This window comes from Acinetobacter guerrae, assembly GCF_009372255.1.
In the GTDB taxonomy this organism is placed as follows: domain Bacteria; phylum Pseudomonadota; class Gammaproteobacteria; order Pseudomonadales; family Moraxellaceae; genus Acinetobacter; species Acinetobacter guerrae.
This window is the reverse complement of record NZ_LXGN01000021.1, coordinates 1-44,979: the sequence shown is the minus strand read 5'-3', so window position 1 is coordinate 44,979 and position 44,979 is coordinate 1. Positions and strand designations below refer to the sequence as shown.

Genomic DNA, 44,979 nt, shown 5'->3' with positions numbered 1-44,979 from the left:
GTTTTAATGGGGGCTAATACACCTAATGACAAGAAGAAATAAACGATCAATCAGTACGAAAAAATCAATTTGTATCTGTAGTTAAGATACATTTAAATAAATTTAGAAAAATAGTAGTGAATGAATATCAGGTGTTAAATCATATGAATCCAGATGATCGTATCTCAAAACTATATTTAAATAAATTAGGTTTTTCAGAAAATTTAAGACCTAATCTAGATCATTTAAAGCTAATTTTTTCTAGGCATATAGAACACTTGCCTTTTGGTAATCTGAACTCATTTTTAGGTGACAAAGTTTCAATAGATGTTAATGATATTGCGCAAAAACTCCTTGTGGAAGGCAGAGAGGGATACTGTTTAGAGCAAAATTTGTTGACTTCGTTAGTTTTGAATGAATTGGGTTATAACGCATGCAATCTACTTGCTCGTGTTTATTATCAGCAAAATCCATTGGAAGCACCAATTCGTACCCATCTGGTGACTGTTGTTAAATTTCAAAATGATCAATTATTTTTGTTTGATCCTGGTTTTGGTGGCATGACCCCAGCTCAGGTTTTATCACTTCATTTAGTAGGTGAAACACAACTGACTCCGCTTGAACCTTATCGCATTATCCCCGTAAAAGAATCTGGCATAGTAGCGGAGGCCTTAATTGGCATGCAATATATGGTGCAAGCTTTTGTTCGTAATGAATGGATTAATATATATGCCTTAAATCCTGAGCAATCTGTTGCTCAATCAGACATTATGATTGCAAATTGGTTTATTTCTACATCGCCAGATTCTTTATTTACGCAGGATTTAATTTTTAGCATTGTTGATGAAGACAAAAGATTAAATTTTAGAAATGGCAAATTGATGGTCTATGGTAAAAATGGAAATTCAAAGCAACAATTCACCACAGTCGAAGAAATTAGAGACTGTTTAAAAACAAAATTTAAGCTGAATGTGGATGGTATGAACTTTGACAAGCTTATGGTTAAGTTAGAAAAGCTGGATTTACAAAAGGTTTGAGAGTGAGGAATATATTCCGCAAGAAGTTTCACTTTTTTTAATGCTTTTAATCAAAGCATAGCTTTTCGTCTTGCGCATGAGGAATATATTCCGTAAGAAGCGTTGCCTTGCTTATTGCTATCACTCACAGCATAGCTGTTCGTCTTGCGCCGCTAAAAAGCTTCGCTTTTCTTAACGCTTTCACTCGAAGCATAGCTTCTCGTCTTGCGCATGAGGAATATATTCCGTAAGAAGCGTTGCCTTGCTTATTGCTATCACTCACAGCATAGCTGTTCGTCTTGCGCCGCTAAAAAGCTTCGCTTTTCTTAACGCGGCTCAGGTGGGGTCATTCCAAATTGCGCATAAGCTTGATTGGTCGCAATTCGGCCTCGTGCAGTCCGCATCACGTAGCCTTGTTGGATCAAATACGGCTCAATGACATCTTCCAAAGTCCCACTATCTTCAGCCATTGCGGCAGCAAGGGCTTCAACTCCTGCGGGGCCACCTTCAAAACGTTCTAGTATCATACTCAGGTAACGTCGATCGAGTGTATCTAGGCCAGATTTATCGACGTTGAGCATGTCCAGTGCGCGCTGCGCCATATCCTGAGTGACTTCGCCTGTGCCTTTTACCTGAGCATAGTCACGAACGCGGCGCAACAAACGATTGGCGATACGTGGTGTACCACGTGAACGTCGGGCAATTTCTTCTGATCCTGAGCGAGTAATCGGTACATCCATTAGGTTGGCAGAACGAGTCACAATATGCGTTAAGTCTTCAACAGAATAAAATTCCAAACGCTGCACAATCCCGAAACGATCACGTAAAGGAGAGGTGAGCAAGCCTGCGCGTGTTGTTGCAGCAACCAGTGTAAATGGCGGTAAGTCTAGTTTGATTGAACGTGCCGCTGGCCCTTCACCAATCATGATATCCAGTTGATAATCTTCCATCGCTGGATATAAAATTTCTTCGATGACAGGAGAAAGACGATGAATTTCATCGATAAATAACACATCACCTTCTTCAAGATTGGTCAGCATGGCAGCTAAATCACCAGCCCGTTCCAGCACTGGCCCAGAAGTGGATTTTAAATTCCCTCCCATTTCTCGGGCAATAATATTGGCAAGTGTGGTTTTACCGAGTCCTGGCGGGCCAAAAATCAGGGTGTGATCTAGTGCTTCACCTCGTCCACGTGCAGCACCAATGAAAATTTCCATTTGCTCACGTACCACGGGCTGACCAATGTAGTCTGCCAAAGAAGTCGGGCGAATCGCACGATCAAATTGATCTTCAGGTTTTTCTTTGCCACTAATTAAACGGTCATGCATGATTGATTACTTCATCATTGATTTGAGAGCAGCGCGGATGAGATCTGCCGCTTCGGTGTGATCGGCCTTGACCGCAGCAACTGCTTTTTGTGCTTCAATTGGTTTATAGCCTAATGACTGTAATGCAGCTTCGGCTTCGGCAATAGGCGAGTTTGATACAAACTGAATTTGGCTCATACTGCTGTTGGTGGACGATGCACCTTGATTGGCCAATGCTTTAAATCGATCACGTAGTTCAATCATTAGACGTTCTGCTGTTTTTTTACCCACACCAGGCACCTTTACCAATGTATTGATGTCGTCATGTTCAATAGTTTGAATTAATAGCTCAACGCTTAAAGTCGATAAAATACCGAGTGCCATTTTGGGGCCAACGCCATTGACTTTGAGTAAAGTACGGAAAATGGTTTTTTCCTGAGCTTCCAAAAAACCATACAATTGTTGAGCATCTTCACGAACAACCAAATGTGTCCATAAGGTCGCTTTTTGCCCTTTTTGTAATTGGCAAAATGTTGAAAGTGGCGTATCAATTTCATAGCCAACACCATTGACATTGAGCAGTACCGTAGGGGCTTCAAGTGCAAATACTTCACCAATTAAACAACCGATCATTGAATGTTTTTTTCCTAAAATATAAAAATTAAATCTCTTAAACTATTGAGATATTACATAAAACTTGCACGGCGGCCTTGTAGTACTTGTGCAAGATCATAGGCCTGATGATCTGAAAATTTACTGATAATATCCAGTATTTGCATGATGTTCTGGTAGTGATTATCCTGAAAATTGGCACCAAACTGCTGCAAAATGGACATGAGCCGTTTTTCTTTAAAACTCAAAGCTTTTTGCGGTACGGACAATGGAATAAATGCATCCAGAATAGATTGCAAACTACTATGTGCAATAATTTCCAAATCAGATTTTTGCCGATGCTCAAAGATTTTATTGCGAGCCAAATCTTTGGCTTTTTCGATCCCCAAACCAATATCCGCAGGACAATATTGTAATAAGGTTCCTTCAAGCTGTCCCGATAATATTTCGATATGATGTCTTGCAAAGGCACTGGAAACTTCAGCAACCAGACGTTTCATGACTCGTCCACGTAAAGCTGCAATTTTTTGTTGCCACGTGGTATTGCTTTGTCCTAACTCGTCTGGAATTCCATAATCTGCAATGAGATTTAGAAAAATAGGCTCGACTTCTTCATAAGTCAGCATATTTAAAATAATACCATCTTCCAGATCAATCAGCGCATAACACATGTCATCCGCAGCTTCAAGTAGATAGGTTAATGGATGACGGCAATAATGATATTCACCAAGTTGGATCAAACCAAGTTGTTCAGCAATTTCGACTAAAATTTCTTTTTCAGTTTGATAACAGCCAAATTTTGCTCGTTGGTGGGAAGGTCGATCGCCTTGTGAATCGATGGTTTTAGAAAGCCAAGGATATTTTAGGTAAGCGCCTAAGGTCGCGTGAGTCAGACGCATTCCACCATCATTGGGGTGATAATCAATGCGCGTTAATAAACGTAAACCTTGCGCATTGCCTTCAAACTGGCGTACATCAGCTTCTTCTTCGGGGCTAAGTTCTTTTAAAAAATCATTGTGAGAGGCATCATCAAACCATTCGCGAATCGCATATTCGCCTGCATGTCCATAAGGTGGATTGCCAATATCATGGGCTAGACACGCAGCTTGAATAATCGCTCCGACATCAGAGGGTGAAATCCATGCGGGTAAATCGTCTTTTATTTTTTCGGCGGTCATCATGCCTAGTGAACGACCAATGCAAGATACTTCAAGAGAATGGGTCAGGCGAGTATGGATACCGTCTTGCAGTGCAAAGGGGTGAACTTGTGTTTTACGGTTGAGTTGACGAAAACTCTGAGAAAAGATGATGCGATCATAATCTTTATGAAATGGGCTTCGCCCCAGCTCTGTTGTACTTTTTTTACTACCTAAACGAACTGCTGAAAACAGTTCCATCCAACGCATTTGTTCCATTTATTACTGTTCTTGAGAGATCTACTTTGCATCATGCCAAAAAAAAATTGAAAGCACTAGGGCAGTGCGACATGATTTGTCTGCTAACTGTATTTTCGTCCATTTATCGAGTCGTTTCATCGGAGTTTAACGGGCTATCGACCTATGCTTGGTATGTGCAAAATGTTTCTAAGTTTCTATTGTTAAAATACGCATAAGCAATCCATTTTTTATTATTTTAGATTATAAAGCCGAGTGCCATACCATTTATTTTAATAATGACTTTTATTGAATGTTATGAGCAAAAAAAATTCTAAACCTTTGTGGATTACAGCAATCGTCCTTGTGGCGATTGTTGCTTTTATTGTTTATCAAAATCGTAAAGACCAAGCGTCTGATGCACAAACAGTGTCCCGTAAGTCTGTTGTTATTGCCTATCAAACAGGTGTTGATCCGAGTAAAGTTGCTCAGGCCAATGGAGATTATGAAAAAAATAGTGGTCAGCATATTCAATGGAAAAAATTTGATGCGGGTTCAGATGTAGTCAATGCGTTGGCTTCGGGCGATGTCGTCATTGGTAATATTGGATCAAGTCCATTGGCTGCAGCAGCAAGCCGAAATGTCCCTATTGAAGTGTTTTTAATTACTGCAAAATTAGGTGGCTCAGAAGCATTGGTAGTGAGTCAAAAGTCCAACATCCGTTCACCACAGGATTTGATTGGTAAAACCATTGCTGTGCCTTTTGTTTCGACTACGCATTACAGTTTATTGTCTGCGCTGAAACATTGGGGCATTTCTGAAAATCAGGTCAAAATTATTAATTTGCGCCCGCCTGAAATTGCTGCGGCTTGGGAGCGTGGCGATATTGATGCAACTTATGTTTGGGAACCTGCTTTAAGCAAAGCCAAAGCCACAGGAACGGTACTCACCGATTCTAAACAAGTCGGCGAATGGGGTGCACCGACTTATGATCTATGGGTCGTGCGTAAAGACTTTGCAGAAAAAAATCCAGATTTCCTCAAGTCTTTTGTAAAAACTACACTGACACAAATTGATGCCTATCAGCAAAATCCACAAGCTTTTGTACAGAATCAGTCAAACATTGACAAGATTGCCAAATTAACAGGTTCAGATCCGAAAGATATTCCCTTGTTATTGGCGGGAAATAATTATCTTAATCTTGAGCAGCAACAAAAAACATTATCAGGTGAGTTTGCTAAAAATATTTTTGATACGGCCACTTTCTTAAAAAGTCAGGGTAAGGTCGATCAAGTCAAAGCGAATTATGCTGAAAATGTCAGCACCGCCTTTTTTAAATAAATGGAGTGTGTCATGAGTATATTGAAAGCAGAACATTTGCAATTACAGTTTCCAAAACAGACATTGCCAGTTTTACAAGATATTAGCTTAACGATCGAGTCGGGTTCACTCAATGTAATTTTAGGCGAGTCTGGCTGCGGTAAAACCACATTATTGAATATTTTGGCTGGCTTTCAAAAAGTGGATGCAGGGCAAGTCAAAATTGATCATGAAGTTGTGAATGGGCCAGATGCGCGTCGGGCGGTAGTGTTTCAAGACCATGCGTTATTGCCTTGGCTCAATGTTGAACAAAACGTAGGCTTTGCTTTGGAACTGAAAGGTTTAAGGGAAAGTGAAGTAGAGCAACAAGTAAATTCAATTTTAAAAATTGTAGGTTTGTCTCATGTCGCGCGGGGCAATATCTGGGAGCTTTCAGGCGGTATGAAGCAGCGTGTAGGAATTGCCCGTGCTTTGGTGAGTCACGCACCCTTCATTTTATTGGATGAACCCTTCGCAGCGCTGGATGCCTTTACACGAGAAACCATGCAGCAACTCGTTCTGGATTTATGGATTCAGCAAAATAAGGGTTTTTTCTTGATCACCCATGATATTGAAGAAGCTTTATTGCTTAGTCAGCAGTTGGTGTTGATGACCGCTCATCCAGGTAAAATTGTGGAAACACTACATTTAAATTTTGCTGAACGCTATCGAGCGGGAGAGTCGATCCGCTCGATTAAATCTGATCCAGAATTTATTGCTTTGCGGGAGCAGTTATTTGATCGATTACGCGAACAAAAGCAACAAAGTCATGAGGTGTTGTGATGAATAGTCGGACTGAGTCGATTGCTTACAAGAACCAGATATCTAAACGCAAGACAGCACAAATTGCATCACCGCGTTCTTTTGAAAGTTTTCGAATATTCTTAAACAGACATCATCGTCTGGCATTAAGTGGACTGAGTGTTTTTAGTGTGTTACTGCTTTGGTTTTTGATCACAGCATTGCATGTTGTACCCGCATTATTTTTACCTAGTCCCCAAGCAGTCTGGCAAAAGTTTATAGAAGTCAGTCAGCAGGGTTTTATGAAAGCCACACTTTGGCAACATTTGGCTGCCAGTATTTCTAGAGTTTTATTTGCATTGCTTGCTGCCATTACAATCGGTGTTCCAGTTGGATTATGGATGGGGCTGAATAAATATGCGCGAGCTGTGCTTGACCCATTGGTTGAATTGTTACGCCCAATTCCACCTTTAGCATATTTACCGCTGTTGGTCATTTGGTTTGGTATTGGAGAAACCACAAAAATTTTGCTGATTTTTTTCTCGATATTAGCGCCAGTGATTATCAGTAGTACGCACGGTGTTATCAGTCATCAGCTTAATCGTGAACGTGCTGCTTTGTCACTCGGTGCGACAAAGGCGCAAGTATTTTGGAAAGTGATTTTGCCCACAGCATTACCACATATTTTAACAGGTATAAGAATTGGTCTAGGAGTGGGTTGGTCAACATTGGTTGCCGCTGAGTTAGTTGCGGCCGATCGTGGCATTGGCTTTATGGTGCAATCAGCTGCGCAATTTCTGATTACCGATACCGTGATTTTAGGAATTATTGTGATTGCCGTTGTCGCGGTGAGTTTTGAGTTATTTTTACGTTGGTTGCAACAGCAACTATCACCTTGGTACGGTCAACAGTTATAAGTGATGAGTAGTAAAATGAGTTTAAGCATTGAACAAATCAAACCGAGCATTGGTGCAATCATTACTGGCATTGATTTAAATCATTTAGGTGAACAACAAACAACCGAGATTCAACAGGCTTTATTACAGCATCATGTGATCTTTTTTCGTCAACAACAAATGCTACCACAAGCTCAGGCAGCATTGGCACGTAGCTTTGGTTCTTTGCATATTCATCCGATTTACCCTTCAATGGAAGGAACACCTGAAGTTTTGATTTTGGATAGTTGGCAACAGGATTTACGTGATAATGAGCTTTGGCATACCGATGTCACATTTAGCCAAACACCTCCCTTAGGCTGTGTGCTGCAAGCGATAAAAATTCCTGCGACAGGGGGCGACACACTCTGGTCAAGCGGTATCGCTGCTTTTGCTGCACTTGATACTGATTTACAGCACAAACTGGCAGGATTAACGGCAACCCATGATATTCGTAAATCATTTCCGATTGAGCGATTTGCAACAAATGAGGTAGAACGTGAAAAATTGCAGCAAACATTTAAGCGTAATCCACCAGTTGTTCATCCAGTGGTAAGAACACATCCTGTGACGGGACAACCGATTTTATTTGTGAGCGAAGGTTTTACCACTCGCATTAATGAGTTAAATGAGCATGAAAGTAATGAATTACTAGAGTTTTTGTTCTGGCATTCAACTCAGGAAAAGTTTCACTTACGTTGGAAATGGCAAGAGGGTGATGTTGCGATTTGGGACAATCGATGTACTCAGCATAAAGCATTGTTTGATTATGGGGATGCCCATCGGATTATGCATCGTGCAACGATTAATGGCGATTTGCCTTATCATCAACAAGCCAGCTAACCCTATTAACATTGCATATAGCCCTATCTGAATGATGGGGTTTTTTTATTCACATAATAATTTTAATGGATTATTAAATTTTTTGAATAAACATTAACTGGCGGTTTCTTCATATTTTATTGCAGATAAGATAGAAGGCTAAAATGAATGTCTTTTTATATAAATTTTATATAACTTTTTGAATATAAATTATTTTTATTTTAAAGCAGAAGTTCTTTTATTTTTTAAGAAAACTTTAAGTTTCAGAGAACATTTAAACAACGATCAGAGCATCGTTTTTATAATCAATAAAATGATCTAATAACTATCCCCATACTAAATAAAATTAATAAGGCTTAAAGTTATGGCTTCTTCCATCTATAAAAAAACAAGTAGTATACCCGTAAAAATATTTTCGGTGATTTTACTGTTATTTGCACTGACATTGTTTATTGGCGGGATATATTTAGCCTACTTGGGAGGCTCATGGTATTACGTGATTAGTGGTGTAATATTAATCACTTCAAGTGTTTATTTGCTTAAAAATGATCAGATTGGTGTAAAACTATTTTGGCTTTTCTTCTTCTACACGCTTATCTGGACAATATGGGAAGCGGGTACACGCTATTGGGGATGGGTTCCTCGACTTGCGATTGTGGCCGTTTTTGCTTTCTTTATGAGCCTATTGATGCCAACTATTGGTTCAGGAGCGAGTAAGAAAATTTCATATAGTTTAACTGGCTTTATTATTCTATGTTTTGTTGTTGCGGGTGGTCTGGCTTTTTATCCACATTCATCCTATGTGTCAGGGCAGGAAATTTCAGCGCAGTCTTTGGCGACAAATTCGTCAAACTCTTCGATGACCCAACCAGATACAGATTGGCAATATTATGGTCGTGATGAAAATGCGACCCGTTATTCACCGCTCAACCAAGTTACTCCAGAGAATGTCAATAATCTTGAAGTGGCATGGACGTACAGAACAGGTGATGTTCCTCAGGCAGGCCAAACCAATAAATGGGCTGCTGAAACCACGCCAATTAAAGTGGGTAATGCGGTATATTTATGTAGTGCGACCAATAATATTATTAAATTGGATGCAGCCTCAGGCAAAAAAATCTGGGAACATAAGTCTGGTGTGAAATATGAAAATATTCCATATACCGCTGCATGTAAGGCAGTTACTTTTTATCAATCTAAAACTATTCCCGAAGGACAGGCTTGTCACAACAAACTTATTGTTGGTACCTTAGACATGCGTTTGTTGGCGGTTGACGCTGAAACAGGTGAGTCGTGTCAAGGTTTTGGTCAGCACGGTCAAACCGATTTATCTGTAGGTATTGGTAAGTGGGTACCCGGTCAACTTGCGGTTACTGCGCCTGTACCAATCATTAATGGTGTAATCGTAGTCAATCATCAGGTTCTTGATGGGCAGCGTCGATGGGCACCTTCTGGTGTAATCCGTGGCTATGATGCAGATTCAGGTCAGTTTAAATGGGCATGGGATGTGAACCGTCCAAATGACAACACTGAACCCAAAACAGGTGAGCAATACAGTCGCGGTACACCAAACTCATGGGCTGCCATGATTGGCGATGAAAAATTAGGATTGGTTTATGTTCCAACGGGGAACTCGGCTGCGGATTATTACAGTGCGATGCGCAGTGCGAATGAAAACCGTGTGTCTTCAGCAGTCGTTGCACTCGATGTAAATACAGGACGTGAAAAATGGGTATTCCAAACCGCACATAAAGATGTGTGGGATTATGACATCGGTTCTCAGCCAACATTGCTGGATTATCCAGATGCTTCAGGAAAAAAAGTTCCAGCATTGATTATGCCGACCAAGCGTGGTCAGACGTTTATTCTTGATCGCGCCACAGGCAAAGCTTTAACTAAAGTTGAAGAACGACCAGCACCTGTACCAAGCGATGCAAAGGCTTATCATGCTGTTCCAAATGATCCACGTGCTAAAACTCAACCATGGTCTGTTGAGATTCCACGTTTAGGTTTGCCTGATCTTCAGGAAAAAACCATGTGGGGAATTTCTCCAATTGATCAAATGCTATGTCGTATTAAATTTAAACAGGCGAACTATCTTGGAGAATTTACACCACCAAGTATCGATAAACCTTGGATTGAATTCCCTGGCTACAATGGCGGAAGTGATTGGGGCAGTGTAGCGGTAAATCCTCATTCTGGTTTAATGATTGCTAACTGGAATGTGACTCCAATGTACGACAAATTGGTTACGCGTACAGAAGCCAATAAGCAGGGCTTAAAGTCAATTGATGACCCAAGTTATAAATCAGGTGGTGGCGGTGCTGAAGGAAATGGTGCGATGGCAGATACCCCTTATGGAATTAATGTATCACCATTTTATGCCCCAATTTCTCAGGTCCTTTGTAACGAACCGCCTTATGGCATGATTACAGCCATTGATTTACATAGCAAAAAAGTACTTTGGCAGCACCCATTTGGTAGTGCTGAACACAATGGCCCGTTTGGTTTGCCAACTTACTTGCCAATTAATATTGGTACACCAAATAACGGTGGTCCAATTATTACAGCAGGTGGTCTAACATTTGTTGCTGCTGCGACAGATAATAAATTACATGCATTGGACAACCGTACAGGTAAACTCGTCTGGACTGCAAATCTGCCTGCGGGTGGTCAAGCAACGCCGATGACTTATTCTATCAATGGAGAGCAATATATTGTGATTATGGCGGGTGGACATCATTTTATGAAAACACCAGTCGGTGATTATGTAATTGCTTACAAACTCAAAAAATAATCAGATTTAATGTAAAAACGGACTTTTAATCAGTCCGTTTTTTACTTTAGTCTGCATGATTTTAGTATAGACAAATAAAAAGCCCTCATCTTTCGATAAGGGCTTTTTAAAATTTTGGAGCGGGAAACGAGACTCGAACTCGCGACCCCAACCTTGGCAAGGTTGTGCTCTACCAACTGAGCTATTCCCGCAATGTGAGATGCATTATAGACAGTTTCATTTAACTGTCAACATACATGCATTTTAATTGTCGATTTAATCAGCACGTCGCCAAACGGTTCCTTGACGGGTGTCTTCAAGTGCAACACCTTTTTCAAGTAAAGACTGGCGAATACCATCTGCTTTGGCAAAATCTTTGGCTTTTTTGGCATCGCTGCGTTGTTGAATCAAATCCTCAATTTCATGATCAGAAAGGTTTAATACTTCTTGACCAATATCTGATTTTAAGAATTCATCGACATTGTGCTGAACCAAGCCCAGAATTGTCGTTAAATGGCGCAAAGTTGCATAGTAAACAGTAGCCAGTTCAGTTTGTTGTTCTTTCACAGCTCGATTGAGTTCACGATTGAGTTCAAAGAGTACTGCCATAGCTTCAGGCGTATTAAAGTCATCGCGCATCGCACTGTTAAAACGTTCTATAAACTCATGATCTAACTGTTCAGAATGAGTTTGACCATACACCTGCTCATAAGCTTTAAAGGCATGATAAAAACGGCTGAGTGCAGTTTTTGCTTCTTTTAAGGCAACATCTGAAAAGTTTACAGGACTACGATAGTGCGAAGACACAATAAAATAGCGAATGACTTCAGGATGAAACTTTTCCATTACATCACGAATTGTAAAGAAATTGCCCAAAGACTTTGACATCTTTTCGCCATCGACATTGATAAAACCAACATGCATCCAATAATTAACATATTGTTCGCCTGTTGCAGCCTCGCTTTGCGCAATTTCATTTTCATGATGTGGGAATAGAAGATCCGATCCACCACCATGAATATCAAAATGATTACCTAAGCAGCAAGTTGACATTGCTGAACATTCAATATGCCAACCTGGGCGGCCATTTCCCCACGGAGATTGCCAAGATGGTTCATCCGCTTTTGCATGTTTCCAGAGGACAAAGTCAAACGGATGTTTTTTTTCGACTTCGACATCGACACGCTCACTCGCGCCTGCTTGCATATCATCCAATTTACGCCCAGATAGGCGACCATACTTGGCAAATTTGGTCACTTCATAATAGACGTCACCATTTGCAGCTGGATAAGCGGTGCCATTATTGACCAAAGTTCCGATCATATTTTGCATTTGATCGATATATTCGGTTGCTTTTGGCGATTCATCAGGTTCAGCACAACCAAGACTGGCCGCATCTTCATTCATGGCGCCGATAAAACGCGCAGTAAGCTCCTGAATGGTTTCACCGTTTTCGTTGGCACGACTGATAATTTTGTCATCAATATCTGTGATATTGCGGATATAACGAACTTTCCAGCCCTGACTACGCAGAAAACGAATAATATAGTCAAAAGCAACCATGACTCGAGCATGTCCAATATGACAATAGTCATACACTGTCATGCCACAGACATACATATCTATCTGGCCATCAACACGTGGGACAAATTCAACTTTTTTACGTTGCTCTGAGTTATATAAAACGAATGGTTGCATAAGACTCTTAAAAACATTCACCAAAAAATAGTGTTATATCTTAACGTAAGCCACATATTTCACAAAGGTTTATCCATAATTTTTATAAGTAAGTGAAAACTTGTACATTTAAAAACGTGACAAGAAATGAGATGTGTTAGAATAACGCAAAATTTTCATTTAAAAATCTATAGTCAATTTTGATTATAGAGAATTGTTCGAGTTCGTTTTTCATGACCGATGCTACCGATTTTAAAAAAATTGCACTTGAAACCATTGCGATTGAACAACATGCTTTGGATGTGTTAACAAGTCAGATTGATGATCGTTTCAATCAGGCTTGTGAAATTATTTTACAGTGTCAGGGCCGTGTGGTTGTGACAGGTATGGGGAAATCTGGACATATCGGTCGCAAAATGGCAGCAACTTTTGCGTCTACAGGTACGCCATCATTTTTTATGCATCCAGGTGAAGCAGGGCATGGCGATTTGGGAATGTTGGTTCGTGGTGATGTTTTGATCGCGATTTCAAATTCAGGTAAAAGCGATGAAATCATGATGCTTATGCCTTTGATCAAGCATCTTGAAGTACCCCTGATTACGATGAGCCGTGATGATACGGGCCCTATGCCTAAAAATGCAGATGTAGCATTAACCTTAGGTGAATCAAACGAAGCTTGTCCACTTGGGTTAGCTCCAACATCAAGTACTACCGCTACACTTGTATTGGGTGATGCGCTCGCGGTTGCATTGCTGGAAGCTCGTGGATTTACCGCAGACGACTTTGCTCGCTCGCATCCAGCGGGTGCTTTGGGTAAACGTTTGCTGTTGCACGTTAAGCATTTAATGCATACAGGTGCAGATCTTCCGAAAGTATCCCCTGATACACCAATGAATCAGGTACTGTACGAAATTTCTAATAAGCGTTTGGGCTTGACCACGATTGTCGATGAACAGGATCACTTACTGGGTATATTTACTGATGGTGATTTGCGTCGTTTAATCGATAAGCAACAAGGTTTTGATGTGAAGCTGCCTGTATCTGCGGTCATGATTCAACACCCCGCGACTATTTCTCAGGAAGCACGTGCTGTCGAAGCATTAAAGCAATTAAATGCAAAAAAAATCAGTCAGTTTGTGGTCGTAGATGATGAAAATAAAGTGATTGGTGTGATTAGCATGCATGATCTAATTCAGGCAGGGGTAAATTAATTCATGGCATCATATGCATTACTTGAGCAAGCACGTCATATTCAGGCGCTGGTTTTAGATGTTGATGGTATCTTAAGTGATGGTTTTGTCACGCTGACCAATAGCGGCGATGAAATCAAATCTTTTGATATTCGCGATGGCTTAGGGATGAAACTGGTTCAACAAGCTGGCCTCAAAGTCATTATTATTACGGGACGTAAAAGTCAGATTGTTGAAAAACGAATGTCTGATTTAGGGGTTGATCTGGTTTTTCAAGGACGTGAAGATAAAGGCATTGCACTGCGGGAAGCATGTGCCCAGTTTAATTTAAAACCTCATGACTGTTTATATATGGGAGATGACTGGCCTGATTTGTCAGCATTTTCACTTGCAGGCATGTGCGTGACTGTACCAAACGGACATGTAGAATTACGTCGTCGTGCTCATTTAGTGACTCAGGCGATGGGTGGTCGTGGAGCGGTACGTGAAGTTTGTGATATGTTACTGAATGCAAAAGGAGTTTACGAAGAACTTCTTGCAAAATATCTAACAGTACCCCATTAATATTCTAAGCCAAAGAAAAAGGTGATATTACGCCGCCTATGGATACCAGAGTTTTATATATTGTGGCGATTGCAATCGCAGCTGTAAGTGGTGGCTATTATTACTACAGTGGGAAAGCAAACAGACTTGAAGCAGATAGTAGTCGAAATATGACGTATTCTGTTCAAGGCATTAACTTGACCCAAACTAATGATCAAGGGCATTTATATATTCGTGCGCAAGTCGATCGGCTGGAACAGAATATGCAGCAGCAGACCTCAAAACTTGAAAATCTGCATGCCTCTATGTATCAAAATGGACAAGTGAATGCGACTTTCTTTTCTAAAGTTGCCAATGGCTATGATGATAATGAAAAAGTAATTCTTTCTGGAGATGTTGTTGCCACAAAACTTGCTGAAAAAGGTGAAATTGTTTTTCGTACCGATGAGTTAACCACTTATCCTAAAACAAAAATGATAGAAACGACTCATCAGGTGGATGTGCAATCATCACAGGCTTCTTTTGTCAGTAATGGCTTAAAGGCCAATCTGGAAAATGGTCAATACGAATTTTTTAATATTCGAGGAAAGTATGCACCAAATTCTTAATTCGACTTCACGTTCGACTTTCCTGAAACAGGTCACTGGTTTTACAGCAGTGGCAATACTGTCTGTGTCTGCATTTGCGCTGCCATCAGATCGTAATCAGCCTATTTCTTTAGTGGCTGACAAAGCGACCTATAACGATAAAACAGGTATTACGACTTATACTGGAAATGTGGTCATCGAACAGGGCACCATGAAGTTACAGGCAGATTCTATCGTTGCACAGCTTAACTCAAAGCGAGAAATTCAAACGATTACAGCCAATGGACGACCATCTAAATTTCAGCAGCAAATTAGTGCTGAAAAAGGAGTAGCTCGTGGTGAAGCGCAAAAAATTATTTACAATGCGGATAGTGGGATTATTACCTTAACAGGTAATGCTTATTTATTTCAGGATGGTGCGAGTATTCGAGGTAACAGTCTCAAATACAGTATGAATAAAGGCGATATCGAAGCACAAGGTTCGAGTTCAAACCGAGTTCAGTTGATTATTCCACCTTCTAGTTCAAAAAGCTTCCCAGGAGCGCGTGATTAATGGATCAATCGTCTCAAAAATCACAAAAACTTTGTATTAAGCATCTGGCCAAAAACTACAATAAACGCTGGGTGGTTAAAGATGTATCATTTCAGATGCAAAGCGGTCAAATTGTTGGGCTACTTGGACCAAATGGTGCAGGTAAAACCACAAGCTTTTATATGGTTGTTGGTTTGGTACGAATGGATAAAGGGGAAATTCATTTAGATAATGAAGATCTTTCACATTTGGCGATGCATGAACGTGCCAGAAAGGGCATTGGTTATTTGCCACAGGAAGCCTCTATTTTTAGAAAGTTGACAATTGCTGAAAACATTATGGCAATTTTGGAAACTCGTAAGGATTTAAATAAGCAGCAGCGTCAACAACGTTTAAATGAATTATTGGCTGATTTTAAAATTGGTCATATTAAGGATTCATTAGGAATGAGTGTTTCTGGTGGAGAACGTCGCCGTGCTGAAATTGCACGTGCTTTGGCTGCAGATCCTAAATTCATGTTACTCGATGAGCCTTTTGCTGGTGTTGACCCAATTTCGGTAGGTGACATCAAAGAAATTATTCGAAATCTCAAAGAGCGCGGGATTGGTGTTTTAATTACTGATCATAATGTGCGGGAAACATTGGCGATTTGTGAACACGCTTATATTGTGAGTGAAGGATCAGTTATTGCTGAAGGTTCTCCACAAGAAATTTTGGAGAATGAGCAGGTTCGTAAAGTTTATTTGGGCGATGATTTTACAGTCTAAAATTTTATTAATAGTTATTAATTTATCTAATAAATCCCTTTTCTTGAAATTTGAAAAGGGTTTTTTTTACTCAATGATAAATTTTTATATAATTTATTAAACTAAATATATGAGTTGAATGAATTAATTAAAAAAATATTTAAATAATGATAACTCTATTTCTTTATAATGCATGTGAATAGTTACATAAATATTATTTAAAATTATCAAATATTCAATAAGCATTATTTAAATATATATTTAATAAAAATTAAATAAAACAAAAGAAAATATTATGGTTTATATCAATAAAATTTATATACACAATGGATGACTTTTGAGTCAACCTATTAGTGCATTGTGAGTTTTATTTATTTATTAAAATGTGAGATATTTCTCTTTTTAATGTAAATTTTATGTTGTAATATCTATACAAAATTTAACATTGCATTGGGGTTTTTATGATTCGTGGCGGCAGTCTTATCCTTCTAAGCCTTTTTCTGACAGCTTGTGTTACACCTTTTAATATGGATAACAAACCTTCAAATTTATTATTTCAGAAACAGGATAATACCAGAAATCAAGTTATTCATGTTTTTCGAGATAATAAGCTTTGTCTGAATGACGATAAAAATAGACAGAACTGTCCAGTTAGTTTTTATATCGATGATTTTAAGGCTGGCGATTTTTATATTAATAATAAGGCTAATTTTTATTTAAAGCCTGATGTGTATGTCATTAAAGTTAAAAGCTGTAAAACAGTATGTGAGACGTATGAGCTTAATTTAAATGTGAATAATGAGCTTGAAAATCGTGATTTTACAATTTCAATTGATAGTGATGATAAGCCTTTTATTGTTCAAGTTAATGCTGAAAAGGTAAGTTGATTCAGATAAATACCCCCACATTAGTGATGAAGCACACTTATCTTTAGATACTAAATTTAAGTGTAAAACTATTCTGACTAATCAAATATGACTTTAAAGAAAATGGATTCAATTTTTTAAATAAATAATTGTTTCTAAAGAGATAAATGACAACTAATTTTAGTGGCATTTGGCGGCACAAAAATGGTTAAGGGCGGGATTTGATCTTTCTTGACAGACTGATGCTCAGAGGAACGAGAGCTGAAAAAGAAAGCAGATTACCAATTATATAAAGGGTTTAAATAATGGGGTTGCCCATTATTGGGGTATATACACATGACAAAATTTGTAGTAACAGAAAAGAAATCTTTAGAAAAAAGCAGTATAGATAATTCGCAAATTATTTTAAAAGCGGCAGCTATCGTTCAGGTTAATTTACACCGAGAGGATGTTGCTGAGTTTATTCAGGATGGCAATAATCTAATTTTAAAACTACAAAATGGTGATGTCATTACGATTGAAAACTTCTTTGTACAATACGAAGATAAAGTCGTTTCAGATTTGGTTTTTGAAGATAACGAATGTGCTTTTTTGTGGTTTGACTGGAACAATGGGGCTCCCTTATTTAAAGAAATTACAGGCTTAGAGGTCTTGTTGCCTATTGCGAGCGGTAGCAGTTCAGGTGCTTTTCTTCCTTGGCTTGCAGGTGGAGTAGCTGTTGCAGGTGGAGTTGCTTTAGGAAGCAGCGGGGGGAGTAGTAATGATGAAAAAGGAACTATAGTTAATAAATCTCCACAGGTTTTAGAAAATAGTAAGCAGCAGGCTATTAGTACCATTGTAGATACACCTAAAACTGGCAAAATTTTAAATGTTACAGATCCAGATGGTGATTCTCTTGTTTATACGGTTACTGAAAAGCCAACACATGGCACAGTTACATTTGATTCAACAACAGGTACTTATACTTACACGCCGAATGCCAACTACCATGGTTCAGACAACTTTGTGGTTACAATAAGTGATGGCAAAGGTGGAACAACTACAGTAAGTGTTCCCGTTACCGTAATTGCGGTGAATGATGCACCGACAGCAACTGCAAATTCAATCAGCACAGATGAAGACAAGCCCGTCACAGGCAATGTGGTTGGACAAGATGTTGATGGAGATCAATTAAGCTATACAGTAAGCACCAATCCAAGTCACGGTACAGTAACGCTTGATTCAGCGACAGGTGGCTATACCTATACGCCGAATGCCAACTACAACGGTTCAGACAGCTTTGAAGTGACGGTAAGTGATGGCAAAGGTGGAACAACTACAGTAAGTGTTCCCGTTACCGTAATTGCGGTGAATGATGGCAACAGCGTCTTTAGTGGCAACACCAGCGCTAGCGGCACAGAAGATGGTACAGCGATCACAGGCACCCTGAGCGTGACTGATCCAGATGGCATCACTAACCCGAATTACAACATCAGCACTGGTGCATCACATGGTTCAGCGAGCATCGATGCTACGACCGGGACCTGGAGCTATACACCTGCCAAAGACTACAATGGCAGCGACAGCTTCGTAGTAAGCGTCACGGATAACCAAGGCTTCACCACGACCCAAACCATTAACGTGACTGTGGCGGGTGAACAAGATGCCTTTAACGACAGCGCGACGACAGATGAAGACACTGCGATCAACATCAACGTACTGAGCAACGACCACTTTGAAGCCAGCGATGCTAAGGTCACTGCGGTGGGCAATGGCAGTCATGGCACTGTGACGATCAACGCAGATGGCACGGTCAAATACACCCCGAATGCGAACTGGAGTGGTAACGACAGCTTTAGCTACACCGTGACCAGTGCCAGTGGTACAACAGAAACAGCGACAGTGAACGTCACCGTTAAACCCGTGAATGATGTACCAGCTCTTGATCTTGATGCCAATGACAGCTCAGGTGAAACTGGCAGTAATTACCGTACAAGTTATCTTGCAGGCGCTGCTGCCATTTCGATAGCAGACACAGACATTAAAATTACTGATGTTGATGCAGCGACAGTTCCTCAACAGATTTCAGGGGCAGTAATTACGATAACTAATTATCAATCTGGAGATTTATTACAAGCAGGTACATTACCAAGTGGTATCACTGCTACACTATCACCATCAGGTAATACACTTACTTTGAGTGGAACGAGTACGCTTGCTAATTATGAAAGTGCGATTAAGGCAATTACATTTAGTACAGGTTCTGGTACCACTACATCGGTGGTTACTCGCGAGATTTCAGTTAAAGTTACAGATATTGGTGGTGCTGATAGTAATACTGCAACAACCAAAATAGATGTAAGTAGTATTGTCGCTCCAGGGACTCCAGGATCTACTGCAAATAATGGTGATAATACAATTAATGGCGGTAATGGTGATGACGTTTTACTAGGCGATTCTGGCGGAGTAAAAACGACACTTGTACCTGGAACAAATTATAATATTGCTTTCATTTTAGATATTTCTGGAAGTATGGCTTATAATTTGGATCAAAATGCAGGATCGGCAAATGAACGTATTAACTTATTAAAAGCAGGATTAAAGCAGTATATCCAAAATATTGTTCTACCTTTCGCTGATGCTGAGGGCACGGATAAAGGTGGAGAAATTAATTTAGGCCTTATTTCATTTTCTTCTGCAAGTGGGCAAAGTGGGAATTCTACCGATATTAGAATCAATATTAGCGATGTAAAAAGTGGAAACTGGAGCGCAATAGATACAGCAATTTCAAATTTAGTTGCACAAGGTGGTACAAACTACGAAGCTGCTTTTGGTAAAACAGTGGATTGGTTTAAGAGTTTATCTGCAACAGCTGTAAATAAAACAACGGGTGCTGCTAATACAGTAAATAATTATCAAAACCTAACATTCTTTATAACAGATGGTGATCCAACATCTCGCATGAATGGAACTAGTGAAACAAATGATGGTGATGGTACAACTACTACTGTCACTAAGCTTAGCGAGTCAAAAACTACGTTTGATCATGGTTTAAATCAAACTTCTGGCAATGCTGGCTTAGGTAATATTAGTAAAGTCAACGCAATTGGGATTGGTAATGCTGTCGATAAATCATGGTTACAACTTTTTGATAATACTGATTCCGTTGGCAATATTACTGTTGATGTGGGCACTAGTAATGTACCGACAGCGACTACAATAGCCAATTTCAATAATGATACAGGTTTAAGTACACGTAGCAATTGGAAAGTGCAGTCAGGCAATACAGATGGTGTAGTTACAGCCTCTAGCTCAAGTAATGGTCGTCTTGTATTAAAAGACACTGTTGCTGCAAATGGAAAAGCAGCAGTTTATGAGGGCCCTGAAATTACGTTTAACGACGATACGAAAGTATCTAAAGGTTATATTTCATTTAATTATACCCAGCAAAACTGGACTGCAAATGATAGCTTTACTTGGACTCTACAGAAGCAAAATAATGATGGGACTTGGAGTAGTGTCGAAACAGGTTCGAATGCTTCTGCAAATGATCACGCTACTAATTCAACTGCACTAACTATGCAAACAGGTATTATTACCAGTGAAGGTACTTATCGTTTTGTATTTACTGTAGAGGATAAAAATGGTAGTGCAAATTATCAGGCACAAATTGATGATCTTCAGTGGAATGTAAGTGCAGGTACAGATACAGTGACTGGATCTGGTGGACAGCCAGATATTGTAATGACAGCTGATCAATTACAGTACGCGCTACAAGCTGGGGGTTTATATCCAACTTTAAATCCTGTTGGAAATGACACCATTAATGGAGGCGATGGTAACGACATTATTTTTGGTGATGTAATCAATACTGACGCACTTACTTTTGGTGGAACCCGTAACTTTAACTCGGCCTCTCAACCTGATGCTCTTGGTTCAGGGATGGCGGCATTAGATAAACAATTACAAATCACTTTGGGTCATACACCGACTGATCTTGAAAGATATCAATATATTAAAGATCATTATAGTGATTTTAATGTTGCTACTGATACCAGAGGTGGAAACGATACACTTAATGGTGGAAATGGTAATGACATTCTTTATGGTCAAGGTGGAAACGACACGCTAAATGGTGGAGCAGGTAATGATACTTTGATCGGTGGTACAGGCAAAGATACTGCAATCTACACGGTGTTAAATGCTGCGGATGCTACTGCTGGTAATGGTGTAGATACTTGGACAGATTTTCATGTCGGCAATACAGCAAGTGATGCCAATGCCGATGTGATTCAGTTCTCACAGTCTTTCTTTACAGGTTTAACCCAGACTATCTTAGCGACAGATAATGCAACCACTGTCGGTAAATATATTTCTGTGACTTATGATGCTGATAAAGACATTGCAACAATTAAAGTTGATCGTGATGGTGATGGTACAACATTTACAACGCATGAAACGTTATTGGTATTAACTAATCAGACCTCTGAAGTGACATTACAGACTTTGCTGAATAATGACCAAATCATCATTGGTTAGATCTAATTAAAATGTTTTAAAAAACTGCTTCAGTCATGAAGCAGTTTTTTTTAATAGTGAAATAAAATTTATTGGAATGATAAAGTTTTATTTCAAATCAAGTACAATTTTTGACTTGGATATAAGTTTCAAATTCTGGAACAAAAGAATGAATAAATGGCGACACTTTATAAGAATTCCTTTTTATTTATGGTGGAGTTTGTATGTACCGATCAGCTATGCGGATTCTTCCACAACGACAGCTAAGTCTTCAATTAAACAAGGTATAGAAAACTTGTTTAATGCAACACCAGATAATGACTTTAATAAAGTAAGCTTTAAAGACTTATCCAATTTTCAGGTAGATACCTCCAAACTGGATCGATTACCTGTGGTGGTGGCAAGTTCAAACACGACACGACAAGCTTATCCAAGTAATCCAATCTCGAATCGGCAACTTGACCTCATTGACGCGATTCAACTTGGCATTCAACGTAACCCTGAAATTAGTCAAAGTATTTCTACACTAGCCGCCCAAAACTCCAATATTGATGTTGCCAAAGCCCAGTACTATCCGCAACTAACAGGGGGAGTGAGTACCGGTGATTTGACGACAGGCGAACGTGGTCGCCAGTTACTGACCCTAAGCGCAACCCAACTGCTTTATGACTTTGGTAAAGTCAAATCCAGCGTCGATACCCAGAAAGCCAAATTGATTGTGGAGCAGGCCAACGTTTTGGTCAGCATTGATGATATTGCCTATCAGGTTGCTTCTGCCGTCATTAACATTGAACGCTATAAACGCATTAGTCAGATTGGAGAACAACAAGTCATAGGCATCCAAAAAATTCTGGATATTGCCAACATGCGCGCCAATGCAGGAATTAGCAGTCAGGCCGATCCTGTACAAGCCGAATCCTATCTACAATCGGCGCAATCCGGTCTGATTGCTGAACAATCTTTATTAAGACAATACCAACAACGTCTACGCACTTTACTAGGATTTGATGTCAGCAATAAAAACTGGACAATTCCTGATGATCTGGTGAAATCTTCTGATCTGTTTCAAGATCCAGAATTTAATACCATCCCCAAAATGATTGCGGCACAGGCCGAAGTTGAAGTTGCCAAATCGCAAAAAAAACAAACCCAATTAAGCCTATATCCCACCTTGTCAGTCAAAGGATCCTTAAGTCAGGCCTTGAATGGTGTTAATCCAAACAATGATAAAGATAATGGACTATATAGTGCGGTGATGCTGGAAGCGAGTAGCAACTTTTATCAGGGGGGAGCTGTTTCGGCGCAGGTCAGATCTGCCAGTTATGCAGAAGAAGCTGCACGTTCCAAAGTCAACTCAGTTTATATGGACGTACTTGACCAACTACGCACCACACGAGAAAACATCGAAAATAAACAAAGACAAATTCAGGTGCTTTCAGAAAGACAGGCGACTACGGTCAGAACCCGTGAGCTGTATCAGGAACAATACAAATTGGGTACACGCTCAGTACTAGATCTACTCAACGCAGAAATGGCGATTCACTCGGCCAATAACGAGCTGGAAAGTGCTCGCTACGATATTTACAACAGTCTGGTTCAATTTATCCAGACCACAGGACGTACTCGTCAGGCCTATCAACTTAACCATATTTCAATTCAGGGATTTGAGGTACAACCATGAGTCAAGCACTTAACTATCAGCCGTGGTTACAATCCGTCCTTGTGATTGCCAAACATTACCGAATTGAACCGTCAGAAGAACGCATCCGATTACAATTGGACTGGAACCAGAACCATAACATTGATGATGTGCTGTTGCTGATTTGCCGTCAAATGGGACTGAATTATCGCAAACTCACATTCTCAAAAGAATTCTTAAACCCATGGCGATTACCTGTCATTGCCGAATTTAATGATGGGCAGGTTGGCGTCATAGACAAGGCTGATGGAGAAGGACAGATCAGCATCCAGCTCAGTGGAGAACAAGGGCTAGCACAGACCTTTACGGTTGATCAACTCGATAAGCTGATTAAATATATATATATCGTCCGACCAGAAAGCTCGATTCCAGATGCACGTGTCGACGAATACATTAAGCCTTATGAAGCAAGCTGGTTTTGGTCAATTGTCCTCAAAGACTGGAAACGCTATGTCGATATTATGTTTGCCTCTTTGATTGCCAATATTTTGGCACTGGCAACAATTATCTTTTCTATGCAAGTTTATGATCGAGTGGTTCCATCCCAGTCTTATCCGACTTTATGGGTCTTGGCAGGCGGGGTATTACTGGCTGCTATTTTCGAATTTGTATTGCGCGTTTCCCGAATTTATCTGTCTGATATTATTGGTAAACGTGCTGATCTTAAAATTTCAGATCGTGTTTTTGGGCATGCGTTACGCATAAAAAATAAAGAACGTTCTAAATCAACGGGCACTTTCATTTCACAAATTCGTGAACTAGAAGGTGTTCGCGAACTGGTTACCTCTACTACCATCAGTGCGATTGCCGATTTACCTTTTTTCTTCTTATTCCTTGTAATTTTCTGGTTAATTGGCGGTAGCTTATTTTGGGTCATGGTATTGGTTGTGCCCTTAATGATTGTGCCAGGTTTACTGGTACAAAAAAAACTGGCCAAATTGGCACAGGAGGGCATGCGTGAATCTTCTATCCGGAATGCCATCTTAGTGGAAGCGGTACAGGGTATTGAAGATATTAAACTACTACGCGCTGAATCCCGCTTTCAAAATCAGTGGAATCACATGAATGAAGTGTCCGCTGATATTAGTATGCGTCAGCGTAAGATTGTGGGGGTATTAACGGCATGGACTCAAAAAATACAAGGCTTAACCTATGCGATTGTGGTTTTAGTGGGGTGTTTTGCAGTCATCAAAGGTGATATGACCACAGGTGCTTTAGTGGCTTGTTCGATTTTATCTTCCAGAATGTTAGCACCCATTTCTCAAATTACGGGTGTATTGGGGCGTTTACAGCAGGCTAAAGTGGCAAAGACCAGCCTAGATGAATTGATGAAAAAATCCGTCGATCAACCTGATCAGGCGCATCTCATTCACAAACCTGTGATTCATGGGGAATATGAATTAAAAGGCATCGCTTTCCAATATGGTCAAGATGATCCTAAACCCACCTTAATCATCCCTAATCTGAGTATTCAGGCAGGAGAAAAAGTTGCCATATTAGGGCGTAACGGTGCAGGTAAATCGACCTTATTACAACTACTTTCCGGAATGCAATTTCCAGTACAAGGTAAAATTAGTCTGGATGGTCTGGATTTAAGCTTAATTGACCCTGCGGATATTCGTCGTGACATGGGGCTTTTGAACCAGAATGCCCACCTGTTTTACGGTACGATTCGGGAAAATCTGACTCTTGGCGCACCTTTGGCTAACGATACAGACATTCTCAATGTTTTAAAAATGACAGGTGCGCTCAGCTTTGTTGAAGAGAAAAAAGAAGGACTGGACCATCTTATTTTAGAGGGCGGTGTGGGTTTCTCAGGTGGTCAGCGTCAAGCCTTGCTATTAGCCCGACTGCTCATTAGACAACCCAATATTTTATTATTGGACGAACCGACTGCATCCATTGATGACGTCTCAGAAAAAATGTTGATTGATCATCTAAAAACATGGCTTGGACATCGTACCTTGATTGTAGCCACGCATCGACGCGCGGTACTGGAACTGGTTGACCGAATCATTGTGGTTAGTGACGGAAAAATAGTGATGGATGGGCCTCGTGATCAGATCCTTCATGGACAATCCGCAGCACAACAGATTCCAGCAGGACAAGGAGCAAGTTCATGAGTGATCAATTACAACTCCCAAAACGTTCTTTAAAAGTGTCCTACAAAGAGCCACCATTACCTCGTGCCAGTTTAGTGATTTGGATCATAGGGGTCGGTTTATTGGTCCTCTTACTCTGGGCATGGTTATTTAAACTAGAAGAGGTTTCTACGGGTACGGGTAAAGTCATTCCGTCTTCAAAAGAACAGGTGATTCAATCGCTAGATGGTGGGATTTTGACGAAGCTAGATGTACAAGAAGGGGACATTGTACAAAAAGGACAAGTGCTAGCACAGCTCGATCCAACGCGTTTTGCATCCAATGTTGGAGAGTCACAATCTTTACTAATTTCAGCTCAGGCAACTGCAGCTCGATTGCGTGCCGAAGTCAACGGCACAGCATTACAGTTTCCAGAAGAAATTAGAAAAGATCCAAAATTGGTACAAGAAGAAACGGCGCTATATAATTCCAGACGTGAAAATCTAGAGCAATCCGTTTCAGGTTTAAAACAAGCTTTACAACTGGTACAACAAGAATTAGTGATGACTGAACCTTTGGTCGCCAAAGGTGCTGCCAGTGAAGTAGAGGTATTACGTTTAAAACGTGAAGCCAATGACCTGCAAAATAAAATCAACGATGCACGTAACCAATATTACGTTAAATCACGTGAAGAATTATCAAAGGCTAATACCGATACCGAACAACAAATGCAGATTGTACGGGGTCGAACCGATACTTTAAACCGAACCACTTTTAAAGCACCTGTACGTGGGGTGGTGAAAGAGATTGCAGTGACGACACAGGGCGGAGTGATTCCACAAAATGGCAAGTTGATGACCATTGTGCCATTGGATGAACAATTGCTGATCGAAGCGCGTATTTCTCCACGAGATATTGCTTTTATCCATCCGGGTCAGGAAGCACTGGTCAAAATCACCGCCTATGACTACTCGATTTATGGAGGCTTAAAAGGCAAGGTGACGGTGATTTCGCCTGATACGATTCGTGATGAGGTGAAGCAGGATCAGTTTTATTATCGGGTTTATATCCGTACTGATTCTGACAAGCTTTATAACAAAGAAGGTAAGTCGTTTAGTATCACTCCGGGGATGGTGGCGACAGTAGACATTCGTACGGGTGAGAAGACGGTACTGGATTATTTATTAAAACCGTTTAACAAAGCCAAAGAAGCTTTAAGAGAGCGATAAATATCAACAAAGGATTGAAGAAATACTTAAATCCTCGCTACTGCGGGGATTTTTGTCATTAGCAACTTTATTCAGGCTATAATCATAATTTCATTATAGATTCTCTTTTATTGTTATGCCTTATACCATTGCACAACTTACTTGCTTTGAAGAAGAAATCAAAAAAAGTCGATTTCAGGCATTTGCAACCCCCGTTGAAAACGAAGAGCAAGTAAAAGCTTTTTTAGAAAGTTATAAGGATATCAGTACTACCCATCAGTGTTGGGCTTGGAAAATAGGGCACCATGTGCGTTTCAATGATGATGGTGAACCATCTGGAACCGCTGGGCGTCCCATATTGGCAACCATTGAAGGCAATGAATTGACCAATGTTTTAGTCTTAGTTAATCGTTGGTTTGGCGGGGTAAAACTGGGAACAGGTGGTTTAGTTCGAGCTTATGGCGGCTGTGCAGGGCAGTGTTTAATGCTCGCAGAAAAAATAGAACTCATAGAAAAAAAACAGGTTGTTTTCTCTTGTTATTTTAACGAATGGCCGATTCTTCAATATGAACTCACACATCAAAAAATTGAATATATTGAAAATTACACAAGTGAAGGTGTGGTTGTAGAAGCCGCTTTGCAGATTCATCAGATTGATCCGTTAAAATTAAAACTTCAGGATATTACACGTGGTCGGGAACAATTAAAAATTGTGGAGCCTGAACATGAATGACGAAAGATTACTTAAATATCGAGAACAACATAAGCATCGATTAAACTATATGCCATGGCTTTATTGGTCATTAAAACCCAAACATCGTGAATGGGCAGAAGCATGGCAAAAAGAATATCAAGCCTATTTGATGGAAATGGAAACCATTGAAATTGGGAAAAATTGTTTTATTTCTCCATTGGCTCATATCTTTGCGGAACGTGGACGTAAAATTAGCATTGGTGATAATACGTTTATCGCGGCGGATTGCACTTTACATGGGCCTTTAACGATTGGTCATGAAGTGGCAATTAACCATCACTGTATTTTAGATGGCGGACGCGCAGGGATTATCTTACATAATCAAGTGCGGATTGCTGCCTATTGTCATCTATATGCTTTTGATCATGGTATACAGTTAGATCGTCCTGTTTATCAGCAACCTGTCATTTCTAAAGGAATCGAGATTGGAAGTGATGTTTGGTTAGGTGCACATGTTGGTGTGAAAGATGGTATTTCGATTGCTGAACATGCGGTTGTCGGTATGAACAGCATGGTGACTAAAGATTTAGAGGCTTATCATGTTGTTGCAGGAAATCCAGCGCGCTGGATTAGAAATAGAGAGTAGTTGCTTTTTTAATCATTTAATTGTTTTTTATGGTAAATATTTTAAACCATATAAAAAATTACCGAAGTTTTAACTGAATTATGCTAAGTTAAAAATAACAAAAACGAAATCTCCAAGGCATTAGACCTTAATGAAGAGAGGCTATTATGAGTCGTGTCATTGCATGTATTGATTCTTCACCTTGCATTAATGCAATTGCTGAAGCCGCCGCGTGGGTCGCTAAACAAACCAAGCGTGAACTGGTTTTGCTGCAAATTCTTGACTATTATCCTGCCAGTTACCATCTCGGTGAAATTAGCGGTGTCATTGGTTTTGAAAGCAATGCCATGTTGCTCAAAGAACTCGCAGAATTAGAGCAGAAACAAAGTGAATTGGCTTTAGATTATAGCAATAATTTGCTGAAACACATTTCTGAAATGATTGAAGAAAAATATGGTTTAACCAGTTCAAAAATTCAGGAAAAAGGTGATTTTTTAGAACAAAGTTTTAGCATTTTAAAAGAAGATGATTTTGTTGTGATTGGACGTGTTGGAGAACGTGCAGCAGAAAAAAACAAACCGATTGGTAGTAATGTTGAAAACTTTATTCGTGGTGCAAACTGTACCGTCATGACAGTCGGAGAAACATTTAAAGCGCCAACCCGATTTATCTTTGCTTACGAATACTCTCCAACTTGTGTAAAAATGATGCATCGAATTGCGCAGAGTGATTTGCTTAAAACCTTACAATGTCATTTACTTTATGTCGGCGATCATCCACAGGTCTTAAAGGATCCTGAAGAATTTTTAAGCAATGCAGGCATTGAAGTCGTGACCGTTTATCGTTATGGTGATGTTTCAGAAAACATACTTGAATATCAGCGCGAACATGGCATTCAGATGATTGTACTGGGGGCGTTTAGTCACAGTAAAATTCATCAGTTCTTTTTGGGAAGTATTGCAACTTCGATTTTCCGTAATGCGACTGTGCCGCTTTTAGTGGCAAAATAATTTAAAAAATTTATCCATAGTTATCCGCAAATCTTGTGGATAACTATATGGACAATCAATGTAAATAAAAATAGATGATTGATTTTAAGATAAAAATAAATTAAGCGTATTTTTTGATCATCACTTTACAATCGCAATTGCAAAGCCATCATGACCTTTGCTTCCTACCGTTTGTAAGGCTGTACAGGATAAAATTTGAGGGTGATTTTGCAAAGCTTCAAAGGTCTGACGAATCCCTTCTATGCTCGGCTTGTTATTATTTTCATCGATAATATCACCTGCACGAATTACATTATCCAATACAAGAATAGTACCAGAATGTGAAAGATTCAAAGTAAGTTCTAAATATTCAGGGTAACTTTGTTTGTCAGCATCGATAAAAATAAAATCAAAGGGTTCAAATGTGGCAGGATCAATTTGGCGTAAAATATCAGCAGCACGTCCGACTTTAAGTTCAACGGGCACTTCAAATTGAGCATGATCAATATTTTGCTGTGCTAACGCTGCATGCGTATCACGTCCTTCGATCGTAAGCAAATAACCATCTTTGGGTAAAGTACGAGCTAACCAAACTGTGCTATACGCTGCAAATGTGCCAAGTTCTAAAACTCGTTTACATTGATTCATCTGAATCAGCATTTGCAAAAGCATCCCTTGATTAGGGGCAACAGCCAAATGATCTGGAAAACCTTGTCTGGCGGTATTGTCCAACGCAAATTGAAGGTTTGGATCTTCTGGAATTAAATGTGAATCGATATAGCCATCAATGTCTGTCCACATCTGTTGCATAACGGGTGTTACCTTTACTGAGATAGCTGCATTTTAAACATTTCTAATAGATGTGCAATTTTATGTGATAGAAAAATAAAAAGTTAAATAATTTTGATATAAAAAAGAGACACATATGGTCTCTTTTAAATCACATAAAAAATATGCTTAATAATTACACATTGAACTGCCACGACTATGATCTGGCCCCCAAGTACGATAACCCTGAGTATCAATATGAATTTGCCCTGAAGCATAAATCCCGATGCCCATATCTAGGCTTTGTCCATGTTGTGCCCAAAATTGACATAACTTAAACTTGGTATTTTCAATAAATGCATAATCCTGCGACTGTGGAAACTCAGGGCCGATGCGAAAATCGATTGCTGAGTTAAATAAATGTCGTGAAGAATTGGCACCACCTGCACATTGGTTTAAAGGAAGATCCCGATAAACCGATGTCACTTCAAAATCCGTTAATACTTTTTGTGCGACTAAAGCTTTAAAAATACGTAAGGTCGGAATTGCATTATTCCAGAGTTCACGGTTCGGTATAGCGTATTGTGAACGGCCACATTTTTGCCAGTCACGTGCAGTTTTCAATAATTCAAAATTAGGAACAACATTGGCAACATTATTACGCTCAAGAAAGCGCTCATATTCCTGAACACGCGCACGATTATCCCCCATACTTAACCATGTTAAATAAGAGGTGGGAACGGTTTTCACTGGAACGGGACGTTCTAATATAACTTTTTCCTGTGGAATATAAATGCGATGTCCAGTTGAAGATGTGACTTTTCCAGTTTTTTGAGGGGAGGTTGTACAAGCGACCATAACAATGGGTGCAAGGCTTATGGCAAGCAAACCCTTCAAAAATTTCGGCATAATAGAATCAATTGCTTACTTTAAATTGAGCTTATTCTAATCGAAAAGGATGGATAAAATGAGGAAAAATTGCAATGAAATGTGTGATTCAGATACAAAAAGACCAGCTTTTGCTGGTCTAATTTGCAATTATTTCTCTAAATACTGGAGCTTATCTGGTTTACCATTCCAATCTTCACGATCAGCAGGTTGCTCACCAATTTGAGTAATATTATTGCCTGCCCATTTTTCAGATAGTTCAGCGTTAAGTTCAATAAAGACTTCCTGACCCTCAGGCAATTCATCTTCTGAGAAAATTGCATTGGCAGGGCATTCAGGTTCACATAGCGCACAGTCAATACATTCATCAGGATTGATCACCAAAAAATTTGGGCCTTCGTAGAAACAATCAACTGGGCATACTTCTACGCAATCTTGGTATTTACATTTAATACAGTTTTCAGTGACAACGAAGGTCATGGCGACAGCTACCTAAAAAATATGGTTCTAATTCCGAATGCTGTATTTTAGGCAAAAAAAGGGGTGACTAACAATTCCTTTTATTGATATTTATTATTCGGATTGATGAAAAGGACTGATTTATATCACTCTAGTTGATAGTAACTCTCAATTAAGTCATTATTTTCTAGATTTATGTGATTTTTTTAAGCCTCCGCCATCTTGTTTATTTACGGTTGACCACGCAATTCGCTCAGCTTCATCCTGAGAGTGACCACGTTCTAATTCACTTTCCTCGATATGTTTGGCTTGACGTTTCTGTTTTGGGGTATAAGCCGATTTATCACCACGTGACATTTTTATTCTCCCGATCTAAGCGTACTTTTTTATTTTTAACATTACTTTCATTTTGAGTGGGTAAAAAGTTGTCGAACTTTAACTCTATTTTGTAAATTAAAAATAAACAATGTCTACGAATAGCCCAATAAAATAAATGGTTCTCTTTCTGAGCAAAACTATTGATGAGGATCAATCGGCAGTTTTTATTATTTGGGGATGATTATTCTGAATATTTAAAAAACACTGGGGATAGAATAGATCACACATATGCGATCTATTCTGTCCTTTGTTTTATGAGCTGAGACTGGCTTTTAATGAATAAAGCTGTTCAAGCGCCTGACGAGGTGTCAAGTTATCGACATCAATTTGTTTCAGCATTTCCAGTGCAGGGGATTGAGCTTCGACTTCAATAATCTTTTCAACCATCGGGGTTTCAATTTCATGATCAACAGCATTAAATAAATCATTTTGAACGGCAGCATGAATATGTTGCTGCTGCTGTTTTTCTAGTATTTTTAAGCGTTTTTGAGCTTCTTTAATCACACCTGCTGGAATGCCTGCTAGTTTTGCAACTTGCAAACCATGACTTTGGCTGGCAGGACCATGTTGTACCTTATGTAGCAAGATCAAATTGCCATTCATTTCTTTGGCGGTAACATGATAATTATCGATGCCTGCTTCGCTACCAAGCTCTGTTAATTCAAAATAATGCGTGGCAAATAAACATAGACATTTAATGCGTTTAGTTAGATCTAATACACATGCCCACGCTAAGGACAAACCATCATAAGTACTTGTCCCACGTCCAACCTCATCCATTAAAACCAAAGATTGGTGAGTCGCATGATGTAAAATTTGAGACGTTTCAGTCATTTCAACCATAAAGGTTGATTTACCTGTAGATAAGTCATCGGCTGAACCAATACGAGTAAAAATTCGATCAATTGGTCCAAGTTTGGCAGATTTAGCAGGGATATAACTGCCACAATAAGCCAATAAACTAATGAGTGCCGTTTGACGCATAAAAGTGGACTTACCCCCCATATTTGGACCCGTGATAATTGCCATACGATGCTGACTATCTAAAAATGTATCATTTGGCGTGTAGGGGGTTTTACTTAATGCTTCAACCACTGGATGGCGGCCTGCATGAATTTTGATGCCAATTTCTGGACTAAATTCGGGACGATTCCAATGTTTCAAACGCGCCTGATGAGCAAAATTTGCCAAAACATCAATTTGGGCAATGGCTGCACTCATCATTTGCAAATTGGCAATGTTTTGTCTAAGGGTTTCAAGTAAGTGTTCAAATAATAATTTCTCACGGGCAAGAGCACGTGATTCACTGGACAAAACTTTATCTTCAAAACTTTTTAGTTCAGGTGTTATATAGCGTTCGGTATTTTTTAGGGTTTGACGACGAATATAATGTTCTGGTGCTTGTTGAGCCTGAGCGCGTGTTAATTCGATATAATAGCCACTGACACGGTTATAGCCGATTTTTAAAGTTGGAATCCCACTGAGTTCACGTTCTTTGATCTCAAGATCAATCAGAAACTGACCTGCATGATCACGAATTTTGCGCAGTTCATCCAGTTCGGCATCATATCCTTCGGCAATGACATTTCCATCACGTAGCAAAACAGGTGGATTCTCAACAATTGCAGATAAAAGTAATTGATGTAGTTCTTTAAAATCACCCAACTGTTGATCTAAATCGATGAGTAGACTTGAAGATTTAGCCTGAATCATAGGCAACAAAGCATGACGCAGGAATGGAACTTGAGCGCAGGCATGACGCAATTGCACCAGATCACGCGGACGCGCACTCCCTAATGCAACACGACTCAATACACGCTCAATATCGCCAATTTCTTTAAGTACCAAACGTACAGGGGATTCATGATAACCTGATAATAACTGCTCAGTTGCATCTAATCGTGCATCCAAAAGCGCAGTATCACGAATGGGTTGCATAAGCGTGCGACTGAGTAAGCGACCACCCATTGCAGTTTGGCAATCATTAATTAAGTGAAAAAGAGAAGTACCATGTTCAAACAATGGATCGATAATTTCTAGATTACGACGGGTAATAGGATCAAGTGCGATGAAATCGGAACTTTGTTCAAGTTGGATTGATCGAATGTGTGGAAGGGCTGTTTTTTGGGTTTCTTTGGCGTAGTGAATCAGTGCGGCAGCCGCCGCTTTTGCAAGGGGTAAATGATCAATTCCAAAACCAGATAATGTTGCGACAGCAAATTGATCACACAAGGTTTTTTGGGCATTATTTAGGTTAAAGTCGACATTGGGGCGTTTGGTAATTGGGCAGTCTAATTGTTTTTTGATTTGTTCCAGAATGTTTTGATCGACTAAATCTTCATCGACGACAATTTCACTTGGCATTAAGCGTGAAAGCTCAATCGCTAATTGTTCAGTTTTAAAATCATGTTCTTGAACTTTAAAAATACTGGCGCTTAAATCAAGTAAAGCGAGACCAATTTTATTTTGCTGAATACACAGTGCGACCAAATTTGATGATTGGTAACTACCCAATAATGCATCATCTGTAATAGTTCCGGGTGTGATAATCCGCACTACTTTACGTTCGACAGGACCTTTTCCTGTAACCTCTCCAACTTGTTCACATATGGCAACGGTTTGCCCAGCTTTGACCAGACGCGCCAAGTAACCTTCTGCTGCATGATAGGGAACGCCAGCCATCGGAATTGGGTTACCATTGGCTTTACCACGATGAGTCAAAGTAATGCCTAATAACTTGGCAGCTTTATGTGCATCTTCAAAAAAAAGTTCGTAAAAATCACCCATGCGATAAAAAAGTAAAGCATGCTGATGTTCCATTTTCACCCTTAAATATTGTTGCATCATAGGGGTGTGGTTAGAAAGATCAGCCATGATTTCTTTCATATTCATGTGGATTAAGTCCTTGAATTTAAAAATAAAAAATTTTAATTTAAAAGTCTGACAATTCAATTAACTTTAACATTTTTTTGTGAAAAGCTAATCTGATCTCAGAAGAAATAAATAGTTTAGTACACCTTTTGAGTGTCAAATCGAATTAACAGCGAATGAGAAACAGATTTTATCCCACATTGCTGCCATCTTAGCAAATTAAGAATAATTGACAAAAAGGATTCCTTAAATCAGTGAGGAAATAATCAACAAAAGGAAAGTTATTCGATTGAATAATGTTATTGAAAAGATGAAAGTTGAGATGTTGATAAAGCTGATATTGGGGAATGGGGTATTTGTAATACTGAGATTAGCATTTGAAGTGCAACACCATGTTGTTGGCATAATACCTGACTTGGACTTTTAAAAGCATGGCAAAGTCTGGAAGAAATGATGGAGCAACAGGATTTCTGGATCATTTTTGATGCCTGCTTAAATCATTTGCCTGCCAAATATGCACAAGTATTTATGCTCAGGGAAATGATTGAACTGAGTTCAGATGAAATTTGTGAAAAATTGGAGTAAACGATTTCTCATTTAAATGTACTGATGTATCGAAGCCGTCCAAAACTACGGGAATGTTTAGAAAATAAATGGTTACTTCAGGAAGATTGCTCATGTTAACTTGTCGTCAAGCCACGCAGTTGCTTTCTGAAAGACAAGACCGACCCCTTTTATTCAAAGAGCAAAACTATCTTCAGTTCCACTTGCTGATTTGTCGATCATGTCGTCGTTATGGAAAACAGATGAAAACACTAAGTCAAATTTCTAAAGTATTTCGGGATATAGATGTAAATGGAGATGAGACAAAAAAACCAATTTGAATAGATTGGGGCCGATATATTTTGCCAATTAAGCCTGTCGCAAAAGGTATATAGTCAATTTAAACGGTAAAAGTAAAGCCGAAAAAAAGATCAATTTTTTAAAATGATTGAATTTTATAGTTTTAACTGATGATCACGGATTAACAGATGGATCGCTTGTGCAGTACTGGTCGCACCGAGACGTTCACGAATACGACGTAAATGATTTTCAATGGTGCGTGTTGATAAACCAAGCATTACAGCCACATCTGCTTGGCGACGACCCGAAGCAATCCAGCGTATGACTTCGAGTTCACGTGCTGATAAAGTAGATGTAGTTGATGATTTTAAAAGGTGATTGATTCGTTGTGCAGACTGAAAAGCAATACGAGCAATCAATGAAAATGCAAGTTGCACATCCAGACTACTCTCAATTTGACGTCCTCCAAAACTCATTGCTCCCAAAAGACCAGCATGGGCAAAGATGGGAACTTGCAAACCATGGATACCTAAACCTTTAGGGTGCGCTACAACACGATACACTTCTTGATCTGAATGTATTTGCTTTGTCCAAAAAAATGCTTGATCTGTTTCAAGTAAATGCCGATTCACAGGACAACGTGCTAGATAGGTTTCTGGGGTGACTTCGCTGTTATCACCAAACCAGTCACCCTCTAGCCATAGCAATTGACCAATTACACCTTCACCTTTTAAGGGTACCGTGTAAATAATAAAACGGTCATAACCCAACGGCTTCGCAAAAGCACGAACATGCTGAGAAAGTTCACCCATGTTCATACTTTGTTGAATAGCAAGGACAATATCAGGGACTTGACTCAATACAGATTCTGACATCATTAATCTGTTACTTCTGCTAGTAAGGTCTCAGCCGCTAATTTGCCTAAAGCATTTGCCGCGAAAGGACTAGCACCTGTGATTAATTTACGATCTTTATAGGTCGATTGATCTGGCTCGGTATTGGCAATCTTCACCCCAAGAGCCTTGAGCTTTTCACCAAAATACCAAGTCAGATGTCCTGGCATATAACCCAATTCTGGGGTGACACGATCAATCGCATCTGGGAAGGCGGTAATGGTATAGCCTGCAAAAGGATAATCCTGATTTTCACTTTGTGGGGCACATGCCAGTAATGCAGCAGGCCCATGGCATATTGAAATAATATGACGATCATTATCTAAAGCCCAACGCAGTGTTTGAGCAACATCCTCACTAAATGGAATCCCTGCAAGAGGGGCATGTCCACCGGGAATGAAAATGGCGGCATAATTACTTTCTGAACCCAATTTCTCTATAATATCTTTTAATTTCAAAGGCTGCTGAAACTGTTCTAGATATTGTTGATGTAAACCTGTAATTGCTTCGTCTTCTTTTGGCATAGCCCAAAATTCAAATTTCACCGCATTACCCGAAAGTGTCGCGATATCAAATTCAAAACCTGCTTTATGTAAATGATACATAGGCAATAATGTTTCAACAGGATGATTGCCAGTAGAAAAATATGTGCCATTTTCTAATTTTAAATAACGTTCATCACTACCAATCACTAGAATACGGCGTTTGCCTTGATAAGGTTGAGGATAATCAGCACCCTCTAAATTGCTTTTAGCACTCGTAAATTGTGACAGTGAATATTTTGATGGAAAAAAAGCATTAAATTCTGCTTCATCTACTTGAGGTTGCTTGCTTAATTCTGTTGTCATTGAAACGACTCCTTAGATCTGATGAAAAAAGAATAGGCTGTTTTTAGAGAATTCAGAATGAGGGATTTCCCCTAATTTTGATGTGATTTTTTTTTACTTCATCATCAATCCAGATTGTCCAGTTTAAATCTGGTTTAGGAAAATCTGTGAGGCTGTAATTCTGGCTGCTCTGCATCCATAATCACATAGATGACTTTAATGCCCCCTTCGGAAAATTCATATTTAGACAATTTGAAATGTAGATTCTCATTAAAGAACTCCCACATTGCGATGATCGACGGTAATTGTGTACTCATTTCAGTTTTCATAATGATGTGATTGTTGTAATGATGAATGAAAGCAAAGATAGCATTGATTTAAATTATGAAATATTACAGTGCTGTTGTTCATGTAATGTGTTTCGCAACAACATGTAGAGTTTGCATGAATTGTGTGACTTAAACTGATCCTATTGTTTTATTACTTATCTTCAATATTCCCTGCCTTAGCTTATTTGATTGATGAGTCGAGACTTTTATATGGTCATAAGTAAATTTAGAAAATCACGCAAAAACCACAAAGTTTCACGCGATGTATAAAATATAAACATTTTAGCTTTATCAATTCAAACTGATGACAAGTAGATTCGAAAAGGTATGCCATCTTGAAGGAATAATACGCATGTCAGTCACTGAAAATGAATATGAAATACTTGATGTAAAAGCACAAATATATATAAAAGACTGGGGACAAGGTGAGCCTGTGATTTTAATTCATGGCTGGCCTTTGTCATCAGATAGTTGGGACTGGATCGCCATGAAAATTGTCGAAGCTGGATATCGAGTGATTAGCTATGATCGACGTGGTTTTGGGCGATCAGAACAAACATGGTCGGGTTATAACTACGATACATTGGCAGATGATTTACGCGGAATCATTGAAGAAAAGGAATTAACCGATGTTAGCTTGGTTGGTTTTTCAATGGGTGGAGGAGAGATTGCTCGCTACCTGAGTCGTTATCAAGCACAAGACATAAAAAAAGTTGCTCTGATTTCTTCAGTCGTACCATTTTTATTAAAAACGGAAGATCATCCTGATGGTGTTGATGGTTCAGTTTTTCAGGGAATGATTGACGGATTATTGGCCGAACGCCCAAAATTCTATCATGATTTTTTTAAAGACTTTTATGGGGTTGGATTACTTAAGCACGCAGTCAGTGACGAGTTTCTGAAATGGAATACACAAGTTGCAATGCAGGCCAGCCTTAAAGCTACCATTGATTGTGTCAGGGCATTTGCCTATACAGATTTTAGAACAGATCTACTGTCCTTTACTGTCCCTTTACTGGTGATCCATGGTACTGCTGATAAAACAGTGCCAATTGAAGTCAGTGCACACGCTGTTAAAAAAGCCATACCGAGTGCAACTTTGATTGAATATGACGGTGAACCACATGGTGTATTAGCAACCCAACAAGAACGAGTTGCTCATGATCTACTTCACTTTTTGGCGGATGGCTTAAATAAACCAGTTGACAGCTTTTAGATTCAACTGGTCTTGGTAATTAAAAAAATCTCAGATATATACCATCTAGATGAATCTATTGCAGATTCAACTTAATACTTTGATCTGCATACACAAGTTTGGCCTGCTGCCCCAGCAGGCCTTTTTTTATGCTGCCAATTTTAGGGCAACAGCATTCATCTAGAACAGAGGTTTAAAACCATGGCACATCAACTTGAACACATAGCCTACGTCGGTGACAACCCTTGGCATGGCTTGGGTAATCAACTTGCACCGAATCAACCGATTGAAGTCTGGGCAAAGATGTCAGCAATGGTTATATCTTATTAGCCACCGCTTGTGATGGAACCTTATTTATGGGAGGATTACCATCGAAGACCATTGGATTATTTACTCTAAAACAAGGAAGCGAAAAAAGTTTTGGATGTACGCAAGCCAAAAGGTCAGGCTGAAACACGGCACAACCTATATGGTGATGCTAACGTGCAAGTTGGGCAAGTATTATCTAGATTGGGTTAGCTTAAAGATATAGCTAAAGCAGTTTGAGACACTCAAAATAAGGGTATTGAAGGTACATATAACTTGCATCATGATGAAACGCAATATGTAAAATGGACAAGTTATTTGGAAAGATGGACGTATGAAAATAGACTCAGATAATTTTGTTTAAAATAATGAGTTAGGTCTCTTTTGTGGATTAACATAACTTAAATCCAGTAAATTCTCATATGGTGGATTTAATACTGAAATTTGAAAAAAGTATATATTTTTTCAATCTGGATGTGATATTTTATATAAACGAGAGCAAGTAAATTGTATTAAGAATATGTAAATCATTACATGCGTAGAAATAATGGAATATAAAATTACTCGTCTTGTAAATAAGTATAACAGTATAACTGAACAAGAATAAGGCTATAACATATGAATAAAAACATATATCACGTTCAAATGATTATCCCAAAAATCCTTATCAGTTGAAAATTATTTTTGACAGTTGTTATAAGCAATAACTGAAAGATAGTGAATATTTCATACATAGTTGGAGATCAATCTTACAAAAGTTGAAGGCAGGGTTGGATTCAAATATCAGGTTATTAATTTGAAATTTGAAATAAATATTTTTACGATTAGAACTCTACAAGCTGAAATTTGACCCATTGCAAACTGTGATTTTTAAGAGCTGTACAGCTTTCAATATTAAAAAATCAAAATTTATCAATAGGTTGTTTTTTCATGAAATTATCTATGATGTTATTTGGGAGCAGTAAACATGTCAAAAGAAATAATTGCTATTAAGAAAATAATAATTGGTTTAGGTTTGATTATTCCATTATATGCTTATGCAAATAGTACTCAGGATTTAATAGATTCATCTGTACAAAAAAATAATGATAAATTTGTTAAAATTTTTAAAGAAATTCATGAAAATCCTGAATTGGGTTTTATGGAAGTTCATACTTCATCCATTGCAGCCAAAGAATTGCGCTCTTATGGCTATAATGTGACTGAGCATATTGGCAAAACTGGTATTGCTGCTGTAATGAAAAATGGTGATGGTCCAATCGTTATGTATCGTGCTGATATGGATGCTAACTCAGTCAAAGAGACTACAGGACTTTCGTATGCGAGTAAAAAAATTGTAAAACTGCCTGATGGCTCTGAAACACCAGTCATGCATGCTTGTGGCCATGATGCTCATGTTACATGGATCTTAGGTGTTGCAAAGTTTTTTGCGGAAAATAAAAATTTATGGAAAGGCACGGTAATATTTATTGGACAACCTGCTGAAGAGCCAATTACTGGTGCTGAGGCGATGGTCAATGATGGTTTATATACTAAATATAAAATTCCAGAACCCGATTATTTATTTGGTATGCATACGGCCCCAGTTGCAGTTGGAATTGTTGCTGCTGCTGGTGGTGTTCGTATGGCAGGTACAGATCAGTTTGATGTAACTTTTCACGGTATAGGAGGACATGGCTCAACTCCAAATCTATCCAAAGATCCAGTGGTTATGGCTGCAAGTGCGATTATGCAATATCAGGTAATTGTGAGTAGGGCGATAGATCCAAAAAATTCTGCAGTTATAACAGTGGGTTCTATTCAGGCAGGTACAGATAATAATGTTATTCCTGCGACGGCACTTCTGAAAATTAATCTACGTTGGTTTAATGAAAATGATCGTAAGACGATGATCGAGGGAATCAAACGTATTAATGAAGGCATTGCTTATGCTTATGCTATGCCGAAAGATCAATACCCAACCATTAAGTTCAAGGGGTGGTCTTATCCATTGGATAATAATACTGAGTTGACAAAAACTATTCGAACAGCATTGGGTAACTCTGGATTAATTCAAAACTCAAAATTTCTTCTTGATGAAAATATTTTACCTTCTGTCATGGGGTCAGAGGATTTTCATCATCTTGTGATTCATAATAATAAGAAAAACTATTCATACCTTAATGTTGGAGTTGCTGAACCGAAACGCTTTGTGGAAGCATTTAAACAAAATAAACTCCCATTTAATGCACATAATGGTGATTTTGTTGTTGATCTTGATGCTATTCCATTTGGAACGAAAGTTGGAATTACTTCAATGCTTGCTATTTTTAATCAAACCAAACCTGAATAATTTAGATGCTCAAGTGAAGTGCAATAAATATTAATAAATTTTTAGATCAATCGACTGCCACCACTCTCCTATGCAAAAAGAATAGACATATTCATCTAGGAGAGTGTGGTGTCCAATATTGATTTACAGAGCATAGATGTAAGCCCTCAATCAATACTGTTTGAATAATTTGATATTTAAACTATGGTGTACAAGACGTTCTGGTCATTTTGTTAATTAAACTTTCTTTTCTATAGGGGGGGTAAGTAAGCCTCTATTTGCGAATATCGGCAGAAGCTACATTAAATTTGTCTCTTGTTTGTCGGTTGCCATTATCTGATAAATAATATCAAACAATTTCAATCGTGTAGACTTGAGAATATTTTGTCATAGAAAAACATACTTCAAATTAGACAAAGCTTCCAATTTTTTGGGAGATCATCATTTTGGTTTTTTCTGATATGTGAATATTTTAATCAACAGAACTTAATTCTGATATAACATCAAGATTATATTGAAGTAACTTATTTTTGAAAAACCTAGAAATCTAAGGAATTTATAAATGACACAACCAAATATTATTATTTCCTCTCAGGACTTACACCGTTTAGAAACGATGCTTGAACATCAGCATACTCAAACAGCGACTATGCAGCATTTGGAAAATGAATTGGCTCGGGCTGAAGTGGTTGAACCTGAGCAGGTTCCAACGAATGTTGTGAGTATGAATTCTCGCGTTAGCTTGACCATTGCTCCTTCAACACAGTCGGTCGAGATTGCTTTAGTTTATCCGCATGACTTTACAGGGGATAAAAGTCAGGTCAATATTTTGGCTCCTGTGGGTGCTGCAATCTTGGGGCTTGCAGAAGGCCAAAGTATTGAATGGCCGCAGCCAGATGGTCAATTAATGAAAATCAAAATTGAAAAAGTGATTTATCAGCCTGAACGGGAAGGAAAATATTTGTAATTTCTATCTTACAGAGAATTTGATCATTGCTTTAAGGTTTAACATAAAATCATCAAGTTGATATAAAAAGAGACTTTGCACTGCATTTATTTGTGCATATGATGAATTGACAAAAAATATTGGTTGATTATGGCTCAGTTTAATTCATTGATTCCGCTCGATCAGATTGAGCTTGATCCAAAAGCAATATTGGCCATCAAGCGTAATGATCTGGTGCCTTTGCTGGATAATCAATATCAGCTTAATCATTATGCAGACCAACTGATTCAGGCTCAGTCAGTACTGTTAAATGGTGTAGATCCGAAGTTGAATCAAGAGTTGAGCCATATTATTTCCCAACTGATTAGCAAGTTAGCGCAATCCAATAAAGTGCTAAAAAAACGTAAATTTAATGGGCTGCAAAAGTGGTTAGGCATCGATATTGAATATGATCACGGACAGTTGAATTACTTAAATGAACTTGATCGTCTGATACATGAGGCCAGTTTTCTAAGCCAGCGGTTGCAGATTGAAATTCAAAAATCGCAAGCACGTGTCCAACAGGTATTAGGTTTACGTGAGCAAATGGCGAAATATATTGTTGCTGCTCAACAGTTTTTACAAGAATATCCTGCTTTTGTTCAACAGCAACATCCACTGGATAATTTTACTGAGAGATTATCTAAAAAAATAAACACGTTACAGACGTTGCAGGCGAGTAATGATATTGCCATTACACAAATGCAATTGAGCCAACAGCTTTCCATGACTTTATTAGATCGATTTAAGGAAGCTCAACAAGTATTGATTCCTGCTTGGCAATATCATCTTAAACAAAGCATGCAAGGTAATTCGGTTGCAGAATTACAAAAGCTGGATCATAGTCGTGAAAAGTTGATGAATACTTTAAAAAAATCATTAGAGAAAAATAGGATGGAATAATGTCGCAATCTGAATCTGACAACAAAAATGTATTGGTTGAACAATCAACAGCGTTACAGCAACAAGAATTTGAACGTCTAAATTTAAAAGAGTTGGGTTTGCAGCCCGAAGATTTTGTTCAGGTATTGGATGCTCATCAAGCGCTGGCCGATATAACGCATAGTAGTGTCTCTGAGTATGGTAAAGATATTGCGACCAAAACATCAACCTATACCGATGAATTGCTTAATCTGGTTCAAAATAAAGATCTGGACGCGACTGGGCAAAAGTTAAATGAAGTGGTTCAAGTTGCACAGCAACTCAATACATCTAGCATTTTAAACAAATCCAAAGGCTCATCTATTCCAATTTTAGGGGGCTTACTGAATAAAATTAAAGGTGCAAAACAAAGCTTTGATCAACATTTTAATACGACAAAAGAGCAGATCGATGCTTTAGTCAAAGAGATTGAGCGTTCACAAACAGGCTTAAAAACCCGTGTAAACACACTGGATAAAATGTTTGATGCGGTGCAAGACGAATACAAACAACTTGGTATTCATGTTGCTGCGGGCAAGATTAAACAGCAGGAAATTCAGCAACAAATTGCTGAGTTGAGTCAGCAAGAACAGGATCAACAAGGCACACAGCGTATTTATGATCTAAATCATCTGGCAAATAATCTTGAAAAAAGGCTCAATGATTTGCAAGTTCTTCAGCAGTCTGCCATGCAAACTTTGCCGATGATTCGTATTATTCAGTCCAACAATTTAATGTTGGTGGATAAATTTTACGCCATTAAAAATATTACTTTACCTGCGTGGAAGAACCAAATCAGTCTGGCGATTTCCTTACAGGAACAAAAAAACAGTGTGCAATTGGCAAAAAGCATTGATGATGCAACCAATGATTTATTGCGTCGTAATGCAGATTTATTGCATCAAAATTCAGTTGATACAGCGAAAGCCAATCAACGTTCTGTGATTGACATTGAAACCCTTGAACATGTGCAAAACACCCTCATTAAAACTGTAAATGATGTGATTCAGATTCAAAAAGAAGGTATGCAAAAACGCGATGAAGCGGCTATGAGATTGCGTTCACTTCAGCAGAATCTAAATCAACTTGTGATTGAATCGAGTCATAGTGCTTCAAATAAGTAGGTGCATATGGCGAACATAGCTAAATTCTGAGGAGAGCAGGTTGCCACCCATCGAAAATTATCCGATGAATGTTCAATCGATAGAATCTCGACTAAGCCAATTAAAAAAGCGTCAACATCGAGTCATGCTGCTTAGTTTGTTCGCAACTGTGATTTTTATTGTTGCTTTAGTCGCTTCATTTACGCAGCAAACTTTGGTCTTTAGTTTTTTTGATTTAAGTCAGCTCGTTGAACAATTGCATATTCCTGTTGCTATGGGTGATCAACTGTTAATTCATCAGCAGCCCGATTATTTTACCAGTCTATTGTCTTGGTTTGGCTGGCTGATTTTAAAACTTTTTGTTAGTTTTTTTGGTGCTTTTATTTTTGTCCGAATTTTGAAGAAATTTAAATTTTTTCAGGTACGTTTTCGTTCACTGATTTTGCGTTTTGTGGCGTGGTTGATTGGATTTATTCTGATTTGGGCAGGTTTGACTTATCTACAATACGATACGAAAAGCGATGAAACTAAGGCTGTTGCAAAATTAGTGGACTATGATAAGACCATTCAGCAAAGTCAGATTGCGCTCGAATTAAAAGATGCGGATACTCCAGATGTAGTGAAAGACTATCTTTTGGCACAGACTGCTTTATTACATCGACCTGTAGATAAAGATACCGCATTACCCTATCTAACTTATTTGGTTGCTGCGGAACGACAAGATCCACATTTTATGGAGTATGGTTTTAAGCCTGAACAGCTTTGGACCATGCAGCACCAAGTCTATGGAAAAGCGGTCACGCCATTGGCACAAAGTGTTCAAAAGCAAGCAGATCAAGCTCAAAAACTTTCTGAAATGGTGAAATTCTTATGTTGGGGATTAAGTCTATTGGCTGCTTCCATCGCACTCATGTTTTATGCTTTAGCGCTCAATCTTAAAAATAGGGCATTTCGGATCGAGCAAAAGAATTAACAATAAATCTTTTTTTCGGTAAAACCGATTAAAACAATAAAAACATACTGTTTTACCTATATCACCTTTTACCGT

38 protein-coding genes, 1 tRNA gene and 2 pseudogenes are annotated in these 44,979 nt (G+C 38.8%); 28 read left to right on the top strand and 13 right to left on the bottom strand.

Annotated elements, in window-relative coordinates; translation table 11 throughout:
- Positions 1 to 143: 143 nt before the first annotated feature.
- Positions 144 to 1,016, top strand: a complete 873-nt coding sequence (locus tag A7A69_RS08980; RefSeq protein ID WP_152877134.1) for an arylamine N-acetyltransferase family protein — start codon at positions 144 to 146, stop codon at positions 1,014 to 1,016.
- Positions 1,017 to 1,321: 305 nt separating this feature from the next.
- On the opposite strand, the gene ruvB is transcribed toward A7A69_RS08980, so the two are convergent.
- From ruvB to A7A69_RS08965, 3 genes are read right to left on the bottom strand one after another with little or no spacing between them, the layout of a single operon-like run.
- A complete protein-coding gene (ruvB, locus tag A7A69_RS08975) occupies positions 1,322 to 2,323 on the bottom strand; it encodes a Holliday junction branch migration DNA helicase RuvB (RefSeq protein WP_120370211.1) in 1,002 nt (333 codons plus the stop codon).
- Positions 2,324 to 2,329: 6 nt separating this feature from the next.
- Positions 2,330 to 2,935 (bottom strand): Holliday junction branch migration protein RuvA, encoded by a 606-nt coding sequence (gene ruvA / locus A7A69_RS08970; protein WP_120370210.1) that lies wholly within the window; start codon positions 2,933 to 2,935, stop codon positions 2,330 to 2,332.
- A 53-nt stretch (positions 2,936 to 2,988) separates the two neighbouring features.
- The gene (locus A7A69_RS08965) at positions 2,989 to 4,329 is read right to left on the bottom strand and encodes a deoxyguanosinetriphosphate triphosphohydrolase (protein ID WP_120370209.1); all 1,341 of its coding nucleotides are present in this window, start codon (positions 4,327 to 4,329) and stop codon (positions 2,989 to 2,991) included.
- A 276-nt stretch (positions 4,330 to 4,605) separates the two neighbouring features.
- On the opposite strand from A7A69_RS08965, the gene tauA reads away from it, so the two are divergent.
- From tauA to A7A69_RS08940, 5 genes are all read left to right on the top strand, one after another.
- The gene (tauA, locus tag A7A69_RS08960) at positions 4,606 to 5,628 is read left to right on the top strand and encodes a taurine ABC transporter substrate-binding protein (protein WP_152877132.1); all 1,023 of its coding nucleotides are present in this window, start codon (positions 4,606 to 4,608) and stop codon (positions 5,626 to 5,628) included.
- A gap of 12 nt (positions 5,629 to 5,640) precedes the next feature.
- Positions 5,641 to 6,429, top strand: coding sequence for a taurine ABC transporter ATP-binding protein (locus tag A7A69_RS08955; RefSeq protein ID WP_152877130.1), 789 nt, complete (start codon positions 5,641 to 5,643; stop codon positions 6,427 to 6,429).
- Positions 6,429 to 7,304 carry a taurine ABC transporter permease TauC gene (tauC, locus tag A7A69_RS08950; RefSeq protein WP_152877128.1) on the top strand — a complete coding sequence of 292 codons (876 nt, stop codon included), beginning with the start codon at positions 6,429 to 6,431 and terminating at the stop codon, positions 7,302 to 7,304. The genes A7A69_RS08955 and tauC overlap by 1 nt, the downstream gene beginning before the upstream one ends.
- A gap of 15 nt (positions 7,305 to 7,319) precedes the next feature.
- Positions 7,320 to 8,165, top strand: a complete 846-nt coding sequence (gene tauD / locus A7A69_RS08945) for a taurine dioxygenase (protein WP_152877126.1) — start codon at positions 7,320 to 7,322, stop codon at positions 8,163 to 8,165.
- A gap of 343 nt (positions 8,166 to 8,508) precedes the next feature.
- On the top strand, positions 8,509 to 10,941 hold the full coding sequence (locus A7A69_RS08940; protein ID WP_152877124.1) for a membrane-bound PQQ-dependent dehydrogenase, glucose/quinate/shikimate family: 2,433 nt from the start codon (positions 8,509 to 8,511) through the stop codon (positions 10,939 to 10,941).
- Positions 10,942 to 11,056: 115 nt separating this feature from the next.
- Here the strand turns inward: A7A69_RS08940 and A7A69_RS08935 are convergent.
- Together A7A69_RS08935 and cysS are read right to left on the bottom strand one after the other, a co-directional pair.
- Positions 11,057 to 11,132, bottom strand: a tRNA-Gly gene (locus tag A7A69_RS08935).
- Positions 11,133 to 11,196: 64 nt separating this feature from the next.
- On the bottom strand, positions 11,197 to 12,618 hold the full coding sequence (gene cysS / locus A7A69_RS08930) for a cysteine--tRNA ligase (protein ID WP_152877122.1): 1,422 nt from the start codon (positions 12,616 to 12,618) through the stop codon (positions 11,197 to 11,199).
- Between the two features lie 212 nt (positions 12,619 to 12,830).
- Between cysS and A7A69_RS08925 the strand changes: the two genes are divergently transcribed.
- The 13 genes from A7A69_RS08925 (at position 12,831) to A7A69_RS08865 (ending at position 28,875) form a co-directional block, all read left to right on the top strand.
- Positions 12,831 to 13,808 (top strand): KpsF/GutQ family sugar-phosphate isomerase, encoded by a 978-nt coding sequence (locus A7A69_RS08925; RefSeq protein ID WP_120370202.1) that lies wholly within the window; start codon positions 12,831 to 12,833, stop codon positions 13,806 to 13,808.
- A gap of 3 nt (positions 13,809 to 13,811) precedes the next feature.
- Positions 13,812 to 14,351, top strand: a complete 540-nt coding sequence (locus A7A69_RS08920) for a KdsC family phosphatase (protein ID WP_120370201.1) — start codon at positions 13,812 to 13,814, stop codon at positions 14,349 to 14,351.
- A gap of 38 nt (positions 14,352 to 14,389) precedes the next feature.
- Positions 14,390 to 14,938 carry an LPS export ABC transporter periplasmic protein LptC gene (lptC, locus tag A7A69_RS08915; RefSeq protein ID WP_152877120.1) on the top strand — a complete coding sequence of 183 codons (549 nt, stop codon included), beginning with the start codon at positions 14,390 to 14,392 and terminating at the stop codon, positions 14,936 to 14,938.
- A complete protein-coding gene (lptA, locus tag A7A69_RS08910; RefSeq protein WP_120370199.1) occupies positions 14,922 to 15,470 on the top strand; it encodes a lipopolysaccharide transport periplasmic protein LptA in 549 nt (182 codons plus the stop codon). Before lptC ends, lptA begins: the two co-directional genes overlap by 17 nt.
- Complete coding sequence (gene lptB, locus A7A69_RS08905; RefSeq protein ID WP_120370198.1) at positions 15,470 to 16,216, top strand: LPS export ABC transporter ATP-binding protein; 747 nt, start codon at positions 15,470 to 15,472, stop codon at positions 16,214 to 16,216. The genes lptA and lptB overlap by 1 nt, the downstream gene beginning before the upstream one ends.
- A gap of 440 nt (positions 16,217 to 16,656) precedes the next feature.
- A complete protein-coding gene (locus tag A7A69_RS08900; protein ID WP_152877118.1) occupies positions 16,657 to 17,082 on the top strand; it encodes a hypothetical protein in 426 nt (141 codons plus the stop codon).
- 315 nt (positions 17,083 to 17,397) lie between these two features.
- Complete coding sequence (locus tag A7A69_RS08895; RefSeq protein ID WP_152877116.1) at positions 17,398 to 21,579, top strand: tandem-95 repeat protein; 4,182 nt, start codon at positions 17,398 to 17,400, stop codon at positions 21,577 to 21,579.
- 148 nt (positions 21,580 to 21,727) lie between these two features.
- Positions 21,728 to 23,239, top strand: a complete 1,512-nt coding sequence (locus A7A69_RS08890) for a TolC family outer membrane protein (protein ID WP_152877114.1) — start codon at positions 21,728 to 21,730, stop codon at positions 23,237 to 23,239.
- Positions 23,236 to 25,380: a type I secretion system permease/ATPase gene (locus A7A69_RS08885; protein ID WP_152877112.1), complete on the top strand. Its 2,145-nt coding sequence runs from the start codon at positions 23,236 to 23,238 to the stop codon at positions 25,378 to 25,380. Before A7A69_RS08890 ends, A7A69_RS08885 begins: the two co-directional genes overlap by 4 nt.
- Positions 25,377 to 26,567, top strand: coding sequence for an HlyD family type I secretion periplasmic adaptor subunit (locus A7A69_RS08880; protein WP_152877110.1), 1,191 nt, complete (start codon positions 25,377 to 25,379; stop codon positions 26,565 to 26,567). Before A7A69_RS08885 ends, A7A69_RS08880 begins: the two co-directional genes overlap by 4 nt.
- 115 nt (positions 26,568 to 26,682) lie before the next feature.
- Complete coding sequence (locus A7A69_RS08875; RefSeq protein WP_152877108.1) at positions 26,683 to 27,279, top strand: IMPACT family protein; 597 nt, start codon at positions 26,683 to 26,685, stop codon at positions 27,277 to 27,279.
- Positions 27,272 to 27,886 (top strand): acyltransferase, encoded by a 615-nt coding sequence (locus A7A69_RS08870; protein ID WP_152877106.1) that lies wholly within the window; start codon positions 27,272 to 27,274, stop codon positions 27,884 to 27,886. Before A7A69_RS08875 ends, A7A69_RS08870 begins: the two co-directional genes overlap by 8 nt.
- 146 nt (positions 27,887 to 28,032) lie before the next feature.
- Positions 28,033 to 28,875: a universal stress protein gene (locus A7A69_RS08865; protein ID WP_120370195.1), complete on the top strand. Its 843-nt coding sequence runs from the start codon at positions 28,033 to 28,035 to the stop codon at positions 28,873 to 28,875.
- Positions 28,876 to 28,995: 120 nt separating this feature from the next.
- On the opposite strand, the gene A7A69_RS08860 is transcribed toward A7A69_RS08865, so the two are convergent.
- The 5 genes from A7A69_RS08860 to mutS all read right to left on the bottom strand — a co-directional run bounded on the left by A7A69_RS08860 (position 28,996) and on the right by mutS (position 34,239).
- Complete coding sequence (locus A7A69_RS08860) at positions 28,996 to 29,664, bottom strand: O-methyltransferase (protein ID WP_152877104.1); 669 nt, start codon at positions 29,662 to 29,664, stop codon at positions 28,996 to 28,998.
- Positions 29,665 to 29,811: 147 nt separating this feature from the next.
- On the bottom strand, positions 29,812 to 30,531 hold the full coding sequence (locus tag A7A69_RS08855; RefSeq protein ID WP_120370193.1) for a D-Ala-D-Ala carboxypeptidase family metallohydrolase: 720 nt from the start codon (positions 30,529 to 30,531) through the stop codon (positions 29,812 to 29,814).
- A gap of 129 nt (positions 30,532 to 30,660) precedes the next feature.
- Positions 30,661 to 30,990, bottom strand: coding sequence for a ferredoxin FdxA (fdxA, locus tag A7A69_RS08850; RefSeq protein ID WP_005145598.1), 330 nt, complete (start codon positions 30,988 to 30,990; stop codon positions 30,661 to 30,663).
- Between the two features lie 159 nt (positions 30,991 to 31,149).
- Complete coding sequence (locus A7A69_RS16600; protein WP_171499546.1) at positions 31,150 to 31,326, bottom strand: hypothetical protein; 177 nt, start codon at positions 31,324 to 31,326, stop codon at positions 31,150 to 31,152.
- A gap of 273 nt (positions 31,327 to 31,599) precedes the next feature.
- Entirely contained in the window at positions 31,600 to 34,239 is a 2,640-nt protein-coding gene (gene mutS, locus A7A69_RS08845; RefSeq protein WP_152877102.1) for a DNA mismatch repair protein MutS, read from the bottom strand.
- 405 nt (positions 34,240 to 34,644) lie between these two features.
- Between mutS and A7A69_RS08840 the strand changes: the two are divergent.
- Both A7A69_RS08840 and A7A69_RS08835 read left to right on the top strand, forming a co-directional pair.
- Positions 34,645 to 34,902: pseudogene (locus A7A69_RS08840) on the top strand (sigma factor-like helix-turn-helix DNA-binding protein); the annotation flags it as partial.
- Positions 34,896 to 35,102, top strand: coding sequence for a zf-HC2 domain-containing protein (locus A7A69_RS08835; RefSeq protein WP_152877100.1), 207 nt, complete (start codon positions 34,896 to 34,898; stop codon positions 35,100 to 35,102). The pseudogene A7A69_RS08840 and the gene A7A69_RS08835, both read left to right, overlap by 7 nt.
- 114 nt (positions 35,103 to 35,216) lie before the next feature.
- Here the strand turns inward: A7A69_RS08835 and A7A69_RS08830 are convergent, their stop codons facing one another.
- The 3 genes from A7A69_RS08830 to A7A69_RS16595 form a co-directional block, all read right to left on the bottom strand.
- On the bottom strand, positions 35,217 to 35,939 hold the full coding sequence (locus A7A69_RS08830) for a PA1136 family autoinducer-binding transcriptional regulator (protein WP_206669007.1): 723 nt from the start codon (positions 35,937 to 35,939) through the stop codon (positions 35,217 to 35,219).
- Complete coding sequence (gene hchA / locus A7A69_RS08825) at positions 35,939 to 36,802, bottom strand: glyoxalase III HchA (RefSeq protein WP_152877096.1); 864 nt, start codon at positions 36,800 to 36,802, stop codon at positions 35,939 to 35,941. The genes A7A69_RS08830 and hchA overlap by 1 nt, the downstream gene beginning before the upstream one ends.
- Positions 36,803 to 36,936: 134 nt before the next feature.
- Positions 36,937 to 37,098: a hypothetical protein gene (locus A7A69_RS16595; protein WP_171500802.1), complete on the bottom strand. Its 162-nt coding sequence runs from the start codon at positions 37,096 to 37,098 to the stop codon at positions 36,937 to 36,939.
- 364 nt (positions 37,099 to 37,462) lie between these two features.
- Here A7A69_RS16595 and A7A69_RS08820 point away from each other — a divergent pair, with 364 nt between their 5' ends.
- From A7A69_RS08820 to A7A69_RS08795, 7 genes and pseudogenes are all read left to right on the top strand, one after another.
- Positions 37,463 to 38,326, top strand: a complete 864-nt coding sequence (locus A7A69_RS08820; protein WP_152877094.1) for an alpha/beta fold hydrolase — start codon at positions 37,463 to 37,465, stop codon at positions 38,324 to 38,326.
- Between the two features lie 180 nt (positions 38,327 to 38,506).
- Positions 38,507 to 38,620 (top strand): annotated as a pseudogene (locus A7A69_RS16945) (DUF932 domain-containing protein); the annotation flags it as partial.
- 958 nt (positions 38,621 to 39,578) lie between these two features.
- Positions 39,579 to 40,943 (top strand): amidohydrolase, encoded by a 1,365-nt coding sequence (locus A7A69_RS08815; RefSeq protein WP_152877092.1) that lies wholly within the window; start codon positions 39,579 to 39,581, stop codon positions 40,941 to 40,943.
- 541 nt (positions 40,944 to 41,484) lie between these two features.
- The gene (gene rnk, locus A7A69_RS08810; RefSeq protein ID WP_152877090.1) at positions 41,485 to 41,889 is read left to right on the top strand and encodes a nucleoside diphosphate kinase regulator; all 405 of its coding nucleotides are present in this window, start codon (positions 41,485 to 41,487) and stop codon (positions 41,887 to 41,889) included.
- Between the two features lie 129 nt (positions 41,890 to 42,018).
- Entirely contained in the window at positions 42,019 to 42,810 is a 792-nt protein-coding gene (locus A7A69_RS08805) for a tellurium resistance protein (RefSeq protein WP_152877088.1), read from the top strand.
- The gene (locus A7A69_RS08800) at positions 42,810 to 43,952 is read left to right on the top strand and encodes a toxic anion resistance protein (RefSeq protein ID WP_152877086.1); all 1,143 of its coding nucleotides are present in this window, start codon (positions 42,810 to 42,812) and stop codon (positions 43,950 to 43,952) included. The genes A7A69_RS08805 and A7A69_RS08800 overlap by 1 nt, the downstream gene beginning before the upstream one ends.
- A 40-nt stretch (positions 43,953 to 43,992) precedes the next feature.
- A complete protein-coding gene (locus A7A69_RS08795) occupies positions 43,993 to 44,904 on the top strand; it encodes a hypothetical protein (RefSeq protein WP_152877084.1) in 912 nt (303 codons plus the stop codon).
- The last annotated feature ends 75 nt before the right edge of the window (positions 44,905 to 44,979 follow it).

Bases quoted from the DNA above. Each gene is read 5' to 3' on its own strand.
- tauC (WP_152877128.1), top strand. From the start codon at position 6,429: ATGAATAGTCGGACTGAGTCGATTGCTTACAAGAACCAGATATCTAAA.
- ruvB (WP_120370211.1), bottom strand. From the start codon at position 2,323: ATGCATGACCGTTTAATTAGTGGCAAAGAAAAACCTGAAGATCAATTT.
- A7A69_RS08980 (WP_152877134.1), top strand. From the start codon at position 144: ATGAATCCAGATGATCGTATCTCAAAACTATATTTAAATAAATTAGGT.
- A7A69_RS08855 (WP_120370193.1), bottom strand. From the start codon at position 30,531: ATGCCGAAATTTTTGAAGGGTTTGCTTGCCATAAGCCTTGCACCCATT.
- A7A69_RS08940 (WP_152877124.1), top strand. From the start codon at position 8,509: ATGGCTTCTTCCATCTATAAAAAAACAAGTAGTATACCCGTAAAAATA.
- A7A69_RS08830 (WP_206669007.1), bottom strand. From the start codon at position 35,939: ATGATGTCAGAATCTGTATTGAGTCAAGTCCCTGATATTGTCCTTGCT.
- A7A69_RS08890 (WP_152877114.1), top strand. From the start codon at position 21,728: ATGAATAAATGGCGACACTTTATAAGAATTCCTTTTTATTTATGGTGG.
- tauA (WP_152877132.1), top strand. From the start codon at position 4,606: ATGAGCAAAAAAAATTCTAAACCTTTGTGGATTACAGCAATCGTCCTT.
- cysS (WP_152877122.1), bottom strand. From the start codon at position 12,618: ATGCAACCATTCGTTTTATATAACTCAGAGCAACGTAAAAAAGTTGAA.
- A7A69_RS08865 (WP_120370195.1), top strand. From the start codon at position 28,033: ATGAGTCGTGTCATTGCATGTATTGATTCTTCACCTTGCATTAATGCA.
- lptB (WP_120370198.1), top strand. From the start codon at position 15,470: ATGGATCAATCGTCTCAAAAATCACAAAAACTTTGTATTAAGCATCTG.
- A7A69_RS08965 (WP_120370209.1), bottom strand. From the start codon at position 4,329: ATGGAACAAATGCGTTGGATGGAACTGTTTTCAGCAGTTCGTTTAGGT.
- A7A69_RS08900 (WP_152877118.1), top strand. From the start codon at position 16,657: ATGATTCGTGGCGGCAGTCTTATCCTTCTAAGCCTTTTTCTGACAGCT.
- A7A69_RS08860 (WP_152877104.1), bottom strand. From the start codon at position 29,664: ATGCAACAGATGTGGACAGACATTGATGGCTATATCGATTCACATTTA.
- lptC (WP_152877120.1), top strand. From the start codon at position 14,390: ATGGATACCAGAGTTTTATATATTGTGGCGATTGCAATCGCAGCTGTA.
- A7A69_RS08870 (WP_152877106.1), top strand. From the start codon at position 27,272: ATGAATGACGAAAGATTACTTAAATATCGAGAACAACATAAGCATCGA.
- lptA (WP_120370199.1), top strand. From the start codon at position 14,922: ATGCACCAAATTCTTAATTCGACTTCACGTTCGACTTTCCTGAAACAG.
- hchA (WP_152877096.1), bottom strand. From the start codon at position 36,802: ATGACAACAGAATTAAGCAAGCAACCTCAAGTAGATGAAGCAGAATTT.
- rnk (WP_152877090.1), top strand. From the start codon at position 41,485: ATGACACAACCAAATATTATTATTTCCTCTCAGGACTTACACCGTTTA.
- fdxA (WP_005145598.1), bottom strand. From the start codon at position 30,990: ATGACCTTCGTTGTCACTGAAAACTGTATTAAATGTAAATACCAAGAT.
- A7A69_RS08800 (WP_152877086.1), top strand. From the start codon at position 42,810: ATGTCGCAATCTGAATCTGACAACAAAAATGTATTGGTTGAACAATCA.
- A7A69_RS08955 (WP_152877130.1), top strand. From the start codon at position 5,641: ATGAGTATATTGAAAGCAGAACATTTGCAATTACAGTTTCCAAAACAG.
- A7A69_RS08920 (WP_120370201.1), top strand. From the start codon at position 13,812: ATGGCATCATATGCATTACTTGAGCAAGCACGTCATATTCAGGCGCTG.
- A7A69_RS16600 (WP_171499546.1), bottom strand. From the start codon at position 31,326: ATGTCACGTGGTGATAAATCGGCTTATACCCCAAAACAGAAACGTCAA.
- A7A69_RS08805 (WP_152877088.1), top strand. From the start codon at position 42,019: ATGGCTCAGTTTAATTCATTGATTCCGCTCGATCAGATTGAGCTTGAT.
- A7A69_RS08820 (WP_152877094.1), top strand. From the start codon at position 37,463: ATGTCAGTCACTGAAAATGAATATGAAATACTTGATGTAAAAGCACAA.
- ruvA (WP_120370210.1), bottom strand. From the start codon at position 2,935: ATGATCGGTTGTTTAATTGGTGAAGTATTTGCACTTGAAGCCCCTACG.
- tauD (WP_152877126.1), top strand. From the start codon at position 7,320: ATGAGTTTAAGCATTGAACAAATCAAACCGAGCATTGGTGCAATCATT.
- mutS (WP_152877102.1), bottom strand. From the start codon at position 34,239: ATGAATATGAAAGAAATCATGGCTGATCTTTCTAACCACACCCCTATG.
- A7A69_RS08925 (WP_120370202.1), top strand. From the start codon at position 12,831: ATGACCGATGCTACCGATTTTAAAAAAATTGCACTTGAAACCATTGCG.
- A7A69_RS08880 (WP_152877110.1), top strand. From the start codon at position 25,377: ATGAGTGATCAATTACAACTCCCAAAACGTTCTTTAAAAGTGTCCTAC.
- A7A69_RS08835 (WP_152877100.1), top strand. From the start codon at position 34,896: ATGTTAACTTGTCGTCAAGCCACGCAGTTGCTTTCTGAAAGACAAGAC.
- A7A69_RS08885 (WP_152877112.1), top strand. From the start codon at position 23,236: ATGAGTCAAGCACTTAACTATCAGCCGTGGTTACAATCCGTCCTTGTG.
- A7A69_RS16595 (WP_171500802.1), bottom strand. From the start codon at position 37,098: ATGAGTACACAATTACCGTCGATCATCGCAATGTGGGAGTTCTTTAAT.
- A7A69_RS08815 (WP_152877092.1), top strand. From the start codon at position 39,579: ATGTCAAAAGAAATAATTGCTATTAAGAAAATAATAATTGGTTTAGGT.
- A7A69_RS08895 (WP_152877116.1), top strand. From the start codon at position 17,398: ATGACAAAATTTGTAGTAACAGAAAAGAAATCTTTAGAAAAAAGCAGT.
- A7A69_RS08875 (WP_152877108.1), top strand. From the start codon at position 26,683: ATGCCTTATACCATTGCACAACTTACTTGCTTTGAAGAAGAAATCAAA.